Origin of the sequence: Flavobacterium sp. UBA2787 (assembly GCA_002352205.1) — a bacterium.
Lineage (GTDB): Bacteria > Bacteroidota > Bacteroidia > Flavobacteriales > Flavobacteriaceae > Flavobacterium.
Genome location: DEHZ01000011.1, coordinates 1 through 57,671, shown reverse-complemented (window position 1 = coordinate 57,671; position 57,671 = coordinate 1). Strand labels below are relative to the sequence as shown.

Sequence of the window (57,671 nt, the reverse complement as noted above, 5' to 3'; positions counted from 1 at the left end):
CTTTGACAGATATTACTTGCTATGTTTCCAGAGCCGTTTCGATTGAAGAAATTAATGTTGCTTTTCTAAAAGCATCTCAAACAAATCTAAAAGGAATTCTAGCTTACACGGAAGATCCAATCGTTTCAGTTGATATAATTGGCAACCAAAATTCATGTCTTTTTGATGCTCAATTGACCTCCGTTATTGACAAAATGGTAAAAGTAGTGGGTTGGTATGATAACGAAATTGGTTATTCATCAAGAATTATTGACTTAATTGGGTATATTTCAAATAAATAGTTAATTTTATACCATTAAATATAACCATTTTTTTGGTATGAAGTATTTTACTTTAGTATTCCTTATTCTAACTATAACTGTTAATTCCCAAACAAAATCTTCTTCGGATGATGAAGAAGAATTGGATAGCACCAACTATTTTATTGAGCTGGCTAATTTTCATAAAAAGAATAACAACTACAGAAGTTCACAAGATTACATTCAAAAAGCAATTGAATTTGCTGAAGAAAAAAAAGATTATCAGGCTCAAGCTGATGCCTACTCTTTTTTAGGAAACGTATATTTTGAATTAAAAAAATATGCCGATGCCATTCAAACCTACAACAAAAGTATTTCACTTTATAATAATCAGAAACCATCTTCAAACCAAGCGTATACGTTTTATAACTTAGGTTTATGTTACATTGAACGAAAAGAATATTCTAAAGCTGAATATTATTTTAAAGAAGCCGAAAAAATCTATGAAACGATAGATATTCCGGAAGCTAAAGAAATGATTAACCTCCAAAAAGGTATTGTTTACCGTGCCAAAGGCGAAAATCAATTGGCTTTATCCATTTTAAACACGGTAATAGTTAATCCGGATGAAGAAGATCATTTTAAAACCAAAGCTGAAGCTTTGTATCAAATTGGTTTGATTGAAGCAGAAGACAATCGTTATAACCTTGCTTTAAATTACCTAAATAAAGCGTTGGATTTAAGTTCAAAAAACAAAAATTTAGAACTAAAAGCCAATGTTGCCCGAACATTGAGTGAAGTGTATGAAAAAATGATTGATGTTGACAATTCATTCAAATACATGAAACAACACCTACGAATCAGGGATAGTATTCAGGAATTAAACAGTAAACGAATTGGAACGGAAGATTTTTTAAGTTTTAAAGAAGCCGAGCGTTTAAAGTCGATTGACCAAATGGATCGCGAAAACAAAGAACAACAACGAGCCAACAAATTTTCTAAATTAATTAGTATTTTAAGTATTGCTCTGATTTCGATTTTGTCGTTATTGAGTTTGTCGTTGTATAAAAATAATATTATCCGAAGTCAATCGAACAAACTATTGCAAGACAAAAACAGTGAACTTCAATTAGCCAAAGACAAAGCTGAAAAAGCTTCCAAAGCCAGAGCAGAATTTTTATCGACGGTGAGTCATGAATTGCGAACGCCTTTGAATGCCATTAACGGAATCACGCATTTGCTCATTGAAGAAAATCCGAAAAAATCGCAGTTGCAATACCTTACTTCGCTTAAATTTTCAGGAGATTATTTGCTCACGTTTATCAATGATATTTTAGAAATTAACCGTGTTGAAAGTGAAAATATTGAAATTGAAAGTATAAACGTAAACGTTAAACAACTGTTGAGCGATTTGTATAATTCTTTCAAAGATTTAGCCAGCAAAAACAACAATGATTTTGAATTGGAGTTAGATGAAAGCATTCCTGATAATTTAATTGGCGACCCAACAAAACTTTCTCAAATTTTTATTAATTTGATTAATAATGCGTTGAAGTTTACCAAAAACGGAAAAGTAAATGTGTCGGCCAAAATGCTGAAAAACGAAAATGATATTTCATCTATTCGTTTTGAAATTTCGGATACGGGAATCGGAATTCCGTTAGAGAAACAACAAACTATTTTTGAAAGTTTTTCGCAAGGTTCTGTAGAAATTAACCGAAAATATGGCGGCACCGGATTGGGATTAGCCATTGTTAAACGATTGGTAAATTTATTGGGTGGCGAAATCAAGCTCACAAGTGCAGAAGGAATTGGTTCTACTTTTTCGTTTGATGTTGATTTTGAATTAGGTCAGCAAACGTTTGTGGAAGTTAAGAAACAATATGATGAAAGTGTCTTTGCTTTCAAAAAAGTGTTGGTTGTTGAGGATAATAAAATCAACCAAATGATTACCAAAAAAATGTTGGAAAACAAAGAAATTGCCTGTGAACTCATAGACAATGGTGAAGATGCCATTGAAATGATTCGCAACAATGGCTACGACTTGGTTTTAATGGATGTTCATCTTCCCGGCATAAACGGAACGATTGCCACCGAACGAATCAGAGAGTTCAACAAGAAGCTTCCTATTATTGCGTTAACGGCTATTTCGTTGAATGAAAACCGTGAAATGTTGCTTTCTTTTGGGATGAATGATGTGGTGACTAAGCCTTTTAATCCTGATAATTTTTATAAAGTGATTGCTCAGCAGTTGGGTTAGTTAATTAATTAAACACAGCTATATCAACACAAACAAATATGAAACCGAAAGATCAATTAGAATTAATACTTTCAAACCAATATAAATCAGAAGATGGAGATTCGTATAAGGTTGAATTGTTGGATGGAATATCTGATAGTGAAATAGAAAACCTCATAAGACAACTCCCAAATAACTACTTACCGAAAGAAATTGAAGAACTATTAAGATTTAGTAAAGGATTTGAGTTCTATGGACTTGAAGAAGTCCGTTTTGACACTTTCAATCATTTCGGATTTGAAGAATTGTTTCCAAACTCAATCCAACTAGCAGGAGATGGATTTGGGAATTTTTGGATTTTAGACATTGACTCAAAGGGAAATTGGAATTCAGTTTACTATGTGTGTCATGACCCAGCTGTAATTGTAAAACACTCTGAAAATTTAGCTGAGTTCATAAAACACGTTGACGAGTTCGGACAAAAAGGGAATCAATCCAACTTGGACATTATTCACGAGAAAACCGTAATGGAGATTTGGAATGAAAAAGTCGGAATAATGGAAAAAAACGAAAAGGACTATAACTTTGAAAATGGGCAAATTCAGCTACCAGAAATATTTTTAGTGGCAGACTTGACCAATAAACCAATACGAACAGGATTTCCCTGGGGTAAATCAGGCCCAAAAACAAAAATTGTAAGACCAACTGACGAGCCAATTTGGATTGTCGAAAAACGAGTTAAACAAAGTTTTCTATCAAGACTATTCGGTAGAAAGAAATAACAGAACCAATTTCTAAAAGGTTTATAACTTATAGCAAGGAAATTGGTAAATTCAAATTTTGTCTTTTTAAGTTAAATTTATTTCAAGCCGAAAAAAAAGTGCTTCTAATCCGCTACTGCACATACACGTAAAACGCTAATCTTTCTTTCCAGCACAATCCCCAGCCCGGGTAGCAGTGGAAACCCCGCAGGACAGAAAGCTAATTTTTCATTGCTTTTTGGGGCGACCTAAGAAGCCACGAAAAAGCAGTAGAAAAATAGCTTGAAGGCCGAGGAGTTGCAACGGATGACCGGATAAGCTGCCTAATAATTCAGAATAAATTCTTTGATTAATTTTCGAACTTTTGGCTCGGCTTTTCGGGCGGCTTCAAGGACTTCTTGGTGGTTGACTTCGTGGATGTTTTCTTCATCGCCCATGTCGGTAATGACCGAAATTCCGAGGCAATCAACTTCCATGTGGCGGGCAACGATGACTTCGGGAACGGTGGACATTCCGACGCAATCGGCACCTAGAATTTTGACCATTTTGTATTCGGCAAGGGTTTCAAAAGTTGGTCCTTGCAAGCCTAAATAGATGCCGTCTTTGAGTTCAATAGTATTTTGTTGAGCAATTTCTTTGGCTTTTTGAATCATGGTTCGAGAGTACGGTTCGCTCATGTTGACAAATCGTGGTCCGAAACGTTCATCGTTTGTTCCTCGCAACGGATGATCGGGAAATAGGTTGATGTGATCTTTGATAACGACCACATCGCCCACTTTGTAATTTGGATTTACACCGCCGGACGCATTGGAAACAATGAGTTTTTGAACGCCTAAATATTTCATGACACGCACAGGGAAAGTCACTGTTTTCATGTCGTAACCTTCATAAAAATGGAATCGACCTTGCATAGCAACCACGCTTTTATTTCCAATTTTACCAAAAACCAAGGCACCTTTGTGACCTTGCACGGTGGAAACGGGAAAATTAGGAATTTCGGAATAAGGAATGGTAAATTCGATGTCGATATCTTGTGTAAATGTTCCTAATCCGGAGCCGAGAATGATGCCGAATTCAGGAGTATAATTGGTTTTTTCTTTAAGAAACTGAACGGTTTCTTGTACTTTGTTCCACATAATTGTTTATTTGTTTATTGAAATTTTCGCCGTTGGAAAGAAAAATACTTTGAATGGGCAAATAGAATAATTGTGCCGGATTTACTTTTCCTTTTAGCCGAACGAAATCTTTTTCGGTGGTAATAATGGGTTTATTTTTTGATTTTTTTTGAATGGTTTGGATGTCACTTTCTGTAAAATCGTGGTGGTCGGGAAATTCCAATTCCTCATCATTGCCATCTTGCAAATGGTTGAAAAATGGTTTGGGTTTGGCGATTCCGGCAACTAATAATTTATCGGTGTTTTTTAGTGAATGAACTGTATGATTTTCGGTTTCGGAATACAAAATTTCATCGTACTGAATAGCCGAAAAATATAGTTCTTGATTTGTCGAAAGCTTTAATTTTTGACGAATTTTATTTTGATCTGCTTCGGAAAGCGTTGGCGGACATTTGGTGACAACTATGATATTTGCACGCTTTGCTCCACTTCTACTTTCACGTAAGTTTCCGGTAGGCAAAATGAAATCATCGGCATACAAATCGTTGTAGGCTGTGAGTAAAATATAGAAACCGGCTTTCACTTTGCGGTGTTGAAATGCATCGTCAAGCAAAATAATGTCCGGTTTGTTTTGTAAAGCTAACAATTGCTCAATTCCGTTTTTACGATTAGCATCAACAGCCACTTGAATGGTTGGGAATTTTTGATGGAGTTGAAACGGTTCGTCTCCCAACGTTTCTGCGGTTGAGGAATATTCTGCTAATAAAAATCCGGATGATTTGCGTTTGTAACCTCTACTTAAAACTGCTATTTTATGGTTTGGCAAAAGCAATCGAATTAAATATTCTATTTGTGGCGTTTTGCCTGTTCCGCCTACACTGAGGTTTCCTACTGCGATGATTGGAATGGAAAATGAATGCGATTTTAGAATTCCTTTGTCATAAAACCAATTGCGAATGGCGGTAATCAAACCATAGAGAATGGCAAAAGGGAAGAGTATTTTTCGCAAGAGAATCATGTTACGAATGTAGGTATTTTTGGGAAATATTTGGTTTTTTGATTTGGTTTTATTTTGAAATTATAAAGTTTTTAATTGGAACACGGATTTGATAGATGAAATAGATTTTCGCTGATTTGATAGCTTTGCTATAATGGATTGGAAGGGATTAAAATTGTACACTTTAGTAATTTTTCAACGTCTCTTCTCCCCTCTTCTTCCTGTCTCGTCCGAAGGCGGATTAAGAAGAGTTGAGGGTGAGGATTATTAGGCACGAAGAAAAAAAGCTCTTAGTTTAAATATGAAGATGAAAAGCTAATAATGAAGTTAAAATACATTTTCATGTAAACAATACAAAACTTCTTTCCAAAATCTAAAAACCTTTCTTAAATTTGATAAACAAAAATTTTGCAAAATGGCAGAACTAAAAACAAAACAAACACAAGAAAGTGTAACCGATTTTATCAATTCGTTTGCTGATACTGAACAAAAAAAGCAAGATAGTTTTGAACTTTTAAAATTGATGGAGGATTTTACTGGTTTTGAACCTAAAATGTGGGGAGGTTCTATCATTGGGTTTGGTAGCTATCACTACAAATCTGAAAGAAGCACGCAAGAAGGCGATTGGTTTTTGGTTGGATTCTCACCACGCAAAGCAGCCATTTCTCTTTATGTTTACAGCGGGTGTGATGAGCAAGAACATTTATTAAAAGAATTAGGTAAATTTAAAATGGGTAAAGCATGTATTTATGTCAAAAAATTATCCGATATCAATCAAGATGTTTTAAAAAAAATGATAAAAGAAACGATTGATTTTTTACAGACAAAATATAAAAAAGCTTGATTTTTTTTTCAATTAAAATGATGATTTTGAAATTGCAAAAACTACAAAATCATTACTTTTGAATCATATTTAAAACAAAATGTTTACAATCGAACAAATTAAAATCGCTCACAGCAAAGTAAAATCCGGAGCCGATTTTCCATCTTACATTCAAGAGCTTAAACAATTAGGTGTTATTTCTTATGATGCTTATGTTTCAGATGGCCACACCGATTATTTTGGTGAAAATAACTTTAAAACGACTTCACCGGCAAAGTATGAAACTTTAACAATTGCCGAAGAAACTGATAAAGATCAATTTAAAGCCGATTTAAAAGCTCATCAACAAGGAAAAACAAACTACCCCACTTTTTGCAGCGATTGTGCCAAATCAGGTATAGAAAAATGGGTGGTTATCCTTGAAAAAATGACGTGTACGTATTATGATAAAGCAGGAAATGAAATTTTAGAAGAATTAATTCCCGGTTAATTTTTTAAAACATCATTCTTAAATACAAAACCATTATTTGCTTAAATTTGTTACTTAATTATTTTCAATGAAACTTCAAACCATTCTCCCAATATTAGAAGAACTTGCTCCATTGGCGTATGCCGAAGACTTTGATAATGTTGGTTTACTTTTAGGAAATTCCGACCAAGAAATCAGTGGTATCTTAGTTTGCCACGATGCCTTGGAAAAAGTGGTTGATGAAGCCATCGAAAAAAATTGCAATTTAATTGTCTGCTTCCATCCTATTTTATTTTCGGGTTTGAAGAAAATTACAGGAAAAACGTATGTGGAAAGAGTGGTATTGAAAGCCATCAAAAATGATATTGCCATTTATGCAGTACATACTGCCTTGGATAATCATCAAAATGGAGTGAATAAAATTATATGCAATCAATTGGGACTTATCAATACTAAAATTTTGGTTCCAAAGGAAAAATTCATTCGCAAATTAATTACTTATACCATTCCTGAAAATCATCAAGAATTACGAAATGCTTTATTTGAAGCCGGTGCCGGAAACATCGGTAATTATGAAGATTGTAGTTTTAATTCAAAAGGAATTGGAACGTATATGGGGAACGAAAACAGTAATCCCGAAATCGGAGAACGTTTCGAATTTGTAGAAAACGAAGAAATTAAAATCGAAGTCACTTTTGAAAAGCATTTGGAATCAAAAATTTTGAAAGCTTTATTCAAAAATCACGTCTATGAAGAAGTGGCTTATGAAATCTCTGAATTACAAAACCAACATCAAAATATCGGTTTAGGAATGATTGGGGAACTGGAAAATGAGATGAATGAAAACGATTTTTTGCAAATTGTGAAAGAAAAAATGCAGTGCGAAAGCATCAGACACAGTGCTTTTTTGAATAAAAAGATAAAAAAAGTTGCCGTTTTAGGTGGTTCAGGTAGTTTTGCCATTGGACATGCTAAACGATTGGGAGCCAATGCTTTTTTGACGGCCGACTTGAAATATCATCAATTTTATGAGGCTGAAAATCAGTTGCTTTTGGCCGATATTGGTCATTATGAAAGCGAACGTTACACAAAAAATTATATTGTTGATTTTCTTATCAAAAAATTTCCTAATTTTGCAATCATTTTATCAGAACAAAATACAAATCCAGTTAAGTACTTTTAGATTATGACAAACGTAAAAGAAATGAGTGTAGAAGAGAAGTTAAGAGCACTCTATGACTTGCAGTTAATCGACTCAAGAATTGATGAAATCAGAAACGTAAGAGGTGAATTGCCACTTGAAGTACAAGATTTAGAAGATGAAGTAGCAGGTTTAAAAGCACGCAACGAAAAATTAAAAGCAGATTTAGAGCAAATTGATGATCAAATCAAAGCGAAAAAAAATGCTATTGAAGCTCATAAAGAGGGAATTAAAAAATATACCGAACAACAAAAAAATGTTCGTAATAACAGAGAATTCAACTCGTTAACCAAAGAAATCGAATTTCAAGAATTAGAAATTCAATTGAGTGAGAAGCACATCAAAGAAATGAAAGCTTCTATTGAATACAAAAAACAACAAGTTGCTGATTCTCAAGAAAAATTAAATGCAAAACAATCGCATTTAGAGCATAAAAAAGCTGAATTAGGCGATATCATGTCGGAAACGCAAAAAGAAGAAGAGTTTTTAACTAAACTTTCTGCCGAGTATGCTGCTAAAATCGAAGATCGTTTATTAGCTGCCTATCACAGAATTCGCTCAAGCGTAAGAAATGGTTTAGCGGTAGTTTCTATCGAAAGAGGAGCATCTGCAGGGTCATTCTTTACAATTCCGCCACAAACGCAGGTTGAAATTGCTGCACGCAAAAAAATCTTAACCGATGAGCACAGTGGAAGAATTTTAGTAGACAATGTTTTATCTACCGAAGAAAGAGAAAAAATGGAAAGCATATTTGCTAACATCTAAATAACAAACCCCGGATTCGGGGTTTTTTTATGAATAAATTTTTCAAGACATTTTCGATTAAAGTAATTGGTTTCTATATCAATTTGCTCAGTTATATCTTTCCAAAGGAAGCAACAAAATTGGCCTACAAATTTTTCAGCGAACCTCGTGATGGAAGATTACAACCGGAATCAATTCCACAAATTTTAAAGCAAGCCGAAATTGAAATTGTTTCGTTAGAAAACCACAACTTTCCTATTTATAAATGGGAAGGAAACGAAACCAAAATACTTTTAGTTCATGGTTGGGAAAGCAATGCTTCTCGTTGGGAACCCATGTTTCCCTACTTACAAAAATCGGGTGCTACAATTTTGGCAATTGATGGTCCGGCTCACGGTTTGTCTTCCGGTATTGAATGTAATGTTCCGCAATATGCTGATTTTATTAATACCGTCTTCCAAAAATATGAACCTCAAATTTTGATTGGTCATTCGCTTGGCGGATTAACTTGTTTGTATTTTCAGCATCAATTTAAGGCAGCTTCACTTCAGAAAATGGTTTTACTTGGAGCTCCGTCTGATTTGGAAGTTATTATTCAAAACTATGCCAATTTACTTAGCTTGAACAAAAAAGTTATTCAGTTAATGTATGATTATTTTCTGAATCGGTTTAAAATAAATCCAATTGAATTTACCGGAACTAATTTGGCTTCTACACTTTCAGTTTTAGGAATTCTTTCGCATGACTCGGATGACAAAGCGGTTCATTTTAGCGAAAGTAAAAAAATTGCTTTGGAATGGAAAAAAGCAACTTTTATTGAAACAAAAGGATTAGGTCATAGTATGCATGACAAAACTTTGTATCAACAAATTGAGAAATTTTTGTTTACTTCTTAATTATTTTTTTGGTAGCCGATTGATTTCCATCGGAGACTTTTACAAAATATACTCCACCGGATAAAGTTGAAACATCGAGTTGTTTATCTTGTGGCATCTTCGCTTGAAAAACGGATTGACCTAACGTATTAAAAATCTCAACGGAAGCCATTTCAGACAAATCCTGATGAGTCAAAAACTTCAATTGATTTTGAACCGGATTTGGGAAAACCGTAAATTCAGTTGTATTAACAACATCTAAACCTAAAAGATAATCATCATACACACGTAGTACAGCATCCTTCATATTTGGAAAAGGGCCAACATTACCGGCAGAAGGATTGCCTTGCGGTATCCCGGTTTCTTGTAAAATCGTTCGTAATTGGGGTCCTGTTAAATAATTACCGGTTAAACTGTGATGATACGATTGCAATACAATCGCACATGCTGCGACCATTGGCGTTGCCGAACTAGTTCCTGAAAAATTGACATAGCCTTGGTTTACATCATCATTAATCATAATCAAAGTACCATATCCGCACGCAAAAACATTTTGTGCCCAACCTTGCAAATCTACTCTCGAACCATGCGTGCTGTAGGAAATTTTGTTGTGAGTAAGATTTGACAATCCACCGCCTACAATGATTGCTCCGCTATTGCCTCGGTTCATATAACTTGTAAAAAGAGTACCATTCAAATTTTGATTTCCGTTTCCGGCTGCTGCTACAATTACGATTCCTGCATCGGAAGCTGCTTTGGTTAAATCCCAAATAACACTATTATATTCGGCCGGAACAAAATCCGATGATCCTGATGCAGGTCCGTCTTCTTGCATTTCATAAATAATTACATCGCCAACAGTTGAATTTTGAATGGATTGGTTAACAGCATTAATTCTGCTATACCCTATTTCTTGCCATTCGGGATAAAGTATCATTTCTGTTGCTTCATGTGCTAAACCTGTCATTCCATAGCCATCGTTTCCGGCAATAATAATACCGAAAACTGATGTGCCGTGTTGAGAGTATTGCAAAGCATCTTCAGCAATAGTCATTCCTGCTGCAATAGATACGTTTACTTCATTTAAATCTTCATGATTGCTATTAAAACCATATTCCACATCTCGCACACGAATTCCCAAACCTTTTAAACCTAAATCCCAAGCGTATTGCATGTTTAACCCCGGATTCGGACCAATATAGGTTTGATTAACCATAAAATCTGGTGTTGTGGGAGGAATATCAAAAGGAGGTTTTATGGGTTCTAAAGAAATTAGACTAGCATAATTAACTGAATTCAATTTTTCAAATTCTTCTGCCAAAAAAAGTAATTTTTCATTCGAAGGATTATCAATAATCACTTTAAAAATATTTTTTAATTGATGAACTGAAGAAGAATTTCCAGCATATTGTTTGGTATTTTTTTCTAAATCGTTCCATTTTTCATCTGAAAATGAAATCGTTTTTTCAAAATTTAATTGAAATTCATCTGAAAGTAGTACTATTTCTGAAAATTGATTGAGAATCGATTCTTTGTCTTTTAAAACAACTTCAGAATTAAATGAAACATGTAATTCATGTTTACTGCTGTTGCCATTCAAATGAAATTGATTTTTTCTGGTTTGAGCATTCAAAAACAGAGAAAATAGAAATGTAAAAATAAAAAGTAATTTTTTTATCATAAAGCTAAGTTCTTGATTATAGGCAATTTTTGTGCAATTTACTAAATTTCTTTCAGATTTAAATAAACTTCTATTTTTCTGAAATCCATAAAATAAAATTACTTTTGCAGTATGGAAGATTTAGGAAAACGCATCAATAAATTTTTATCAGAATCCGGTTATTGTTCCCGACGTGAAGCCGACAGACTAATCACTGAAGGTAGAGTAACCATCAACGGAGCTGTTCCTGAAATGGGCACAAAAGTTTTTGAAACCGATGAAATTCGTGTCGATGGTAAACTCATTCGTGAAAACAGAGATAAACCCATTTATTTAGCGTTCAACAAACCCGCCGGAATTGAATGTACCACCAACCAAAGTGTTCGCAATAATATTGTAGATTACATTAATTATCCCGAACGAATTTTTCCGATTGGACGATTAGATAAAGCCAGCGAAGGATTGATTTTTATGACAAATGATGGCGATATCGTGAATAAAATTCTACGAGCCAGAAACAACCACGAAAAAGAATATATTGTTACGGTTGACCGACCAATAACAGATCGCTTTATTGAGAAAATGGGTAACGGTGTTCCGATTTTGGATACAATTACAAGAAAATGCAAGGTGGAACAAATCAGCAAATACATCTTTAAGATTGTATTAACGCAAGGTTTAAATCGTCAAATTCGTAGAATGTGTGAGTATCTTGGCTATGAAGTTACGGCTCTAAAACGTATTCGAATTATTAATATTTCGTTGGATATTCAAGTGGGAAGATACCGTGATTTAACCGAAGCTGAAATCAAAGAATTAAATCAATTGATTGAACCATCAAGCAAAACGGAAGAAGCGAGTTTACCGAAAGTGATTTATAATGTCCCACGCAGAAAAAAATAAATTTCAAAAATTTTGATAAATAGAAAATTAAATTAAATTTGTGAATAACAATATAAACAAAACAAATGAAAAAACTATTATTTACTAATCTATTTTTAGTCACTTTATTTACAGTATTCTCTTGTAGCAGTGATAGCGATTCAAATGATTCTTCAACATTTAAAGTTGATGGAGTAAATTACAGTCTTGTAGCATCTCAAGGAATGGTGAATATTGTAACACCTAATGCCTATGAGCTAGAAGGTGAAACTTATAACCGTAACACATTCATAATTAGTGGTATTAAGGATATGACTGATGTCGCAACTGTAACTTTTGATTTATTTGTTAAAAATGGTGAATCTGTTGATGGTACATATCAAATTTCAACTGATCAAGATGAAGATACTTTTACTAGTATTGAAAATATTCTTAGCTCCGATGTAAGAGTATGTATTGGTTGGACTTCTTTGGTTGCTACTACCAATATAGCTACTCAAAATTTTGTTAATGGTAATGCACCGGTTGGTACTATTCAAATAATTTCAAATGGTGGAAATAATTATACTATTAAATACAATGGTAATTTTAAAAAATTAGATCAATCAAACATATCGGTAAATATTGATCTTACCGGAAATGTTTCAAATGGTTCTTAAAAACTATTCTTATTTTTATTAACTAAAAACCCAAGCTCATCACTTGGGTTTTGTTATTTATCTCATCTTCAATCGTTTCTGCTCTCTTGCCAATAACGTGTTTTTCAACAACATCGCAATGGTCATGGGTCCCACTCCACCCGGAACCGGAGTGATAAAGGATGCTTTTTTACTTACATTTTCAAAATCTACATCGCCGGTAATGCGGTAACCTTTTTCGGTTGAATCGTCTGCAACACGTGTTATACCGACATCAATTACTACCGCATCATCTTTTACCATTTCGGCTTTCAAATAATTTGGCACGCCTAAAGCTGTGATGATAATATCAGCCTGGGTTGTAATTTGGGAAATATTTTTTGTATAACTGTGCGTCAATGTAACAGTTGAATTACCCGGAAATCCTTTTCTTCCCATCAAAATACTCATTGGTCTTCCAACAATGTGGCTTCGCCCAATTACAACAGTATGTTTTCCTTGTGTTTCAACGCCGTAACGTTCTAATAGTTCTAAAATACCAAACGGTGTTGCCGGAATAAAAGTAGTCATATCCAATGCCATTTTTCCGAAGTTTTCGGGATGAAATCCGTCCACGTCTTTGTTAGGATCAATCGCCATCAATACTTCTTGTGTATCAATTTGTTTCGGTAACGGTAACTGCACTATAAATCCGTCAATATCATCATCTTCATTTAATTCTTTGATTTTTTTCAATAATTCCGTTTCCGAAGTAGTGTTTGGCATTTTAATCAATGTGCTTTCAAATCCTACTCGTTCACAGGCTTTTACTTTGCTTCCAACGTAAGTTAAACTCGCTCCATCAGTCCCCACAATAACAGCGGCTAAGTGCGGTACTTTTTCGCCATTGTCTTTCATCTTCTGCACCTCGGCAGCAATTTCATTTTTGATGTCTTCTGAAACTTTTTTACCGTCTAATAATTTCATGTATGTGTGTTTTAGTTGTGTCGTAAAAAAATAAGACGCGATAAATCGCGTCAGTTATTGTTGAAAATTATTTCATTCCCTTCATTCCACCCATCATTCTTGCGAGGTTTTTTCCGCCGCCGCCTTGCATCATCTTCATCATTTTGCTCATTTGGTCAAACTGTTTCATCAATTGATTCACTTGTTCCACTTTGGTTCCTGAGCCTTTGGCAATTCTAATTTTTCTTTTACCATCTATCACGGCCGGTTTTGTTCTTTCTAACGGAGTCATCGAATGAATAATTGCTTCAATGTGTTTAAACGCATCGTCTTCAATTTCTACATCTTTCAATGCTTTTCCTGCTCCGGGAATCATACCCACCAAATCTTTCATGTTACCCATTTTTTTGATTTGCTGAATTTGAACCAAGAAATCATCAAAACCGAATTCATTTTTAGCAATTTTCTTTTGAAGTTTGCGAGCTTCTTCTTCGTCATATTGTTCTTGTGCTCTCTCTACCAACGACACAACGTCACCCATTCCCAAGATTCTGTCGGCCATACGGGAAGGATAGAACACATCAATAGCTTCCATCTTTTCACCGGTACCAATGAATTTGATTGGTTTATTAACCACCGATTTAATCGTAATCGCTGCTCCACCACGGGTATCACCATCTAATTTGGTTAAAATCACACCGTCAAAGTTCAATCTGTCGTTAAATGCTTTGGCAGTATTCACGGCATCTTGACCTGTCATTGCATCTACCACAAACAACGTTTCTTGTGGTTGAATGGCTTTGTGCACATTTGCAATTTCGTTCATCATTTGCTCATCAATGGCCAAACGTCCGGCCGTATCGACAATTACAACGTTGAATCCATTTGATTTGGCATATTTAATTGCATTTTGAGCAATGTCAACCGCATTTTTATTTTCAGGTTCAGAATATACTTCTACTCCAATTTGATCTCCTACCACGTGCAACTGATTGATAGCCGCAGGACGATAAATATCACAAGCCACCAAAAGTGGTTTCTTTCCTTTTTTAGTTTTTAAGAAATTAGCCAATTTTCCAGAGAAAGTAGTTTTACCCGAACCTTGCAAACCGGACATTAAAATCACGGACGGATGACCGGAAAGGTTAATCCCCACTTCTTCTCCACCCATTAATTCGGTTAACTCGTCTTTCACCAATTTCACCATTAATTGGCCAGGCTGTAACGAAGTTAATACGTTTTGACCCAATGCTTTTTCCTTAACGGAATTGGTAAAATCTTTGGCGATTTTAAAATTCACGTCGGCATCCAATAACGCACGACGGACTTCTTTTAGGGTATCGGCAACGTTTACTTCGGTAATTTTACCGTGACCTTTTAATATATGAAGGGCTTTGTCGAGTTTATCGCTTAAATTACTGAACATAATTAGGATTTTCTTTTAATGAAGTGCAAAGATAACATAAAGCAAATAAGCATCAAAAAATGATTTTAAGTAATTTTTTAAAATTTTAGGTAGGGTAAATTGAATTGAAATTGTTTCAGTAGTATACAACAAAATTTTACACACTATGAAAAACAAAAAAATTCTTTTAGGCCTTCTAGCGGTTATTTTTTCAACTGCTTCTTGTAGTAATGACGAGAGTTCTTCCAACAATGCCAATGACAATTTAACTATTGTTGCCAAAGCTTCTTATTCGGGCAATACCGGCAGAATGGAAAATGCCGTGAGTATTTCTGAATTTAAAATTAATTTAAAAGAAATTGAATTTGAATTGGATGATGATTTTTATGATGATGACGATGATGATTATGGTGATGGATTTTACGGCGATGACGATGAATTTGAATTAAGAGGTCCGTTTGAATTGGATTTATTGAGTGGTCAAACCACTATTACCAGTATCAATATTCCAAACGGAGTGTATGAAGAAGTTGAGTTTGAAATGGCGAGAAGCACTAATTCTGAAAGTGAGTTGTTCAACAAGTCTGTTTTAATTAAAGGAACTATAGGTACTACCCCATTTGTGTTTTGGCATAACATTGACGAAGATTTTGAAATTGACTACGAAGATGCCGGACAAAACTTAGTTATATCAGACAATTCAGCCACTATTGTTATCGATTTTAATTTAGATGCAGTTTTAGCCAATGTTGATTTATCGAATGCTCAAGACGGAAACGGCGACGGATTAATTGAAATTAGTCCAAACGATACCGATGGCAATCAAAGTTTGGCCAATACTATCAAAGATAAAATTGAAGAATACACCGATTTGTTAGATGATTAAAGTTAGTTAGTTTCCAAATACCACAATTTAACCTACTAGATGAAAAAGCTGCACTAAACCTGCAGCTTTTTTTTATTTATTTAACCCGTTTATGGACAAATTCAATAACCTGTTTTTTACCACATAGAAACATAGTTTTCGTTGAGTTTGAAGGCGTTTCACTTATTTACAGAAAATCATAGCTACCAATACGTAATAAATGTTGGTAATCTATCTCATTTTTCTTGGTTTCTATTTGGTATAATTACAAATTAATGGCTTTACCTTAATTTTTAATCAACTTTTGCTTGTAAATTTTTCCGGTTTGATCAACAATCCTGATAAAATAAATCCCGCTGGAAATATTGTTCAACTGTATGCTTACATTAAATCCTAAAAACTTATTCTCATATATCAATTTACCTGATAGATCATAAATAGCTACTTGCTTTTCTCCCTCATTGATAAATGATTGAATTGTGAATGTGGTTGAAAATGGATTCGGAAAAATTGCAAATGGAGCAACGTCAGTTGTGTTTATTCCAAGTGGAGCCTGGCCTAATTTTGCAGTAGTTCCACCTGCAACATAGATAGAATTATCGGTATCAATAACAAACGAGCTGGCCGAACTACTTCCTGAAACCAATCCAACCCAACCATTTGTTCCGTCGGAATTGATTTTACAAACCGCCATATTAAACAAATTCCCTGCTGACAGATACGCATTATTAGCAGCATCCAATTTTAATTGACCGTGCAGAAGTAAAATTTCAGGTCCGTCTGCATTTAAATTTTGCCAAAGTACAGTTCCATCAGCATTATACTTCATAAAAGCGGCTCCACCCGTTCCAGAATTAGGAAAACCGCTGATGATTGGATTATTATCGGAACCCACTTCCACGCGGCTTCCTGCCATCATATTTATTTCTGACCAAGTAGTCACTCCATTTTCATCTAATTTTTCAAGAACACTGCCAGCGTTTGAAACTGTATTTTCGCCATTAATGATGTACGAATTACCAAAAGCATCTCCGGCAATATCACCAACAGTTGGACTTGTGATTCCTACTTTATGCCAAAGTAGATTTCCATCTGTACTAATTTTTAAATAACCATTTATGATTCCGGTTATACTTCTGCCGGAAAGGACTATTGCATTGTCCGGTGTAAATTTAATATTGATGGGAGCACCTACTCCATTGACATCGTAATAGGTCCAAATGGATTCACCATTGGAATCAAACTTTTTAACTCTTGTTACCAACCCATTTTCTCCCATTCCCAATCCTAACACGTAGCTATTGTCAGCAGAATCAACGAGTATTTTTGTAGTATACGAACCTTCAAAGTAATCCTCAAAAACCACTCGCCAAAGTAACTCTCCTTGCGGATTATATTTCATTAAAATACTGGCTGCATTCACCGGATTAGAAAAACCGGAACGAATGGTTCCTGCAACCAAACAATTATCTTGACTATCGGTTTCAATCCAAGTAGCTACTTCATGTCTTGTGTCCTCCACATTATCATACGTAGCACTCCACAAAATAGAGCCTGATGCATTTCGCTTGGTTAACGTAATATCACCTCCAGGATTATAGTCCCAATTGGCAGAATATACCTCATGCAATTGGTTTACAGCAACCGAAACTCCTCCAGGGTAATTAGACCACTCTACATTGACTTGAGCCTGCGTGCACAGCGAAAAGAAAAACATGTAATAAATAAAATTTTTCATAGTTTATTGCTTTTTTTAGTGGGAAAAGTGTTTATTCCAAACAAAGGATAAATTGGGCAAAAACTAATAATGCTTGTTGCAATTAAAATAACTGCAACTACTAAAACTGCAAGTCCTACAAAGCCACTCACTGTATTTGTAAGATAGAGCGTTCCAAGAACAATAGCTACTATGATTCGGATTAATTTGTCTGTGTTGCCAACATTTGTTTTCATATGATTCTGATTTTTATGTATTTACCTATGTAAAAGTAAATCAATCAAAAACAAAAAAATGTGACAAAAGTCACATCTAGAAAAGTTGAATGCCTTTGGAAGTTTGCATTATTTTTGATTCTGCTTCCAATTTTTTCAGAACACGCGTAATAACTTCGCGGGAAGTACCCATTTCGTTGGCAATATCTTTGTGTGAGGTAGTAATGATTGTTGTATTGTGTATATCCATTTTTTCCTTTAAATACAAATACAACCTTGCATCTAAATGATCAAATAAAACATGATTTAGCGTATCGATTAAATCAAAATAACGCTCATTAAATAGATTAAAAAACATTGCATTAAATTGTGGATACTTCTTTATCCATTCTTGCACTTTTACTGAAGGCAACAGCAGAATTTCACTATCTTCTTCTGTTTTGGCAAAAAAAGTACTTGGCTCATTTTTTTTACTGACAATAAACGATAACACACAACTTTCGGTAGGCTGAATATAATACAACAGAAATTCCTTCTCATTATATTTTGTAAATACTTTTACCATTCCACGGAGTACAATAGGAATCGAGTTGATATATTGACCGTCGCGAATCAGTTCTGTGTCTTTTGGAACATTTTTTATGATTCCCTCTTTTTCAAAAGTATTTACTAATTCGTCATCAAAATAAGCCAAGATACTTTTCATAAATACCTATTTAATTCTTCTGAAATGTCAGCAAATCTGTGCTCCCGTCTCCTCCACTCACGTGCTTAAGTTCTACTCTGTTGGAAGAGGCATTTAAAATTTGCCAATCTTCGCTTATCTCTTCAAATGGTCCATTGGTTGCACTAAAATTTATGATAAATTTTGGCGTGCTGTCATCTGTTCCGGTTGTCCAGGTTCCGCTCATTGTAGTGCTTCCGTTTTCGGCTGTCACAGCACCATTCGTTCCAAATACAAAATCGTAGTCAGAAAATTGAGAAGTCTGATTGGAACCATCTTCTGAAAATAACGTCACTCGCCATGAACCATTTACTAACGTATTTTGTGTTTGAGTGATGATTGCACTCGATGAATTATTGTCGTCATCATCATTACTATCATCGTCATCGTTGCTACAAGTGGAAGCAACATTCAGCATAAAAACGCCGAATAATAAAGGAATTAAAAAAAACTTTTTCATGTTTAAAATTGTTTAGGTTAAGAAATTAAAAAAATAATATATAAATCAAAAGCACATTAAAAACCCAGATCACCGCCTGTGTGAGAAAATAAACGATGTTATTTTTTCCAAAAAGAAAGTTTCGAAAAAGAGTCTTCATGTCCATTGCTTTTAAATTTTAGTGAAACTCAAATATTCATTATCGCCCTCCTCTTTTAACTGAATTAAAGTAGAAGAAAACTCCAACAATTCCCAGTCATCATCTAAATCATCTAACGGATCATCTTCAAAATCAATCTCTAAAATATCTACACCATCTTCCTCGAAAAAACTCCATGTTCCGGTAAATGTTGAACTATTTCTGATAATCGTAATTGTGTTATTGGTGTTGAATGTAAAAACAAAACCATTATACACACTCGTTTCATCGTCGTCGCCTTCATGATAATACGATATTCGCCAAGATCCGCTGGTTAACACATCAATAAAATCATCGGTTGAACCGGAATTGGAACCGCATTGGCTGATGGCACTTTCAATCACCTCCCTTAGTTCAGTATTTGAATTAATCACAACGGTTTGACTATTGGGATTAATCACCGAAATCGGATAATTGATTGAATAAAACACACCACTGTTCAAATTGATCAGGTAATTAATTAATTGTGAATCGCTGTTGATCGTTAGAATATCAGCTATCTGGTTTGCACTGTCATATTCATTTATCATAATCGGATAAATAATCGTCACACAACTTATATCACTTAGGTCTTCATTTTGCGTAATAATAGCATTTAGTTGCGTCAAATTATTCACTGTAATCTCCTCAAAATTCCGCAACGAAACTGTAATCGGATACACATACGTTACCACATCATCATCTGAATTCGAAGCATTTTTTAAATCGGCAACAGTCGCATAATCCGCTTCGGTAGCCACAGTTAAATCAAGATCATTCAAATTGATTGAAACCGGTAATTTTACTCGAAACACACTCGTTCCATCCATTATATTATCCACCGACGTATTATTTTGTGCTGCTCTCGCTAAAAATTTTGAGGTCGGCGATGCTACATTCAAATTTTGCGTAGTGTCTTGCACAATCGTATTTTCTTCTTCCTGACAAGAAGTAAAAAATAGTACACTCAAAACCGATACATAATAAAGTAAAAATCTTTTCATTAGTGATGCATTTAGTTAGTAAACAAATTAAAATTAAAATACCCTACCGTGGTTTTCTTTTTTTTTATAATTTCACAAAAGTTTTATAAAAGTAAATGAAAAGTAAATCACTTTCAGGAATTTGTGAAGAACTCATTTTTTCGAATTTTTTCAAAAGCCACGTCAAAGCCCTACGCAATTTCATGTATTACAAATTCGGAAATGCAGAGCAAGCCGAAGATGTAACGCAAGAAGCGTTTATAAAGTTATGGGAAAATTGCGAAAAAGTTCCATTGGATAAAGCAAAGTCGTATTTATATACTATTGCGAATAACACCACTTTAAATCAAATTGCTCATCAAAAAGTGGTGTTGGAATACGCTAAAGCCGCACCCAAACAAGACAAAACGTTTGAAAGCCCTGATTATCATTTGGAAGAAAATGAATTCAAAGTCAAACTGCAAAAGGCAATCGATAAATTAACCGAAGGCCAACGCACCTGCTTTTTAATGCACCGCATTGACGGGAAGAAATACAGCGAAATTGCCGACGCCTTAGGTATAAGCGTGAAAGCCGTTGAAAAACGAATGCATCTGGCATTGTTAGAATTGCGAAAAGAAATTGAGTATTTTAAGTAGGGTTTTTGAAATCCAAACTGTTTTAGATAAAAATCCGATTATGGAAGAAAATTACACCTTAGCAAAATGGCTGAATAATGAATTGGAAGGCGAAGAGCTCAAAGCTTTTGAAGCCTCTGATGATTTTGCCGTTTACCAAAAAATAAAACACTATTCTGCCGAGTTAAAAACACCTGATTTTGATGACGATAAAATGCTGCAAAACATTTTAAAAGCTAAAAAATCAAATAAAATTTCGATACAAAAAGTGTTTCTTCGCATCGCTGCGGTGCTCATTATCGGTTTCGGAATCACGTTGGCGGTGAAAAACTTTGCCAATTTCACGGAGTTTTCGGCGAACGGTGCTACCACTGAATTTTTACTTCCTGACAACTCCACTGTGTTGCTGAATTCCGGTTCATCCGTTGAATACAAAAAATGGAATTGGAACAACGAGCGAAAACTAAAACTGGACGGCGAAGCTTTCTTTAAAGTAGCCAAAGGCAAAAAATTTGAAGTGGCCACCGACTTGGGAAAAGTTTCTGTGTTAGGAACCCAATTCAACGTAAAAAACAGAAACAAACGATTAGATGTCAGTTGCTACGAAGGAAAAGTGCAGGTAAACTATCAAAACCAACAAATCATTTTGACCAAAGGAATGATGGTTTCGTTTGAAAACGGAACGCAAATTAATGCCGGTCAAACCGATCAACTTGCTCCGGAATGGTTGCAAAAAGAGGTGAACTTTTCCAAAGAAAATTTACAAGCTATTTTGGATGAAATAAGCCGACAATACAATATTGAAATTGAATACAAAGGAAAACTAACCAATCAAACTTTCTCGGGAACCATCCCGATGAATGATCTTGACGTTGCCTTAGAAATAATAGCCACAACCTACCATTTAAATGTTTCAAAATTAAGCGATTCCAACATTGTTTTACAATAGGTAGATGCATTTTAATAATTGGAGATTATCCATTTTAATTACACTTTTTTCAGTTTTGACGCTTTTGGGTCAAGACCAAGGCGAAGCATTGCCTTTAAAACAAATTTTAATTGAAATAGAAAAACAACACAACGTAACCTTCAATTATATTGAAGAAGAAATTGTTATTTATAAAATCATTTCTCCAAACCCAAAAAACACGATAGAGCAAAAAATCGATTACATTCAAACCCAAACAAAACTTCGGTTTAAATTTGTGAATGATGAACTAATCACCATTTCCAACAATCAAAAACTCGACAAACCGCTGTGTGGCTATTTGGTCGATAGCACCTCTAACATCCCGATTTTTAATGCCACCATTCGCATTTCGGGCACCAATGTTTTTGTGCTTTCCGATGAAAAAGGTTTCTTCCAACTTCCCGTGGTTTCGTCTAATCCCATCGAAATTAGTCATGTGAGTTATGCATCCAAAACTATATTTGTCAACGAAATTTATGTGGATAATTGTCCCACTTTTCTATTAAATTTAATCGTTCAAGAACTGGAAGAAGTGGTTGCTCAACTCTACTTGACAGCGGGAATTCGAAAAAAAACCGAAGGCACCTTTGAGATCAAACCCAAAAAATTCGGTATTCTTCCCGGTTTGGTGGAACCCGATGTGTTGCAAACCATGCAGCAAATTCCGGGCATCATCAGTACCGATGAAACCATTGCCAACGTAAATGTTCGCGGTGGCACCCACGATCAAAACTTATTTCTATGGAATGGCATTCGGTTGTTTCAAACCGGTCATTTTTACGGATTAATATCGGCCCTGAATCCTAATTTGGCTCACACGATTCAACTGTCCAAAAACGGCAGTTCGGCTTTTTATGGCGAAAGTGTTTCGAGTGTGATTGATATTTCGTCACGAAGCAACTCCGTTGAAAACACCAGCAGTACTGTCGGTGTCAATATGATTAATGCTGAACTCTATACCAAAGTAAAAACCAGCGAAAAATCGTCTATTGAAGTGGCAGCACGGCGTTCTTTTACCGATATGCTCGCTTCGCCGACCTACAAAAATTACTTCAATCGAATATTTCAAAACACGGAAGTCATTGATGTGACTAACAACCAAGACCTCAATTACAACCACGAAGAAGACTTTTATTTTTATGACGTCACGCTGCAATACCATCAAAAAATAGGTCAAAAAAGCGAATTGTTTTTTGATGCGTTGGCTATTTCTAATGAATTGACGTTCAACGAAAGCACGCTTGCCAACAACCAAACCGTTTCCAAAAACAGCCAATTGAATCAGCAAACCTTGGGTGGTAATTTAACTTTGAAAACCAATTGGAACGCCAAAAACAATTCCGAACTCAGTGTGTACAGTTCCTATTACCAATTGGATGCCAACAACCAATCGGTAGAAAACAACCAAATTTTGCTACAGGAAAACACGGTGTTAGACAATGGCATTCGGTTAAAAAACGCCCATCAACTGTCGGAAACCGTTACGCTAACCAACGGTTATCAATTCAATGAAATCGGTATACGTAGTTTTGACGACATCAACATTCCGCAATTCACCCGAACCGTGAAAGAAGTCTTGCGAAGTCATGCGTTGATTGCAGAAATCGACTACCGGACCAACAACAACCGCTTCTTCGCACGACTGGGAGCACGCGGCAATTATTTTGAAAAATGGTCGCTTTTTATCGTGGAGCCGCGTTTGCACGTGAATTATGCGTTAACCGATCACCTCAACGTAGAACTTTCCGGTGAGCAAAAAAACCAAACGGCTTCGCAAATCATCGACTTGCAACAAGACTTTTTAGGCGTAGAAAAACGCCGTTGGGTGTTGGCAAACAATGAAACCATTCCGATTCAAAAAAGCAATCAGGCGTCGTTGGGTGTTGTGTTTCGCCAAAACAATTGGCTCATTCATCCCGAAGCATTTTATAAAAAAGTAGAAGGCATCACCAGTTCCGCTCAGGGTTTTCAAAATCAATTGGAGTTTGTGAAAGTCATTGGGCAGTATGAAGTGTATGGTGCAGAAGTGCTCATTCAAAAACAAATTAACCAGTTCACAGGCTGGTTTAATTACAGTTTTAACAACAACGATTATACGTTTGAAGGTTACCTTCCGCCACAATTTGCCAACAATTTTGAAGTGAACCACAGCATGGCATTCGGGGCAACTTATCAGTGGAAAAACCTTAAAATGGCGTTGGGTGGCAAATGGTTTACCGGACGACCAAATACAATTCCGTTAAGCAACGAACCCATCTTTCCTACACCCGATAACCCGGAAATTGTGTACAGCCAACCGAATCAGGAAAACTTAGACGACTATTTTCAGGTGAATTTTTCAGCGTCTTACTCGGTGCAGTTGGGTAAAAAAGCGAATCTTTTTCTAGGCGTTTCGGTGTTGAATGTTTTTAACCAACGTAATACTATCAATCGTTTTTACAGACTTAATGCGGATAGTAATGCGATTGAGGAGGTGAATACGTATTCGTTAGAATTGACACCGAATGCGTTTTTGAAGGTGAATTTTTGATTGTTGATGGGGGTTTGGGTCGCTTCGCTCACTTTTTTTAACCGCAAAGGACGCAAAGGAGATCGCAAAGGGCACTAAGACGCTTCGCTTTTTTTTGGAACGCGGACCTGCCTGCCGGCAGGCAGGTTGAACGGATTTGCTCTGCAAAACGCGGGTTTTTACGGATTTTGATAGCTTCGCTATAAAAGGTTTGCACGGATTTAATTGTGCTACCATTTTCTTTTAAACAACTATTTCTGTTTGAAGTTCAAACTGTTTATCTTGTTTTTGATCAACATTTAGTTCAACTTTATTTTTAAAAAATACTTAATAAAATCAGACTATTTTTAAAAAAAATTTACTTTTTTAAAACAAAACACTAAAAATCAATAATTTAACTTATATTTGCCACTTATTAACTATTTCATATTATGAACGAAGGAACAATTAAATTTTACAATGAAGCAAAAGGCTTCGGATTTATCACTCCAAAAGGTGGTGGTGCAGACGTATTTGTTCATGCAACCGGCCTTAATGGTGTAGTGCGTGAAAACGATCAGGTTACTTATTCTGTAGAAAACGGACAAAAAGGACCAACAGCAGTAGACGTAAACGTTATCTAAGATATATTTTACTTTAAGCATGAAGCCAATCTTTTTAGATTGGTTTTTTTTTGCCTGATTTTGAGGTAGTAGTCTCAACTATTCCTAAGTAAATTACTCCAAATGCCTTTTTGAAGGTGAATTTTTAAAAAAATTTAGCTTTTTGTAAGAATGAATTACTTTTTGTATATCTTAGTAATTCCAAAAACGAATTTGCCGGTTGGCAAGAACACCCCCATTTATTTTTTTTTAGTGCTTTACGGGAATCCGTAAAAAGGTTTGGTGGGGATGGGTTTGCTTTGTAAATAAAAGAGTTTTAAAAAATAAAAAAAAAGCACAAGTCAGAATTAGTACCGTTCCGAAAGTTTTTTTCTGTTGAGAAATAAAAAAAGTTATCAAAGTTGCTTATATTTATTAGTTGTGTGTAATTTTAACTCCATCATGAAAAATGACCTAAAGTATCTTAATTCAAGTAGTAAAAAATACTATTGCGATTCATTGTTCGGTGAAATGGATACCAATTCAATCGATGAAGAAATAAAACCAACACTTGAAAAAATCTGTAAAAGCGATTCATTTCGAACCATCTTCTCAAAAAAAGGAAATCACGATATAAAGCAAAGATGTTTTCAAAGCTATATTAGATTAGCTTACACATTAAATGGTGAAGAATTGTTAAAACAAGAAATCATTCCATTCTTTTCAAATAAGTATAATATTAATGGTTCATCTTTTACCTGTAAGTGGAATATACCAAGAATACAAATAGAAAGAGCAGTAACAAAAGATAATAAAGGTGCTAAATGGTTAACAGATAAGAATTACTTTAATATTTCAAATATTGAATTCAGACTAGAAGGCGGTGATGACATCTTACATAATAATTTCTGGAATGATCTTGGTGAAAAATTAAATAAATAAACTACCCCCTAATATCCGAAGTCTCCTCATCATCACGCTGCTCTTTGAATATCTCTGACTTCGCAGAATTAAAAAAGTCATAATCGTTGTTTTTAAAACCAAGCCTGAATAGTAATAAACACTAAATATTTTGTAAAAACCCAGCACAAGTAGCAATAGCAATACAGTTACGGAATGTCTCAGAAAAACAGTAACCATGAATCAAAAACTAACAAAAAATTCTCCTGAAAAAGAAAACACAAAAAGTGTTTGGAACAATAGTTTGGTGATATTCTTTTTTGCTCCCATAATGTTTTTTTTTTGACAAAATTTACAGGATATCAAATATTTTACGGAGAAGCAGGTAAAAAGAATAAAAGCTCTAAGCAAGTTTTACTTATTGCAGCCGGAAGTTTATTTTACGTGATTGTGTTGGTAATTGTGTTGAGTAAATAACATATTCTACGAATATATGTTACTTTTCCCTAGCTCGCCGAAGTCTCATCATTAGCACCTTGCTCTTCGATCCCGATTACAATCGGGACACGACTTCAAATCAATTTACCATTCCATTTTCAACAAGTAATTTTTCAAAATCAAAACTAACTACTTTCAAATGAAAGGGAAAAAGGATATATTTGGTTTTAGTAATAACAAGGTAACTATTCGTTTATACAGTTAAAACAAGTTGTATGAAAGTTCGTGGAAAGGAATTATAAACCGGCAAGTTTACCTTAAATAATTGAAAAAAAACCAAATGAAAATTCAAACATTACCATTTTTGCTTTTACTATCAACTTTAGCATTTAGTCAAACTAAAGAAAAAATATCATTGGAATGGAAAATACCCAAAAATGATACGTTGAAATATAAAACTACAATGAATGTTATTCGATTAGAAAGCGAAGTTTCTAATACAAATGACTCTACTTCTATTTTCAGTGGAGAAGCTTTCGAAAAAATCAAAGAATCACTTTCTGAATTTAATTCGGATATAAAATATCAAACTAATCTTTTCGTAAACAAAAATGACGAAAAACAAATCGATGTTGAAATGCTGATGTTTAATGATGAAGAAGATAATGCTGCTGAAAAATTGAAAGAAATGATAACTCAATTGAAAGTTGAGAATCAAAAAGAAGGAAAAAAGAAAAAAAGTAAAGATAAAATTGATGAAACTGAAGAAGATAGTTTAAGCTTTAAAAACCTTTATAAAGATTTAGTTAAATTAAATGGTAATGTGGTTTTAAGAGGAAGAATTACTACCGGAGGAGAAATCATAAGCACCTATTATAAAAATGCTCAAAAAAATCTACTATCAGTTTTATTTGAACTTCCAAACAGGAAAGTTGAAATTGGAGAAAAATGGAAACTGAACATCAGTTTAATCGAAATGGATCAAAACTTTGTGTGTGACAGCTTAAGTAAAGAAAACGCAGTTCATATTGAAGAAATCATTGAAAAAGAGGGTGAAAAAATTGCTGTCATTAAATATAATATAAGTGAATATGTAATTGGTGATTTTAATAATCCAATGGGCGGACTATTTGGAATAGACAGTAACAAAAAAACATTCATGAAAATTTCACATATTGCAACCGGTTATTTTTCAATTCTTCAAGGAAAATGGATTAATTATGAAGGCACAATGGAAATTGAGAGTAATTTTTCAATGTTTGGCGGAAAATCAAAAACAGAATTTAAACTAATAGAATAGGAAAACCCAGCTACACAAAGTCTCCCGCTCCGCAAAGAGTTATTAGAACGGTCCCAAATCGCTATATCAAAAGGTTAAAATCCATATTACTACTACACAATTCCAATAAATCATGAGAAATAAAAAGTCATTTATCGCTTTAGTAATTTTTGGGAATTTATTTGCCGTTTTATATTTCATTTACTTGAATTACTATCAGGAAAAATGGTTTGACACTTCACAACATCCCAAAATAGAAATTGAAAATATAACCAAAATAGAAATTGATGATGGAGCTTGGAAATGGATAGATAAAGAATGGGAGCGTTCAAATGACACAAAACTTATCATTACAGATAAAATTAAAATTAAAAAATTTTGTCAAGCCATGTCGACTTCTACTTCAAAATATATAGACAACATCAGACCAAATAATTGGTTGGAAATTCATTTTTACTATAACAATAAAAAAGAAGAAAGAGTTGTTGTACTAAATGAAAATGAAGATGAAGGCGTTTTTTTTGAATATGATAATACTACTTTTGAAGGAAAATTGCTTTCAGAAATTATATATTCTCTTTCAAATGAATAAATAATAAGTAGCTCTAGCTAGCGTTCTCAATTTACAACCAACCCTAAAACAATAAAAAATGAAAAACCTAATTTACATCCCTCTGCTCCTCCTCTTTTCCTGTTCCACGCCCAATCAGGCGGTGAAAACGAACCTAAAAAACAGTCAAACGTTTGAACTCACCGAAATTTCAACAGATCCAACCTATGGTTTATCGGAAAAAAATCCGGTGCAAGTTGGCGGCGTAGATAAAAGCGAAGGCCCAACCAATGAACGACGATTTCTAAACGCTTTAGCCGGTCCAAACGGTGAAGAAGTCACCTATTTTAGAGCCGGAAGTTGCTGCCCTATCAAAAGCAAAAGTGACCCTTTTGGTTTAGGCAGTGTCATGCTCGATAACTACCGCGTCACTTGGAAAGGTGCCAAAGATACACTTTCGATTTACATCAATATGTATGATTATGGGCCGTTAAAAGCTCCGGTTGGGTTTACGATAAAAAAGTAGGAATCGATATATTTTGTTGCGTATACAATTTACTGACAATTCCAAGAAAATACATAAAATGAAAATGACATTAGGAATCATCTTATCAACCCAGCTCCGCAAAGAGTTCGTAGAACGCTCCGCAAACGTCTCCCGACTTTGCGGTTTTTATATAATGCCAAAACAGTTCAATGAAACAATTTAGAGCTACCAAGTCATCGCACAAGGGAGCATGATTTTAAAAGACTAAGTTCACAAAACAACAACAAAAAACTATGACAATAGAGCAGGCATTTGCAGAATGGATTGATCAAATCAACGAAAATGAAACGGTAAACAATTCCATAATTGGTTTTAATTTTGGCCTTTTTGAAACGACAAAAGGTTTTGAAATGTATCTGATAGGTTCAAAAAAATTTGAAATAGATGATGAAGATTGGGCTTCATATGTGGACTTTGAACCCAAACAAAAATATTTTCAATTTGGAAAGGAATTTTCGGCAGACAAAGATTGGCAAGCTATTCAACAACTATCCGAGAAACTAGTTCGTAGTTATGTTGGTTCAGAAAAATTTAAGACTTCATTATTTGCCAATGCAAAAGGAATAACTACAGGATTTGACGATGGAAATTTAACTGTAATTAATGTAAAAGATTGACTTTGTTAGAATCTCAGCTCACCGAAGTCTCATCATCAGCACGATGCTCTGCAAATACCAGTGCCTCCGTTAGCCATCAGTATATACCGTATTACTTTTAAAAAATGAAAGTTACTTATTTTATAAATTTAGGAATCGAAATCCATTCTGAAAAAATTTTTTGGAACGAATCTCGTCAAAATGTAAGAGTTAAACTTAAACAAAGTCATAAGGAGGATGACAAAGAGTTTGATCAATCTGATTTTTTTGATGGAGATACATCTTTCAATATAATTCAAAAAAGAGATATTTATCAAGACTTTCAAAATGAGGAAAATTTGTTTTTTTTTAATTATGACGAAGAAAACCAACTTAGCGAAATAGAATTTCACATGGGAATTGAATTAACTATTGGAAATACGAAAATCGCAATAGGAGAAAACATAAATAGAGTAATTGAAAAATTACAGTATCCATACTCTGAAAATGATGAGGGAAACTATTTTTTCAATGAACTAAAGTTAACTATGGCGAATGATGCATATATGGGTGGTGATGGAAACGGTTTATCGTACATCTACTTAACCAAGGATGAATTAGAAAGCGAATAAAAAAAACAACAATTAATTATGACCGATAAAGAAATATTAAATTTAATTGTAGAACGAAATTATGTAGAAGTTGAAACTCTAATTCGAAATGGTTTTGATGTAAACAAACCAATCGATAATGGAACGTTAGGATTTGACACAACAGGAATTGAATGGAGTTCTTATGGAAATGACATAAGAATGATGGAACTATTTTGGAAAAATGGTGCTACAACCGAAAATGAACTTATTAATGAAATAATTTCAGAATTTGAAAAAGGAAAAACTTATTTAGATTTTGAGAATGAAAGCGAAAGCCTAAACAATTATATTGATTTGACACAAAACTTTTCTGTTACTAAATTAGAATTTCTTACTGGTAGCATTGTAAAAAACGAAGAAGAAAATCATTACACGCTATTTTTACCCATTTCAAAATTTGTTCTTGACAATGAAATTGTTGACACTTCAATTAGATTAGATTTTATAGTATTACAAAATAACTTAGAAACCTACGTTGGAAAATCAATCCATTTTCCAATAAATCCAGTTGAAGGTTATATAGATGGTTCAGTTTATATCAGAAATTCTTATAATCCGGTTGATGTAACTGAAATCAAAATTATAACTATTGAGAATGAAAAATTAACTGCTGAACTTACTATGTCTTTTGATTTTGAATATGAGCAGATTGGTTTTAAAAATGAGAAAATAATAAAAAAAATAGAAGTAGAAATATTATAAAAAAAACGAACGGCTAATCGAGTAGACTGCCCTGCCAGAAACTGATAAGGAGAACCTCCCGGCTGGCAAAAGTTCGAGATCCCCAAAGTTTACTTAATGGCACGATGCTCTTTAATCGCGATCGTTATAGGGACACCACTTCAAATCAATTTACCATTCCATTTTCAACAAGTGATTTTTCAAAATCAAAACTAACTAGTTTCAAATTAGAGGGAAAAAGGATATATTTGGGTTTGGTTAACGCGAGGTGAACTTTCCAAAATCTAGTATAAATACAAATATTTTCAGCGTTTAAGAACAAGTTGTAGCCAATTTAAAAATCACGATTATGAAGAAAATTGCGAAGATTGTTTTAGTTAGTTTCAGTTTACTTATTTTTATAATTGCAGTCCTAATTTTTAGACCTGTACCAATCGTATCTGAAAATAAAGCTATTTCTGAAAGCGGAATTGTAAAGGAGATTTATAGCAATAAAGGAAATGATGTTATTTTCGTAATGGAAAATAATGAACGTAGATTTTACATTAATAGAGGATTGGAAAATGGATTAGAATTAAACAATCTGAAAGAAAAATTAATCGGAAATGCAATTGTTGTGAAATATCCTAACTATTGGACACCACTCGACTGGAATAATAGCGTTAGACATATTTCTAAAGTTGAATTTAATGATGAGATACTATTTAACGAACTAAAAAAATAACCACACGTAGCATCTGATTGAAACTTTATGAAACGTTAGCAAAAATGAAACACAAAATTCTAAACTATAAAACTCTACTTATATTAGTACTTTGCTCCTATTGTACTGCTCAAACGTCTGATTTTATTGTTACAAAATCTTTTGACACCATTTCTGTTGAAAAAGTTAGTATAACTGACCATTACGTAAAAACGGTGATAAACGGCAAAAAAAATAAATATAACATAGATGAAATAATCAGTTATTACATTTCAAAAGAAAATAAACATTACGAAAGAGTAAAAAATCCTCAGGCAGATAAAATTAAAGCGAAGCAAATCGATCGATATGATTATCGAGCATTAGAAACGGCACACATAGATGATTATGAAAAAAGAATTGAGTATAAATTTTTTAATCGATTAACTGTAGGTAGAGTAAAGTTATTTAAAAAAGTGGTGCCTTTACCGACAAGTGGAAATATGCATCAAGGTAATTTTCATAGTTCTTATGAAGATGTAACGTATTATATTTCAGTGTATGATTCAAAATTAGAATTAATCAACTACAATCAAGGATTAGAATTAAACAACTATAATAACGATTTAAAAATGACAAAGAATGTATATGAATTATTACAAATTTATCTACATGGTAATGACGAAATTGAAAATAAATTAGAAAAATTATTTTTATCAAAACCTAAATCAAATGAAGAACAGATCATTGATTTGATCAATGAATATAATAGTTGGGTAGAAGTTAAAAAACAGTAATTTGCTAACCATTTCATTCTACCGCTAGTTGATACTATTGTTTAAACAACTAACTAAAACTACACTTTACAAATGAAAATAATGAGATTACTTTATGTGTTTTTAGCAGGTTTTATGCTTTTTTCTTCTTGCTCAAATAATAATGACGATAGTAATAACGATATCATCATCGGCAAATGGAGAACGATTGAACGTTATGAATCTGATGAGCCTCAAGAAATTCTACCTTGTTCATTAGAATATTATAAAGAATTTAAATCCAATAATACTGTAGCCGGATTTATTGTACCGCCAAACACTTTTCCTGACCCATGCAACCAAGTGTATTTAGATACAGGAGTTATTTGGACTAATTTAGGCGAAAACAATTATAAATTTACCTTGCCTAATGGAATAGAATATATCAGTAAAATGTATAAAGTGGGTGAAAATTTAGTAGAAGAATATCCGGATGGAATTACCAAATTGGTTTATGAACCTTACTAAAAAATACATTAACTCCGCTCACCAATATTACTCTTATACGAAACCATTGCCATTTAATTATCACATACACACAATTTAAATACTATGAAAAAAATTAATTTCCTCCTCTTTCTACTAGTATCATTAAGTCTCGCCGGTTGTTCGAATGATGACAATAATGATTTTTTGAAACATAGGTTACTGATTGGAGAATGGAATAAGGTTTATGAAAATTATTCTGCTGGTCCTATTTTTTACAATAATGGACGTGTTAAATACCGTTATATTTTTCCTGGACCCAATATCTCTGACGTTTATGGAGATTGGACACTTTCTGGCGATAATCTTAAAATTTTTTGGGATTTTTCCGATCCGGGACTAGAAGTATATAATACAATAATTCTCGAACTAACAGAAACACAATTAGTTTGGAAAGTTATTCGAGTCGATGGCGTAGAAATAGAAGAAACGTTCACTAAGCAATAGTCAAATTAAAAACAAGCAGCTCCGCTATCCCAATAGCGAGAGGAGTTGAAAAATTAATCTATTCATAAAAAAAGTTATTTATATTTGGCTGTTGGTTATAATCTCACAGATCCATAAAGAGTTCTTAGAACGCTCCTCAAAAGTCTCCTGACTTTGAGGTTTTTAATCTAAAAAATGAAATTTACTTTCAGCAAATAAACAGCTCCCAACTGCCAACTATTAACTACCAACTTACTCCTTCCTAATCCTAAATTTAAGCCAAAAAAGCCTTCTTTCCGGTCTTTTTTACGTTATATCTTTACTTTTGTATAAATACCTTTAATCAATACGAAAGGCAACTTTACTTCGCTTTGCGTAGGCTAATTACTGTTTTAGTCTAAAAGCGTCCTTTCCTTAAAAAGTAAAATCAATATGAAAAATACAATTGCAGCAGCCCTTCTTTTTAGCCTTTTGCTATCCTGTAACAACGCAAAAGAAACAAAAGTTCAAGAAACCGAGACAGAAAAAAATACGATGGAAGAAGAAAACAACGCTTTATTAAAATCAAAATTAGAAGAAAAGAAAAGAAATTTTTCACTGAATGCAGACGATGCTAAAAAGAAAGCTTATGAAGAAGGTATCACGTTTGTAAAAGAAAGCGGAATACTGGAAAATGCAAAACAAAACGGCGATGTTGCCCCTGATTTTACGTTAAATAATGCTTTGGGAGAACCGGTTCAATTATCGGACTATTTAAAAAAAGGCAAAGTGGTGCTCACATGGTACCGCGGTGGATGGTGTCCGTACTGCAATTTAACGCTTAACGCCTTGCAGGAAGAGTTGGCGAATTTTAAAAAACAAGGAGCCAATTTAATTGCCTTAACACCCGAATTACCGGATGAATCGATTAGTACTTCCGAGAAAAACAACCTGCAATTTGAAGTGTTGAGCGACGTAGGAAATAAAGTTGCCAACCAATACGGCATCGTGTTTCAGCTTACTGATGTGGTGGCAGAAATGTATAATGAATCGTTTGCCTTAAACAAACACAACGGCGATGCGTCCAATCAACTACCCTTAGCGGCAACGTATATTATTGACGAAAATGGCAAAATCATCTATTCCTTTTTAGATGCCGACTACCGCAAAAGAGCAGAACCATCTGAGTTGACTGAATTTTTGAAAAAGAGCAAATAGTAATCAGTACAGCCTTGTTAAAATGCGGAGCTGACTAATAAGGTCAATAAATAGCTCGCGATGGATTTCGTTGGTTTTATGTGACTTAATAAGTAAGGAATATTTTGCTGTGATTAATTTTAACGCATTTTTATAAATTATTATGCGTAGATTTGCACCCGTTTAAAAAAGTCAATAGGTATTTTTAAAAAAGAAATAATTCCTTCATAACCGGCTTTTTTCTTTCGTATTTGTTAGTACAATCGGAAAGAATAATCAACGAAATTGAGTAAGCTCAAAAGAAACACCAAATTAAAATGGCGTTAAAAACAATAAAATTATAACTATTAAATACTATTTACCATGAAAAAATTATCTTTTCTATTATTTGCTTTCATCTCCATTAGCTTTTTGAGTTGTTCTTCTGATGATGATTCAACAACTCCTGAAGAAGAAAACCCGGATACCTCACTTTATCTTCGTTTTACCTTAAATGGTATCGAATATGATTTTGAACCGGAAACGCTTACTTCTCAAAGAACATTAATTTTGGGTAATGAAACTGTAAACGAGGTTTATTCAAGAATTTCCTTGTGGATACCGAACGAACCTTCTCTTGGAACACATGAGATTTCTGATGATTTCCCATCTGACGCTAATTTAACGACACTTTATTCTGCTGATGTATGGATTGGAGAAGAAGTGATTGATGCATCTTCAGGAACTTTGGTTATCACAGAGTTGAGCGATGATTACGTAAAAGGGACTTTCAGTTTTACCGGCACCAATGAAGAAGGTACTACGGCTACTGTTACCAACGGAAGCTTTAGAAGCAACAGATAAAAATTGTTTGCAAAAGACGATTCGTCTTTCGTAGTTCTATAATGCATTCTTTTAAAATACCGCAAATGTCTAACGGCTTTGCGGTTTTTATTTTTAGCTAAACTTCTACTACTTTCTAAAACTGAAAATAAATAAACGGTTGCGGTCCTGCCGAAGCCGTGGCATACACAATCCAATACACAAAAGCCAACACAACGGCTTTTCCGATTAATGGCGTAGCATCAAAACCTTTTTGAAGTAATTTAATAAAATTGGTAGGAAGAAAATGCCAAACAAAACCAATAACAATTAATAAAAATACATTCTGATATCCTTGAGCAATAATCATCCACTGGTTCGGATTAAAGGTAATCTCCCCAATATTTTGCATGATTTGAAACGCCGTTTGAAAATCTTTTGCTCTAAAAAACAACCAACAAAACGCCACAAAATGAAACGTCAAGAATATTTGAATCGTCCGCACGAAATGATTTTTAGGCAACTTGATAAAACTGCCAAAAAATCGTTCTACGGCTAAGGCCAATCCGTGTAAAACGCCCCAAAACACAAACTTCCACGAAGCTCCGTGCCACAAACCACCCAACAACATGGTAAGGAATAAATTGATATAGGTTCTAAATTTTCCTTTGCGGTTTCCACCCAACGAAATGTATAAATAATCACGCAACCAAGTGGAAAGCGAAATATGCCAACGTCGCCAAAACTCCGTCACCGAAGCTGATTTGTAAGGTGTTCTAAAATTAGGCGGAAGCCAAAATCCCATCAATAAAGCTAATCCAATTGCCATATCGGAATACCCCGAAAAGTCGCAATAAATTTGAATCGCATACCCATACGAAGCCATTAAGTTTTCAAAAGCGGTATAACTGTTTGGAGCATCAAAAACGCGATCGACAAAGTTGATGGAAATGTAATCAGATATTACCGCTTTCTTCAACAAACCACCAATAATCAAGAACAAAGCCGCATTAAATTCTTCTTTCGTAAGATTTAATCGTTTATATATCTGCGGAATAAAATCGCTCGCCCGCACAATCGGTCCCGCCACCAATTGCGGAAAAAAGGAAACGAAAAACAAAAAGTCCATAAAACTTTTGGTGGGTTCGAGTTCCTTTCGGTACACATCAATCGTATAACTTAACGTTTGAAAAGTGTAAAACGAAATTCCGACCGGAAGAATAATATCCTGAAATTCAAAATTTCTATCGAAAAGTAAATTGGTATTATCAATAAAGAAATTGGTGTATTTAAAATATCCCAACAATCCTAAATTCACCACCAAACTAACGACTAGATAGAATTTTCGATAGAAATTGTTCTTTTCATCATAAATCAATTTCGCAATCGCATAATCCAACACCGACGAAAAAATAATCAGTAAAAAGAAAATTCCACTTGATTTATAATAGAAAAAAAGCGAAAATGCCACCACATACGCAATTCTTAGTCGATGCGTTTTTTGAGTAAGAATATAAAAGAAATAAAAGATAAGGAACAATCCCAAAAACAATGCACTGTTGAACAACAATGGCTTTTGCGGGTCAAATACAAACCAACTCTGCACCTGTTCCCAAGTGATAGTTCCAATGTTCTGATCAATCCATTGATTGAAATTAAAAAGCGGTATCACTTGCCTGTTTCGGTGTTATAATTTTGCAAAGCTTGTAAAAAAGCTTCGGTTAACAATTGTCCTTGTTTTTCATAGCCAGCTTTGGTATAATGCACTTTATCGCCACCTATCAAACCATCTTTTGCATTTTGATTGATGCCAAAAAGTCCACCAAAATTGGTAAACATATCCCACACGGCATAATTTCTCAGCTCAGCCTGAGACATAATTTCTTTAGTATAATCAGCTACAAATGTATTGGGAAATTTTCGTTTAAATTGCGATGGCGGCGGTGTGGTAATTAAGAAAGTAACCCAAGGATTTTTGGCTACAATCGATTCCATCATCAAATTTAATTGAAAAAAATAATCGGCTGTCACCAATTTATCGAAGCTTTCATTAGTACCTAATGAGATAATTACCAAATCAGGATTTAATGTTTTTATCTGCTCAAAAAACAGTGGAAACTTGTTGTAATCCGAACATTTTGCACCGTTGACACCGATGGTATGATAAATAATTCCGGGGTTATTATTTTCCAAAACCAATCCGTTTAACGCAAAATCGGTTTGTTCAAGGGCAGGAATCAAATAAATTTTATGTAAAAGCGAATCCGATTCAAAGGAATGAAAACCATCTTCCCTTTTTGTTTCCAACGGAATAAATTCGGAACGTTCCACCACTCTTTTCTCCATTTGATTGGACGGAATTTTCAAGGTTTTTCCCGCTCTGATGTTATTGTTTTTTAATCCGTTTGCCGATTTGATGGATTTAATCGTAACATTATATTTATCTGCGATAACCGATAAACTCTCGCCATTTTTAATTTTATGAACGATATTTTTAGGAATATCCGATTCTAATTTGATGATTTTGGAAGCCAACGCCACTTCAAACATTTTTTGATTGTTTGGCGTTAGGATTTTTAGTTTGGAGAAACCACTTTCTTTACTTTTCACATTCATTTCAATGGCGAAATCTTTGTTTTTGGTAAACAAGGCAAAACCGCTTAGTCCGACAGGATTGCCATTATCCGCATAAATATTTCGCTGACTTTCCCACGATTCATTCGACGAAAACCGAATATCACTTGGTCCGTTTGTTTTGGCTAAACTATACGGAAAAACAAATCCGCGACCGCCGTCACCAAAATTTTGTTGTAAGTTTTGACGAAATTTTCCCGAGAAAAAATCAGCTTGAATGTGCGAATCACCAATGTGAACGATATTTATTTTTCCACTTTTATCGGCTTGGATTTTTTTAATCTTTTCGAAGATGGGATGTAATGCTTTTTGGTTTGTAATTTCGTTTACAGCAATAACAACCTGAGTTGTATCAACTTCAACATACAACGAATCCGTTTGAGCAGAAACGCTCAAATTCATTAGAAAAACAAAAAGAAAGCAAAGAGATTTATTGAGCATTAGCCGTTGTCGTTTTAGATGAAACGGAATCTACAGCCGCTTTATTGGGTGTTATTTTTCTGTTTTTTCGCATTTCTTTGTATTGAGCATAACCTGTTTGAATTTGCTGATACAACAATCCGGCCACTTTTTGTGCTCCTTTGTAATTAAAATGCGTATAATCTTTGGCTGCTAAGGCCGGAACTTCCTCTTCCACCCATTTGGTCATTGAGCCGTCTCCACCCATGGCTTCAAACAAATTGAAGTAGCCTGCTTTTGATTGCACGGCATATTTTCGTTGAGCCAATGTTAATGGAACTACAGCCGAATCGGTTTTCATTTCCAAATCATATTTGGTGGCTTTGTCTGCGGTTGAAATTACCAAAACGGTTACACCCGGAAAACATTGTTTTAAATGATTGACCACACGAGTCATGCTTTTTTCGTACCAATCATAATTATAAGAACCGTAATTCAGCACATTGGTTCCGTAATGCAAAATGATTAAATCGTAATCAAATCGTTCCTGAAACTGGTTCATCAATTTTACATTAAACGTTGAAATAGGTAAACCTGAATTTCCTCGATTGGAAAAATTATCCACATGAACACCTTTTCCATCATCAAAATTAAATCCGTAAATCGGAATTGAATCAGCTACATTAAACGAAGCTTTAAAACTTTTTACAGCCGAATTTGAAATCGCTAGTGTATTGAGCAATTTGTCCGGACTTAATTTTTTTGTAATGGTATCTTTTCCAATTTTTACAATGAGTTCCCCTTCTTGGTTGTCTGAATTCCCATAAAACAACGTTGGATTATTCAGTAGAGAAGTATGCACGCCGTGACCTGCTTTGTATTGCACCCAAGGATTTGAAATTGTATCATTCGCAAAAAACACATGTCCGTTTACCCCAAAAGGTTTTAGCGGACGTTTGACATTGAGGTACGATTGCGTTTTCCAATTGCCGGAATATTGATGCGAAATAGAACTTCTTGAACCGGCAGATTCGGAAGTGATGGAAACAAACCCCACTCCCTTTCCACCGTATTGCGATTGAAGTGAATTTCTAAAATCCTGCACAATTAAATCGCCATCGGTCATAGAATCACCAAAATAAGCAATTCGTATATCACCTTTTTGTTCCGTTTCTAACAAATATAATTTTTCGAAGAACGGAATTAAAAACTGAAACCCTTTGTATTGTTCGTATTCTTCGGGTGGAAAAGTGATGCCATCAATTTGTTCAAAAACAATTTTTTTTCTGCGGAAAGTATCAACACCTTTTTCAGCTTTACTGTCGCTTTTTTCATCTAATGCTACGGCTTCTAATAAAATGCTATCTACTACTACATTTTTGGCAGATGGTTTTGCTTCAGAAAAAATGCGTTTAGGCAGTACTTCTTTGAAAAAAAGAAAGCACACGGCAGAGATAAAAATCACTGCTACAGTTTGAAAAAAGTAAGAAATTTTGTTGCCCACAACTACCTAAAAATAGAGTGCAAATGTATTAAATTCTTAACAAAAAAGAATAAAAAAGACAGCCTAATTTGACTGTCTTTTTATATAAAAATTTATGCTTTTTTACATGCGTTCGGGCACTTCAATTCCTAATAATGAAAAGGCTGATTTGATGGTTTCACCTACTTTTTTTGACAATTGTACTCTGAATTTTTTCAGGTTTTCGTTGGTTTCCGGTAAAATTGGCACAGCTTGATAAAACGAATTGTATTCTTTTACCAATTCATACGTATAATTCGCAACTAAAGCCGGACTATAAAATTGAGCTGCATTTTGAATGAGTTCCGGATATAATTCCAACACTTTTATCAGTTCTTTTTCTTTTGGATGTAAAGAAATTTCGTTTACTTCTGCGGAAAAATCGAAATTTGCTTTTCGCAAAATCGATTGAATTCGGGCATACGTATATTGAATAAACGGTCCGGTGTTTCCAGCGAAATCAACTGATTCTTCAGGATTGAAAAGCATTGATTTTTTGGGATCTACTTTCAACATAAAATATTTTAAAGCTCCCAATCCGATGATTTTATACAGACGTTGTTTTTCTTCTTCCGAATAACCGTCTAATTTTCCTAATTCTTGTGAAATTTTAGCGGCGGTTTCGGTCATTTCAACCATCAAATCGTCGGCATCTACGACAGTTCCTTCGCGGGATTTCATTTTTCCGGAAGGCAATTCTACCATTCCATACGACAAATGATATAAATTTTCTGCCCAATCGAAACCAAGTTTTTTCAGGATAAGAAATAATACTTTAAAGTGGTAATCTTGCTCATTTCCAACGGTATAAACCATTCCGCCCACATCCGGAAAATCTTTTACCCGTTGAATGGCAGTTCCGATGTCTTGCGTCATATAAACGGCTGTTCCGTCTGAACGAAGGACGATTTTTCGGTCTAAACCATCTTCGGTTAAGTCGATCCACACTGAACCGTCAGGGTCTTTTTCAAAAATTCCTTTTTCCAAACCGAATTGAACGACTTCTTTTCCTAACAAATAGGTATTTGATTCGTAGTAATAACTGTCAAAATCGACTCCTAAGTTTTTATACGTTTCATTAAAACCATCATACACCCAATTGTTCATGGTTTTCCAAAGTTCGATGACTTCGGGTTTTCCGGCTTCCCAATCGAGGAGCATTTGTTGGGCTTCGAGCATGATTGGTATGTGTTTTTCTTCCTCTTTTTTATAAGATTGAATTGCTTTTTTCAAAACAATATCATTTTCATACTCTAATCCATTAACGTATTTATAAACTGCAGAAATAAATGATTTTCTTAAATCTTTAATTCCTTCTTCTTTTGTAGTTGACAAGACAAAATCAGATGTGAAAAATATATTTTTGAGTAAAAAATCATTGCTAATTTCAACAGCCACATTTTCTTTAATAAAATTTCTCAAAGAGTTATCTAATATTTCCAAGAGAGTTGAATCAAGTCTACCCCAAACCCCAGTAGTCTCAAGTTCTTTAATATTTTTTTCTACTTGTTCTATGTGCTTATCTCTTAACTTTGAATATTGATCTTTATATTCTTTATCAAATCTTACATAATATTTTCCAACTAAATGATCTCCTTTTAAACCAGAAGTTTCAGGTGTTTGTCCGTTTCCGAACTTTTGCCAAGCCAACATCGATTTACAAATATGAATTCCGCGATCATTGATGATTTGGGTTTTATAGACTTTTTTACCGGAAGCTTTGATGATTTCGGCTACTGAAAAGCCTAATAAATTATTTCGAACGTGTCCTAAATGCAACGGCTTGTTGGTGTTTGGCGAAGAATATTCTACCAGCACAGCCTTTTCAGAATTATTTTGAAGAACAAATCCGAAAGAAGCATCATTTTTTATTGACGAAAAGAAATTGATGAAATAGTCATCTGAAATCACAATGTTTAAAAAACCGGAAACAACGTTAAATTTTTCTACAACGGCAACATTTTCAACTAAATAGGTTCCAATTTTATTTCCAATTTCTATTGGATTTCCTTTTATCATTTTTACTAAAGGAAAAATAACAACAGTGATATCGCCTTCAAAATCCCTGCGGGTTGCCTGAAATTCTATCTTTTCGACAGTTACTTCAAACAAATTTAAAACAGCCTGTTTAATTGGCTCATTAAGGATTTTTGCAACATTCATGATTATCTATTTTTAAGGGTGCAAAGATATAGAAAAGTAAAAAATTGGCAACTTAAAAGCGATTCAAACTTTAGAAAATGACGATTTATGTAACAATTTGATACTAAATGAAATCGCACAATAAAATTCTCATTGTACTATCGTAAGAATTATCACTATTATTTTACTAAATTGTGCATTTCATCGACTTTATTTGCATTTAATCGATAAGTATCTTTTTATTTGCAGTGTCAAATTTCAATTAATTCTAGTTCACCCAAATTTAATAACATGAAAACGAAATTACTTTATTTACTGTTACTAATTCCATTAGTAGGTATTTCTCAAGCAATTACAGTAAACACTACAACTCACACCGTACCGGAATTGGTGACCGATGTTCTTTTAAGTTCTCCTTGTTTATCTGTTACAAACGTGAATTGGAGAACCGGTACAAACTATGGCTCTACCAACGGAATTGGTTACTTTGAAAACAATAATCCAAATTTCCCTATGCAAAGCGGGGTTATTTTGAGTACAGGAAATGTTTTAAATGCACCGGGTCCGAATAACGCAATGTTAAATGATGGTGATAACTCATGGCCGGGTGATACTGATTTGGAATCAATTTTGGCTGATGCAGGAATTTCAATGACATCCATTAATGCTACTGTATTAGAGTTTAACTTTACTGCTCTATCTCCTCATTTTGACTTTGACTTTTTATTTGCTTCGGAAGAATACGGAAACTTTCAGTGTCAGTTTTCTGATGCATTTGCATTCTTATTGACAAATCTAAATACTGGTGTTACCACTAATTTGGCTATTGTTCCGGGAACAAACTCACCTATCTCGGTTGTAACGATTAGAGACTTTTTATATAACTCTTCTTGTCCTTCTGCAAATTCTGAATATTTTGGTTCATTTAATGGTGGTGCAAACGCAAATTTATCACCTACAAATTTTAATGGTCAAACTGTAGTTATGAATGCTTCGGCAGTTTTAACACCGAACACACCTTATAAAATTAAATTAGTTATTGCTGACCGTGTTGATCCGGAATCAGATTCAGCTATATTCTTATCTGCCAATAGTTTTAATATTGGCCAGAATGTTTTAGGTAATGACTTAACAGTAGCTTCAAATACAGCACTTTGTAATGGAGAATCACATATAATAAATAGTGGTTTAAACCCAAGTGACTTCTCTTTTGTTTGGAAAAGAAATAATATTATTTTACCAGCTGAAACCGGTGCAAGTTTAACTGTAACTCAATCCGGCACATATGAACTTACCTATACAAATATTGCATTTCCGTGTCAAACAGTAACAGATTCTGTTCTTATTGAGTTTAATGGAGTTTTTAGCACTCCAAATCCTATCGATATATCAAAATGTGACACAGGTGCTTCATCTTATCAATTTAATTTAGCTATTAATACTCCTATTGTTACTTCGGGATTAAATGCTAATACTGTAGTTTCATATCATTCTACAGAGGCACAAGCTAATTCTAATACAAGTCCTTTGGCTAATGTAATAAACAGTACTGGTAATCAAACCATTTATGTAAGAATTAAAAAACATGACAGTGATTGTTATGTGGTTAAATCGTTTCAACTTTTAATTACCGATTTTCCTGTAGCAAATCAAATTGACGATATTATATCATGTGAGAGTTTAACTTTAGAAGACAGAGCGTGGTTTGTCTTTAATCAAACGATAACCAATAGCGTATTAGGAAGTCAGAATCCAACTAATTTTATTGTTGGTTATTACAGAACTTTAGAGCATGCAACCAATGCAACTAACGTAATAACAAACAATCAGCTGTTTACTCCTTCTACAACCATTTATGTTCGTGTTCAAAATGCAACAGATCCTACCTGTTTTTCTATTGCTCCTATCAATCTTGTGGTACAACAATTGCCATTGGTAGATAGTTTTGAAGATGTTATTGTATGTGTTAGTTATACATTAGAGGAAATTACCAATGGAGAATATTATACCGGTCCGAATGGAACAGGGGAACAAAAGTTTGCCGGTGATGTAATCACAGAAACGCAACGAATTTATATTTACAATACTTTACCAACAGTACCCTCTTGTCCTAATCAAAGTAGTTTTTTAGTTACTATTATTGATCCGGATGATATTTCAATTAGCGGAGGAGAATATTGTAATAGTTATACTTTACCTGCTTTAACATTTGGACAATATTTTACTGAAGAAAATGGTGGTGGTACAGAACTTTTTCCTGGAATGGCTATAACAACTTCGCAAACTGTACATTTGTATTATTTATCTCCAGAGCCACCTTTTTGTGCGATCGATTTAGGGTTTGACATTGAGGTTATTCCTGCTCCTGTAGTTGACTCATTACCAACCGTTTTTGACTGTACATCTTATACGCTTCCTGCATTAGCAAATGGAGAATATTTTGATGCTGCAAATGGAATGGGTAACGTTATTGATCCCGGAACAGCTATTACTGAAACACAAACAATTTATATTTATTCAGAAAACGGGATATGTACTAATCAATCAAGTTTTACTGTTTATATTGGGTTAGAAGCTCCATCTTCAACAACAGAGTGTGTTAGTTTTACACTTCCATCCTTATCAATTGGCGGGTATTTTACTCAACCAAATGGAGGCGGACAACAAATTCCTGCGGGAACTGTAATTAACACTACACAAACAATTTATGTTTATGCTCCAAGTCAATCTTCACCTAATTGTACAGATAATTTAAACTTTACAGTTACAATATCTTTGCCGATAATTGAAACTCCGAATGTTACTTCTGCTTGTGAAGTTTATACTTTACCTTCAATTCCTTTAGGAAACTATTTTACAGGTCCGAATGGTACCGGAAATCAGTTATCATCAGGAACAGAATTAACAGAATCACAAACAGTTTACATTTATCTTAACAATGGTCAAGGATGTCAAAATTCTGTTAGTTTTGAAGTAACCGTATTATCGCCTCCACAAATTGATTCACGATCAGATATTGATGGGTGTAATAACTATGTGCTTACTAACTTAGCATTGGGTAACTACTATACTGGTCCGAATGGAACAGGAGAAATGCTTCAAGGTGGTGATATAATTACAACTTCTCAACTGATTTATATTTATGCTGAAGAAAATGGTTGTTCTGCTGAAACAAGTTTCCAGATTAATGTATTCGAAATTCAAGCAGATTCATTATCAGATGTACAAGTTTGTGATAGTTTTATCCTTCCAACATTAACTGCTGGTAATTTGTATTACACAGCTATTGATGGCCCAAATGGATTTGGAACTGTATTGGCTCCGGGATCAGAAATCACCTCTACGCAAACAATTTTCATATACAAAGAAAATCAAATTCGTCCTGCATTTTCATGTATTGATCAAACTTCATTTACTGTTACAGTTTATGAAACACCGGATGTATTACCAATTCCTAATGTAAACGTTTGTAATTCATACATTTTACCTACACTAACTGTTGGAAATTATTTCACGGAACCAAATGGTGGGGGAACACAAATTGCAGAAGGAACAGAATTAACTGAAACACAAACTTTGTATGTTTATGCTGAAACGGCTACAAATCCAAATTGTTTTGACCAAGAAAGTTTTACTGTAACAATTTTTAATGTAGATGAATTAGATGATGTTACAATTTGTTCAAGCTATGTTTTACCAACATTAACAAACGGAAGATTTTACAACGGTCCTAACGGAACAGGTGGTCAAATTGCTTTTGGAAGTTCAATAGCTTCTACTCAAACCGTTTATATATATGCACAATCAGGGTTTTCTCCTAATTGTTCAGACGAAAGTTCTTTTGAAGTAACCATTATTCCAACTCCTGTTGCAAACTCAGTTCCGGCTGCAAATAGAACAGTTTGTGATGAAGATGGAACAAATGATGGCGTTACTAGTTTTACACTTAGTGATTTAAACAGTTTCGTTTTGGGAACTCAAACAGGAACAGAATTTACAGTTGCTTATTATCCAACATTGGCTGATGCAACGGCTGGAACAAATCCAATTACTGATACCACTTTGCAAACTGTTTATGTACGAGTGAATAACACCCTTGCTCCAGACTGTTTTGATATAAATCCTATAACAATTATTGTTCACAAAATTCCGGAACCAACTCCGGTAGGTGGAATTGTTTGTGTAGAAAGTGAAACAGGAAATCTATTAAATCCTTTCACAATTATAAGTGGGTTATCCTCTTCAACGCACACCTTTGAATGGTATTTAGACACAACTTTAATTGCTAATGCAACAGGAAGTACATTACAAGTTTCAGAACCAGGAATCTACAGTGTAATTGCTACAAGCAATGCAACTGGATGTTCTTCAGAACCAACGGAAGTAGAAGTTGTAGCTTCGGAACCAGCTGCTATCGGCTTTACTGTTAGTATGGCATTTAGCTCTACCAATTCAATCACAATTAATGCAACTGGTGTTGGCGGAAACTATGAATACTCATTAGATGGTGGTGCATTTCAAGATAGTCCAACTTTTGATAATGTTTCTTCAGGAACACACATAGTAACTGTAAGAGACAAAAATGGTTGCGGTAGCGTGACAGACGAAGTATTAGTGATAAATTATCCTAAATTCTTCACACCTAACGGAGATGGATATAACGAAACTTGGAATATTGTTGATTTAGAAGAACAATTAAATGCAGTAATCTTTATTTATGATCGTTATGGAAAATTACTTTCGCAAATCTATCCTTCTAAAAATGGATGGGACGGATTTTATAACGGAGCTGCAATGCCTTCAACTGATTACTGGTTTACAGTGACTTATGAAGAAAATAATCAAACCAAAGAATTTAAATCTCACTTTTCATTAAAGAGATAGTTTTATATTGTTTTGTTGTTTAGAAAATCAGACCTTCCTTGTGAAGGTCTTTTTTTTGTTAAATACTGTAACAAAAAATACTATTTACAGTCTACTATCTTAAAATGATAAACGTTTGTTAAAATTTTATAATACATAGTACTTTGTATTGCATAATAATAAAAAGCGAATATCTTTGCATCATCAATCAAAAAATCAATCAAAATGAAAATCAAAGCTACTCTACTGTTGCTTTTGTGTACTATCACTTTTTCTTTTGCACAAACGGCAACCGTTAACGGAAAAGTTATAGACAAATCCAACAACACCTCTATCCCCTACGCTACCATTGTAATAAAAATGGGAGACAAAGTTATCACAGGAGGAATTACAGATGAAAAAGGTGAATTTACCATTGATAAAATTGCCTATGGAAATTATGATTTTGAAGCACAATTTATTGGGTACAAATCACATTCTTCTAAAATAAATGTAACATCGAAAAATTTGAATGTTGGAACAATTTATTTATCTGAAGATGCCATGTCGCTCGCCGAAGTTGAAGTGGTTGGTGAACGCACAACTATTGAACAAAAAATAGACCGAAAAGTTGTAAACGTTGGACCCGATTTAATTAATGCAGGTCCAACAGCATCTGATATTTTAAATAATATTCCGTCTGTGAGTGTTGATCAACAAAACAATACAGTAACGCTACGTGGAAACCCGAATGTGCAGATTTTTATCGACGGAAAGCCTTCGCAAATGTCAGCTTCGCAAGCGTTGCAGCAGATTCCTTCCACTTCGATTAAGCAAATAGAATTAATTACGAATCCATCAGCAAAATACAATCCGGAAGGAATGAGTGGAATCATTAATATTATTTTGAAGAAAAATTCAAATTTAGGTTTTAATGGAAGCATAAACGCAGGAACAAATTTTGGTGTTACGCCAAAAGCAAATGCATCTTTAGATTTGAATTATAGAGTAAATAAATTTAATTTTTATACGACCTATTCTCTTAATCATGGAAAATGGAATAACAAAGGCTTTATAAACACAATCGATGCGTTGGATGCTGATGAATCCAATAGTTCAGTGTTTACCATCAACAATTTCAATAAAAATCATTTTGTGAAAGCCGGAGTAGATTTTTATGTAAATGAAAAAAATACAATTTCCTTTTTTACTAATCAAAATATAAATAATTCGGAAGGAGAATTTTATAACAGAATTGACTATTTCTCCGGGGTTAATCCTACTATCATACAAAATAACATTGCTTTAAACGAAAGTACCAATCAAGTGTATAATTTAGGTTATAAATATGAATTTGAAAAACCACAAAAAACTTTTGATGTAGAAATTAATTATAACCGGAACGACAGACCGGAGGACAGTGTATTTTTGGATGGCGACAATAACTTATTACAAACCAATCAAATTGAAACTGTTGGTCAAAACGTGATTGTGAACGTTGATTTTGTGAATCCAATTAACGACAAAACTAAATTAGAATTAGGTTTAGAAAGCAGATTTGACGGGACAGACAACACTTTTGATCGCGATTTCACCTATTTCTCTGATTTTGATTACAAAAGAAATATTCAAAGTGCCTATGCCAATTACGGAAAACAATTGGACAAATGGAGCTATCAAGTGGGTATGCGTTTAGAAAGTTTTCAAGTGGAAGCCAATTTTAGAAGAGTAGATGAAAATCCGGGACAATTTAAAGATGATATTTTTACAGTCTATCCTTCTGCATTTTTATCGTATGTTCCTACTGAAAAAAATACGTTTAATTTGAGTTATTCAAGAAGAGTAGATCGCCCAAATTTAGGTCAAGTGAACCCGATTAGAAATTGGAGTAGTCCTACCATTGATCAGGAAGGAAATCCAAACTTAGAACCTCAATTTACCAATTCTGTGGAGTTGAATTATACGCGTACAACAAAAATTGGAGCTATTACTTCCGGTGTGTTTTTTAGATATATCAACGACCCTATTAATCAGGTATTTATTCAAAGTCCATATGATCCAAACAAAAAGTTAATGACTTTTGACAACTTTGAAAGTACAACTGAGTATGGTATTGAAGCTTCCGGTAATCTAAATTTGAAAAAATGGTGGAGTGTGAATTATGGTGGTGATGTTTATTTTAGAAATGCAACGGGTGTTGTGGAAGATGTAAATCAAAATTTAGTTGAAAAAACGGTTTTATCAACTCCGTTTAATGCCCGAATGAACCACACTTTTAAAGCTAACAAAAAGTTAACCTTTACCTGGTTTGCTATGTATAGAGGTGGCGTAGAAGACATTCAGTTTAGTAACAAAGTGATGTGGAAAACCGATTTAGGAGCGAGATATTCTATCTTAAAAGACCAAGGTTCAATTAGCCTTCGTGTGAATGACATTTTCAATACGATGAGAGCTCGTTTTTATGGCGAAAATCCGGACATCGCAACCGGTCAGTTTAGATGGGAAAGCAGAATGGTTAACGTAAACTTTAATTACCGTTTTGGTGCAGGCAAAAACAGAGCCTTGCAACGCAAACAACGTGACCAGAACGAAACCCAAGGTGGTGGATTATTTTAAAAATTGGTTCTTTATATATTGATTTAGTTAATCAGCAAACCCGTAGTAGTGATACTTCGGGTTTTGTGTTTTAGAAAAAAAGAATTAAACTATTTGATTGCAATTTCTAATGAAAGGATTGATTGCACACAACCCTACCCCAGATTGCAACGGAAAGCATTTTGGGCAAAAAAGCTTAGCATTCTTAAAGCAAAAAAGCGACCAGAGGAAGCTCTTTTTGGTTTTTTAGAATGCTGCTTTTTTGCCCAAAATCTTGTAGTGAACCGTGCCTACCGGCAGGCAGGAAGCTGGAAAAAGGTTCAAAAAATCACCAACGAATAATTACACTTCCCCAAGTGAAACCACTACCAAATGCGGCTAACACTACCAAATCTCCTGATTTTATTTTTCCTTGTTCCCACGCTTCGGTTAAGGCGATTGGAATGGAAGCAGCTGTGGTGTTTCCGTATTTCTGAATGTTGTTATACACTTGATCATCTGCTAATTTGAATTTTTGTTGAATAAATTGCGAAATACGCAAATTCGCCTGATGCGGAATCAACATGTTGATATCGGAAACGTTGAGATTATTGGCTTGTAACCCTTCGTTAATTACTTCGCTAAAACGAACAACAGCATTTTTAAATACAAATTGTCCGTTCATGTATGGGAAGAAACTTTCGTCGTTTGGATCGTTGTCTTTAATAATGTCGGTCACCCATCGTTTGCCCATTCCGGGAGCAATAACGGCTAATTCTTCTGCGTGTTGACCTTCGGAGTGAAGATGCGTGGAGAGAATTCCTTTGGTTGTATCTTCTTCTCTTGAAAGTACAGCTGCTCCGGCACCATCGCCAAAAATTACTGAAACTCCCCTACCTCTTGTTGTCATGTCTAAACCATATGAATGTAGCTCGGAACCAATTATTAGAATGTTTTTATACATGCCGGTTTTAATGTATTGATCGGCAATGGAAAGTGCATAAACAAATCCGGAACATTGATTTCTGATATCTAAGGCTCCAACTGTTCGAAGCCCTAATTCTTTTTGAACCAACACGCCGGGACCAGGAAAATAATAATCGGGACTCAAGGTGGCAAAAACAACAAAATCTATCTCATCATTTGATAATCCTGAACGTTCAATGGCAATTTTGGCGGCTTTTACACCCATTGTTGTGGTGGTGTTTCCGTCTCCTTTTTGCACATGTCGTCGTTCCTTTATTCCGGTTCTTTCCTGAATCCATTCGTCATTTGTTTCAATAATTTTAGACAAATCGTCATTTGTTACCACATTTTCAGGAACATAAAATCCTAATCCGGTTATTTTTGAATGATACATAGTATGCTATTTTAATAAAATTAGTCTAACAAATTTAGCAATCTTTTAAAAATAGCCGTCATTGTTAACGTTTTTTTTATAAGTTGACAAAAAGCGACCTTGCAAATTTGGCATTATTGTTGCGAAGGTATATTCAAAATTAGCTTTTTGTTAAGACACTTTTTTGATTAAAACAGTATATTTGGAGTATGAAATACATTTTTTCCATTCTAGTCACCTTATGTTTTTCCCTTGTGGGAATGGCACAATTTGACACGGGCGGAAAATCAATTTCACCCAGTGGGAATTTCGGTATTACTCCGAGTGCTTCGGGAACTTCGATTTTTTCTCCTAAAGATAAAGAAGAAAAAAAATCAGATTCTTATTATGCTCCGCTTAGAAAAGAGAAAGAAATTGACTTGACCAAAAATTATGGTTTTGTAAAACCCGAACATAAACTTCAACCCAACTTGAATGGTGAAAGTGAAATGATGGAAGAATACAAACGCGGTAAACATTTTGGAAGTTTTATCAGTAAATCAAAGTTTGTTAAGGTTTTATGTCGTGATCATCAAGCCATTGATGGCGACCGTGTTAGCATTATTTTGAATGATAAAGTGGTAGAAGCTAATATTTTTCTGGATGCTGAATTTTCCGTTTTTTATATTGAATTAGCCCCCGGATTTAATAATTTGGAATTTGTGGCCTTGAATCAAGGTGACTCCGGTCCGAACACGGCTCAATTTGCTGTGTTAGATGAATTTGATGCGACCATCATGTCTAATATATGGAATTTGGCCACCGGAGCAAAAGCTACGATGAGCATTTTTAGAGAATAATTCTCAACCTACCTTTTCATCTTTCTTTATTTTAACAGATTTTTTAGAAGTTTGATTTTTATAAGTCTTATTTTAGAGCCTCAATAAATCAATCAAGAACTTTATGAAAATCAAATTACTATTACTTTTATGTGTGGGCTATTTTGCTTCGGCCCAAGAAAATTTATCGTATCAAAAGCCGCCTAAAGAAATTTTGGAATTGGCCGATTACGAAAGAGCTCCATCGGTAAACATGGACAGCAAAAAAGAATATATGCTGTTATCCTACCGAAGTACTTACAAAACCTTAGACGATTTGAATCAGGAAGAAATGCGTTTGGGCGGACTTCGTATCAATCCGGTGACCAACATTTCCAGCACAGTTACGTACATCACTAATTTAAAAGTTAGAAAAGTTTCTGAAAAAAATGAAGTGCAAGTAAAAGGATTGCCTGAAAATCCAAGAATTAGCAATTTAGGCATGTCGCCTAACGAAAAGAAACTTTCTTTTTCACACACCACAAACACCGGTGTAGAACTTTGGGTTTTGGATATAGCAACAGCTCAAGCTACAAAATTAACTGATGCAACGGTGAATGCCAATATGGGCAATCCGTTTAGTTGGTTTGCCGATAATCAAACCATTTTGGTTAGAATGTTGGTAAAAAACCGTCCGGCATTAATCGATTTAAAGAAAGATTTACCAACAGGACCAATTGTATCAACGGGAGATGGAAGTGTTTCGCAAAACAGAACATACCAAGATTTGCTGAAAAATCCGTTGGATGAACAAAACTTTGAAACGTTAATCACTTCAGAATTATACAAAGTTACCTTAGACGGAAAAGCAGAATTGTTTAAAAAAGCAGATATGTATGCCGGCGAGAGCATTTCGCCGGATGGCAATTATGTCATGATTTCAACCATTCAAAAACCGTTTTCTTATATCGTTCCGCTAAGTAGATTTCCACAAAAATCAGTGGTTTATGACAAATCAGGAAAAGAAGTAAAAGTGGTAAACGAAGTTCCGTTGACGGAAATCATGCCTAAGGGTTTTTCTTCGGTTAGAAAAGGAAAAAGAAGTATGGGATGGAGAAGTGACAAGCCTTCTACCCTATCATTTGTTGAAGCTTTAGACGAAGGAGATCAAGCTAATAAAGTTGATTTTAGAGATGAAGTATTTTTGTGGGATGCACCATTTACTGCCAATCCAACTTCATTGGTAAAAACTCAACAGCGTTATGCTGGAATCACTTGGGGAAATGACAATACTGCTATCGTAATGGATCAATGGTATGACACTAGAAACATGAAAACCTATATCATCAATCCATCTAATCCTGCTCAGGCTCCAAAGTTGATTTCGGATAGAAATTACCAAGACATTTATTCTGATCCGGGAAATTTTGAAACAAAGAAAAATCAATATGGTAGATTTGTATTAACGTTGGATAATGACAAAGCATATTTGGTTGGCGATGGATTTACGAAAGAAGGACAATTTCCATTTATTGATGAATTTAATTTAAGCACGTTAAAAACCAAGCGTTTATATCAATCGACTTATAAAGATAAAAAAGAAGATATCATGTCGGTAGAAGATGTGAAAAAAGGTGAAGCTTTGGTAATGATTCAGTCTAAAAATGAATATCCGAATTATTACTACAGAAATTTTAAATCAAAAGGAAAATTAACGCAATTAACCAATTTTAAAAATCCGTTTGCGAGTATTGAAAATGTGCACAAAGAAGTGATTAAATACAAACGTAAAGACGGTGTAGAATTATCCGGAACATTATATCTTCCTGTTGGTTATGATAAAACGAAGAAAGAGAAAAAACCGCTTTTAATTTGGGCTTATCCTGCTGAATACAAAGACAAAAACTCGGCCGGTCAAAGTGATAAAAACCCAAATGAATTTACATTTCCATATTACGGTTCGTTTGTCTATTGGGTAACGCGTGGATATGTGGTTTTGGATGATGCTTCTTTCCCGATTATTGGTGAAGGAACTACCGAACCAAACGACACATTTATTGAACAATTGGTTGCTAATGCCGAAGCTGCGATAGATGCTGTAGATAAATTAGGATATATTGACCGCAAAAAAGTTGCTGTTGGCGGACATTCCTACGGTGCTTTTATGACAGCTAATTTGTTGACACATTCTAACTTATTTGCATGCGGAATTGCAAGAAGTGGAGCTTACAACAGAACCTTAACTCCATTTGGTTTCCAAAGTGAGCAACGCAATTATTGGGATGTTCCTGAAGTATATAACTCGATGTCGCCTTTTATGAATGCTCACAAAATGAAAACGCCGATGTTACTAACGCACGGTGAAGCCGATAATAATCCCGGAACATTTACCCTACAAACCGAACGTTATTTTCAAGCATTGAAAAACTTGGGTGCTCCGGTTAGAATGGTAATTTTACCAAAAGAAAGCCACGGTTATGTTGCCAAAGACAATATTTTGCATTTGCTGTGGGAACAAGATCAGTTTTTAGAAAAGTATTTGAAGTAGGTTGAGGATTGTTTCAGGTTTCAGGTTGAGATATACCGCTCAGAATAACTTGAAACTTTATAATACGGAAAAGCTTCTAATAAAAAGTAAATAACCCTGAAGTTGAAAAATTTCGGGGTTTATTTTTGGGATAAAAACAAAACTGTTTGGTTTTCGAGGTGATTTTCATTTTCGAAGAATAGAATTCCTTCGGGATAATGAGATTCGATTAGGTAATGATTTCCACGAAAATAAGCGTTTGACACCGTTACTTTTAAGTTTGATTTCTCTACTATTTTCAGTTGATGCGGATAAATCAGCATACGTTCATTTTGATTAAAATAGAAACCCGGAATTTCATTGACATCGCCAAAAAGTGAGGCTATATATTTAGAATTTGGGTTATTATACAATTCTTTTGGGGAATTTTCTGCAACAATTTTTCCGTCTTGCATAACCACTACCGCATCAGCAAAAGAAAGTACATCGGTACTGTCATGGGTGGCAACTAAAGTGGTTATATTTTTACTTTTTAGATATGTAAATAATTTTCTGCGTAAACTGTTTTTTCTAAAATTATCGATATGACTAAATGGTTCATCAAGCAACAAAACTTCTGGTTCCAAGGCCAAAACACGTGCTAAAGCGACACGCTGCATTTGTCCGCCGCTTAAATATTTTGCTTTAATGTTGGCAAATTCGGTCATTTCTACGATTTCGAGTAACTCGGCAATGCGTTCTTTTTTTTGTTCTGGATAAAAGTTAGAAAGGTATTTACCTACGTTTTCTGAAACTGTTATAAACGGCATCAAATCGAAATCCTGAGCGAGGTATTTCATGAAAGGCATTCCGGGAATAAGATGGAATTTTGGACCGAGTACTTCCTGATTATTCCAAAAAATTTGACCTTCATCTAAATCATACAACCCATAAACAAGTTTTAAAAGGGTGCTTTTCCCGCAACCGCTTTCACCTATGATAGCCAAGTTTTTCCCTTTTTGAAGAGAAAAATTCACTTGTTTGATGTCTTCGCTTTTATCGTATGAGAATGAAATTTGAGTAACTTGTAACATAAATTGAAATTGCTAACAAATTTAAACTAAGTTATCCTTTTAAGTGAATTTTTAGAAAAAAAAGAAGGTCAGTTTGCAATTATTTACTTTAAAGCAATTCATCTTTCTTAACATTTTAATAAATTAATAATATAATAAAACTTAGACTTCATTTTTATCATCTTTTTATTAAAAAATTTGATGAAAATAGATTTATTAAAACGATAATCAAAGTGCTTATTTATTACAAAAAGTATAATTTTTTACCTTACTAATTATAAATTAGATAATCTCTTACTATTTAAAAAAAGGAAAAAGACTACATTCACCAATACAACAACACAACATTCTGCAAATATTGTTATTTAAAACATGTAGAATCATACTAATTAAGCAATTGTCAAAACCCTTGAAATACAGCTATTACAGTTGATTTCATTTCTACGAAAACGTTTTAATTGGTTGTATAGTTTTTGTACAGTTACATAAAAATGATTATAAATAATATAAAATTAAATTTGAGAGTCAAATAAATCAATTTAATAATGAAAAAAATTTACTCTCTCATTTTTCTAATGATCATATCGTTAGTAAATGCACAAACGGCTGCTCCAACGCAACCCCCCAGATTACCCTCTGATGTGATTTCAGTTTTTTCAGGAGCTTATACAAATGTTGCTGGAACTAACTACAATCCAAACTGGGGGCAAGCTTCAAACTGGCCTAATAATTTTGCAATAACTGCTTATGGTGGTGATGATGCTTTAAGGTATCAAAATTCTGGAGCTTATCAAGGTACACGACTTGGGTCTAACATCAATGTGACTGATATTAACAAATTACACGTTAATATATATTCGCCAACGATTACTTCTTTACGATTATTTTTAATTAAAACAGACGGTGGTACAGTTGAAAGATTTGTAACAGTACCATTAACTCCAAACACATGGAATACTGTTAATATAGATGTTAATTCCACTACCTTTCCTGGTTTAGATTTGACACTTATTCGTGAAATAAAATATGATAATTTTGGTAATAATCAAATATTAATTATTGATAACTTTTATTTTTGGAGAGAAGCTGGGTCAGATCCATCACCTACAATTTCAAATTTTCCAGCGATTGCAAAAGTTACTGGAGATGCACCATTTAATTTAACACAACCCACTAGTGATAGCCCGGGTGCATTTACTTATTCTATTAGCCCTGCTGGTATTGCGACGATTAGTGGTAATACAGTTACTGTTACAGGTGTTGGTACAGCAACGATAACGGCCAATCAAGCAGCCGTTCCAGGACAATTTGCCGCAGGAAGTATTACAACAACATTAACTGTAACGCCACCGGCTGCTCCAACACCACCAGCTAGGAATTCATTTGATGTAATTTCACTCTTCAGCGATAGTTATGCCGTTTCTACACCTCCTACTTGGGGTGGTCAAGTAGGTTCAAACATACAAATTTCTGGAAATAACACAAGACTATTCACTAGTTTTACAAATGGTCAAATTGCATTTGCAGCCACCAATGTTTCACAAATGACACATGTTCGTGTAGATGTTTACTCTGTGAACTTATCTCCTATGTGGTTTTTCTTGGGTTCTGCTGGAGCCTCTAAACGATTAACTCTTACTACTCCTGTTAACGGATGGACAACTTTAGATATCCCTTTATCGGATTTTACCTCTAGTCCAACAGGTGGTGCTATAAATCTTAATGCTATTAATCTTTTCAGATTTGAAAACCCTGTAGGTGCAACTGCACCTCCAAGAACTATATATATTGATAATATTTATTTTTACAGACCTGAAACCGATGCCCCTCCAACCCTAGGAGCGTTTACAGTTCCTACTAAAGTATTGGGTGATGCTCCTTTCAGTTTAACTCCACCAACTTCAAACAGTTCAGGTGCGTGGTCATACTCTATTAGTCCAGCAGGAATTGCTACTATTGATGGTGATGTTGTAACGATAATTGGCGGTGGTACAGCTACAATTTCGGCAAATCAAGCCGCTGTTCCCGGCGAATTTGGACCAGGTCTTGCTTCGGCTGCTTTTGTAGTGACCTTCCCTGAACCTGGACCTTCACCAACACCTCCAGCTAGAGATGCTAATAGAGTTATTTCCCTTTATACTGGTGATGAGTCTATCTATGCTACAGTTCCTAATTATAATTTAGGACAAGCATTTTGGTCTACCGGTGGAGGAAGAATATTAACCGAAATTCCTAATGGAACAAATACCGCTTTTCGTGTAGATGGCCTAGGCTTTATGGGATTGATTGATATAGGAGATCCACCACCATTAAATAGAGAAAGACGGATTAATCTTGAAGGAACCGGAATGACACATTTAAATATTGACATTTATTTAGATGCACCCCGACCAAATTTATTTTTAGTTCTTTTAGCACCAGGTGATCGACTTTTTAATACAGGTCCGCTTGCCGCAGGTTGGAATACTGTTAGAGTTCCTTTGACAGCATATCCAGGAGCCTTGAATGATATTTATGGAATAAAAATTGAGCAGAATTATGCTGCACCATTTCGTTTGTTTATTGATAATATTTATTTCAGTAATGACTTTTTTACATTCTATGCAGATGCTGATGGTGACGGTTTTGGCGATTTAGCTACAACAATATTAGCAGAAACTGCCCCTGTTGGATATGTTTCCAATAGTACTGATTGTGATGACACAAACGAACTTATTTGGCAAACTGGTGATTTCTATATTGATATTGATGGAGATGGCTATAGTTTCGATGGTATTTTATATTCTGTTTGTTATGGTTCATCTACACCTGAATTTTATAACACAAGCTCACTAGGTACAGATTGTAATGATTTTGATTCAACAGTTTATCGAAATGCTGAATTTTATGCAGATGCAGATGGGGATGGTTATTCACCAACACCTAGCACAATAGTTACAACTGTATGTTATGGGGCTACACTTCCTGTATTGCCAGGTTTAAGTCTTGCTTCGAACCTCGAAGTTGATTGCAACGATAACAACAACACCGTTTATCCCGGAGC

48 protein-coding genes and 3 pseudogenes (1 of these 51 running past the window's edge) are annotated in these 57,671 nt (G+C 34.4%); 34 read left to right on the top strand and 17 right to left on the bottom strand.

Annotated features, from left to right (window positions below):
• The 3 genes in view from gap to B4N66_RS10285 are tightly spaced (at most 38 nt apart) and all read left to right on the top strand, a layout consistent with a single transcriptional unit that may run on beyond the window.
• Positions 1-281 carry the 3' portion of a type I glyceraldehyde-3-phosphate dehydrogenase gene (gene gap, locus B4N66_RS10295; protein WP_291094530.1) on the top strand. It extends 712 nt beyond the left edge of the window, so only the last 281 of its 993 coding nucleotides appear in the window; the start codon falls outside the window, past its left edge; its stop codon occupies positions 279-281.
• Between the two features lie 37 nt (positions 282-318).
• Complete coding sequence (locus tag B4N66_RS10290; protein ID WP_291094528.1) at positions 319-2,499, top strand: ATP-binding protein; 2,181 nt, start codon at positions 319-321, stop codon at positions 2,497-2,499.
• A gap of 38 nt (positions 2,500-2,537) precedes the next feature.
• On the top strand, positions 2,538-3,260 hold the full coding sequence (locus B4N66_RS10285; RefSeq protein WP_291094526.1) for an SMI1/KNR4 family protein: 723 nt from the start codon (positions 2,538-2,540) through the stop codon (positions 3,258-3,260).
• Between the two features lie 302 nt (positions 3,261-3,562).
• Here B4N66_RS10285 and B4N66_RS10280 read toward each other — a convergent pair whose 3' ends face one another.
• Together B4N66_RS10280 and lpxK are read right to left on the bottom strand one after the other, a co-directional pair.
• A complete protein-coding gene (locus tag B4N66_RS10280; RefSeq protein ID WP_291094524.1) occupies positions 3,563-4,375 on the bottom strand; it encodes a purine-nucleoside phosphorylase in 813 nt (270 codons plus the stop codon).
• The gene (gene lpxK, locus B4N66_RS10275) at positions 4,338-5,372 is read right to left on the bottom strand and encodes a tetraacyldisaccharide 4'-kinase (protein WP_291094522.1); all 1,035 of its coding nucleotides are present in this window, start codon (positions 5,370-5,372) and stop codon (positions 4,338-4,340) included. Before lpxK ends, B4N66_RS10280 begins: the two co-directional genes overlap by 38 nt.
• A 394-nt stretch (positions 5,373-5,766) precedes the next feature.
• Here lpxK and B4N66_RS10270 point away from each other — a divergent pair, with 394 nt between their 5' ends.
• From B4N66_RS10270 to B4N66_RS10250, 5 genes are all read left to right on the top strand, one after another.
• Positions 5,767-6,195, top strand: a complete 429-nt coding sequence (locus B4N66_RS10270) for a DUF1801 domain-containing protein (protein ID WP_291094519.1) — start codon at positions 5,767-5,769, stop codon at positions 6,193-6,195.
• A gap of 79 nt (positions 6,196-6,274) precedes the next feature.
• Positions 6,275-6,664, top strand: coding sequence for a DUF1398 domain-containing protein (locus B4N66_RS10265; protein WP_291094517.1), 390 nt, complete (start codon positions 6,275-6,277; stop codon positions 6,662-6,664).
• A 67-nt stretch (positions 6,665-6,731) separates the two neighbouring features.
• A complete protein-coding gene (locus B4N66_RS10260; protein WP_291094515.1) occupies positions 6,732-7,826 on the top strand; it encodes a Nif3-like dinuclear metal center hexameric protein in 1,095 nt (364 codons plus the stop codon).
• Between the two features lie 3 nt (positions 7,827-7,829).
• A complete protein-coding gene (locus B4N66_RS10255) occupies positions 7,830-8,609 on the top strand; it encodes a zinc ribbon domain-containing protein (RefSeq protein ID WP_291094512.1) in 780 nt (259 codons plus the stop codon).
• A 119-nt stretch (positions 8,610-8,728) separates the two neighbouring features.
• Entirely contained in the window at positions 8,729-9,484 is a 756-nt protein-coding gene (locus tag B4N66_RS10250; RefSeq protein ID WP_291094509.1) for an alpha/beta hydrolase, read from the top strand.
• Here B4N66_RS10250 and B4N66_RS10245 read toward each other — a convergent pair.
• Positions 9,474-11,144, bottom strand: a complete 1,671-nt coding sequence (locus B4N66_RS10245) for a S8 family peptidase (protein WP_291094506.1) — start codon at positions 11,142-11,144, stop codon at positions 9,474-9,476. The two genes, B4N66_RS10250 and B4N66_RS10245, sit on opposite strands and share 11 nt — an antisense overlap.
• Before the next feature lie 111 nt (positions 11,145-11,255).
• Here B4N66_RS10245 and rluF point away from each other — a divergent pair, with 111 nt between their 5' ends.
• Positions 11,256-12,026, top strand: a complete 771-nt coding sequence (gene rluF / locus B4N66_RS10240; protein ID WP_291094503.1) for a 23S rRNA pseudouridine(2604) synthase RluF — start codon at positions 11,256-11,258, stop codon at positions 12,024-12,026.
• A 65-nt stretch (positions 12,027-12,091) separates the two neighbouring features.
• Positions 12,092-12,664 (top strand): hypothetical protein, encoded by a 573-nt coding sequence (locus B4N66_RS10235; protein ID WP_291094501.1) that lies wholly within the window; start codon positions 12,092-12,094, stop codon positions 12,662-12,664.
• Positions 12,665-12,721: 57 nt separating this feature from the next.
• On the opposite strand, the gene B4N66_RS10230 is transcribed toward B4N66_RS10235, so the two are convergent.
• Together B4N66_RS10230 and ffh are read right to left on the bottom strand one after the other, a co-directional pair.
• On the bottom strand, positions 12,722-13,609 hold the full coding sequence (locus B4N66_RS10230) for a bifunctional 5,10-methylenetetrahydrofolate dehydrogenase/5,10-methenyltetrahydrofolate cyclohydrolase (RefSeq protein ID WP_291094499.1): 888 nt from the start codon (positions 13,607-13,609) through the stop codon (positions 12,722-12,724).
• A gap of 67 nt (positions 13,610-13,676) precedes the next feature.
• Positions 13,677-15,014, bottom strand: coding sequence for a signal recognition particle protein (gene ffh / locus B4N66_RS10225; protein WP_291094497.1), 1,338 nt, complete (start codon positions 15,012-15,014; stop codon positions 13,677-13,679).
• Between the two features lie 145 nt (positions 15,015-15,159).
• Between ffh and B4N66_RS10220 the strand changes: the two genes are divergently transcribed.
• Entirely contained in the window at positions 15,160-15,879 is a 720-nt protein-coding gene (locus B4N66_RS10220; protein WP_291094495.1) for a hypothetical protein, read from the top strand.
• Between the two features lie 265 nt (positions 15,880-16,144).
• Here the strand turns inward: B4N66_RS10220 and B4N66_RS10215 are convergent, their stop codons facing one another.
• From B4N66_RS10215 to B4N66_RS10195, 5 genes are all read right to left on the bottom strand, one after another.
• Positions 16,145-17,596, bottom strand: a complete 1,452-nt coding sequence (locus tag B4N66_RS10215; RefSeq protein WP_291094493.1) for a T9SS type A sorting domain-containing protein — start codon at positions 17,594-17,596, stop codon at positions 16,145-16,147.
• Positions 17,593-17,811, bottom strand: coding sequence for a YgaP family membrane protein (locus B4N66_RS10210; protein WP_291094491.1), 219 nt, complete (start codon positions 17,809-17,811; stop codon positions 17,593-17,595). The genes B4N66_RS10215 and B4N66_RS10210 overlap by 4 nt, the downstream gene beginning before the upstream one ends.
• 76 nt (positions 17,812-17,887) lie before the next feature.
• Positions 17,888-18,496, bottom strand: coding sequence for a Crp/Fnr family transcriptional regulator (locus B4N66_RS10205; protein ID WP_291094490.1), 609 nt, complete (start codon positions 18,494-18,496; stop codon positions 17,888-17,890).
• Between the two features lie 10 nt (positions 18,497-18,506).
• Positions 18,507-18,974, bottom strand: a complete 468-nt coding sequence (locus tag B4N66_RS10200; RefSeq protein WP_291094488.1) for a hypothetical protein — start codon at positions 18,972-18,974, stop codon at positions 18,507-18,509.
• A gap of 150 nt (positions 18,975-19,124) precedes the next feature.
• Positions 19,125-20,135, bottom strand: a complete 1,011-nt coding sequence (locus B4N66_RS10195; protein ID WP_291094486.1) for a hypothetical protein — start codon at positions 20,133-20,135, stop codon at positions 19,125-19,127.
• Positions 20,136-20,230: 95 nt separating this feature from the next.
• Here B4N66_RS10195 and B4N66_RS10190 point away from each other — a divergent pair, with 95 nt between their 5' ends.
• From B4N66_RS10190 to B4N66_RS10110, 17 genes are all read left to right on the top strand, one after another.
• Positions 20,231-20,752, top strand: coding sequence for an RNA polymerase sigma factor (locus B4N66_RS10190; RefSeq protein ID WP_291094485.1), 522 nt, complete (start codon positions 20,231-20,233; stop codon positions 20,750-20,752).
• A gap of 40 nt (positions 20,753-20,792) precedes the next feature.
• Positions 20,793-21,680 (top strand): FecR family protein, encoded by an 888-nt coding sequence (locus B4N66_RS10185; protein ID WP_291094482.1) that lies wholly within the window; start codon positions 20,793-20,795, stop codon positions 21,678-21,680.
• A 4-nt stretch (positions 21,681-21,684) separates the two neighbouring features.
• Positions 21,685-24,231: a TonB-dependent receptor gene (locus tag B4N66_RS10180; RefSeq protein ID WP_291094480.1), complete on the top strand. Its 2,547-nt coding sequence runs from the start codon at positions 21,685-21,687 to the stop codon at positions 24,229-24,231.
• Positions 24,232-24,641: 410 nt separating this feature from the next.
• Complete coding sequence (locus B4N66_RS10175) at positions 24,642-24,833, top strand: cold-shock protein (protein ID WP_248433030.1); 192 nt, start codon at positions 24,642-24,644, stop codon at positions 24,831-24,833.
• Between the two features lie 420 nt (positions 24,834-25,253).
• Entirely contained in the window at positions 25,254-25,733 is a 480-nt protein-coding gene (locus B4N66_RS10170) for a hypothetical protein (RefSeq protein WP_291094478.1), read from the top strand.
• A 736-nt stretch (positions 25,734-26,469) separates the two neighbouring features.
• A complete protein-coding gene (locus B4N66_RS10165) occupies positions 26,470-27,429 on the top strand; it encodes a hypothetical protein (protein WP_291094477.1) in 960 nt (319 codons plus the stop codon).
• Between the two features lie 112 nt (positions 27,430-27,541).
• Entirely contained in the window at positions 27,542-28,000 is a 459-nt protein-coding gene (locus B4N66_RS10160; protein WP_291094476.1) for a hypothetical protein, read from the top strand.
• Positions 28,001-28,058: 58 nt separating this feature from the next.
• Positions 28,059-28,484 (top strand): 2-dehydro-3-deoxyphosphooctonate aldolase, encoded by a 426-nt coding sequence (locus B4N66_RS10155; RefSeq protein WP_291094475.1) that lies wholly within the window; start codon positions 28,059-28,061, stop codon positions 28,482-28,484.
• A gap of 254 nt (positions 28,485-28,738) precedes the next feature.
• Positions 28,739-29,122, top strand: coding sequence for a hypothetical protein (locus B4N66_RS10150; protein WP_291094474.1), 384 nt, complete (start codon positions 28,739-28,741; stop codon positions 29,120-29,122).
• Positions 29,123-29,226: 104 nt separating this feature from the next.
• Positions 29,227-29,712, top strand: a complete 486-nt coding sequence (locus B4N66_RS10145; protein WP_291094473.1) for a hypothetical protein — start codon at positions 29,227-29,229, stop codon at positions 29,710-29,712.
• A gap of 18 nt (positions 29,713-29,730) precedes the next feature.
• Positions 29,731-30,435 carry a hypothetical protein gene (locus tag B4N66_RS10140; protein ID WP_291094472.1) on the top strand — a complete coding sequence of 235 codons (705 nt, stop codon included), beginning with the start codon at positions 29,731-29,733 and terminating at the stop codon, positions 30,433-30,435.
• 328 nt (positions 30,436-30,763) lie between these two features.
• On the top strand, positions 30,764-31,138 hold the full coding sequence (locus B4N66_RS10135; protein WP_291094471.1) for a hypothetical protein: 375 nt from the start codon (positions 30,764-30,766) through the stop codon (positions 31,136-31,138).
• Positions 31,139-31,182: 44 nt separating this feature from the next.
• Positions 31,183-31,893: a hypothetical protein gene (locus B4N66_RS10130; RefSeq protein WP_291094469.1), complete on the top strand. Its 711-nt coding sequence runs from the start codon at positions 31,183-31,185 to the stop codon at positions 31,891-31,893.
• 72 nt (positions 31,894-31,965) lie between these two features.
• Positions 31,966-32,379 carry a hypothetical protein gene (locus tag B4N66_RS10125; RefSeq protein ID WP_291094467.1) on the top strand — a complete coding sequence of 138 codons (414 nt, stop codon included), beginning with the start codon at positions 31,966-31,968 and terminating at the stop codon, positions 32,377-32,379.
• A gap of 84 nt (positions 32,380-32,463) precedes the next feature.
• Positions 32,464-32,844, top strand: coding sequence for a hypothetical protein (locus B4N66_RS10120; RefSeq protein ID WP_291094465.1), 381 nt, complete (start codon positions 32,464-32,466; stop codon positions 32,842-32,844).
• 411 nt (positions 32,845-33,255) lie between these two features.
• Positions 33,256-34,020 (top strand): peroxiredoxin-like family protein, encoded by a 765-nt coding sequence (locus B4N66_RS10115; protein ID WP_291094464.1) that lies wholly within the window; start codon positions 33,256-33,258, stop codon positions 34,018-34,020.
• A gap of 342 nt (positions 34,021-34,362) precedes the next feature.
• Positions 34,363-34,842, top strand: coding sequence for a DUF6252 family protein (locus tag B4N66_RS10110; protein ID WP_291094463.1), 480 nt, complete (start codon positions 34,363-34,365; stop codon positions 34,840-34,842).
• 115 nt (positions 34,843-34,957) lie between these two features.
• Here B4N66_RS10110 and B4N66_RS10105 read toward each other — a convergent pair whose 3' ends face one another.
• The 5 genes and pseudogenes from B4N66_RS10105 to argS (B4N66_RS16365) all read right to left on the bottom strand — a co-directional run.
• A complete protein-coding gene (locus B4N66_RS10105) occupies positions 34,958-36,472 on the bottom strand; it encodes an MBOAT family O-acyltransferase (RefSeq protein WP_291094462.1) in 1,515 nt (504 codons plus the stop codon).
• Entirely contained in the window at positions 36,469-37,875 is a 1,407-nt protein-coding gene (locus B4N66_RS10100; protein WP_291094460.1) for a LysM peptidoglycan-binding domain-containing protein, read from the bottom strand. The genes B4N66_RS10105 and B4N66_RS10100 overlap by 4 nt, the downstream gene beginning before the upstream one ends.
• On the bottom strand, positions 37,865-39,298 hold the full coding sequence (locus B4N66_RS10095) for a hypothetical protein (protein ID WP_291094458.1): 1,434 nt from the start codon (positions 39,296-39,298) through the stop codon (positions 37,865-37,867). The genes B4N66_RS10100 and B4N66_RS10095 overlap by 11 nt, the downstream gene beginning before the upstream one ends.
• Before the next feature lie 141 nt (positions 39,299-39,439).
• Positions 39,440-40,606: pseudogene (gene argS / locus B4N66_RS16370) on the bottom strand (arginine--tRNA ligase); the annotation flags it as partial.
• Positions 40,607-40,882: 276 nt separating this feature from the next.
• A pseudogene (gene argS / locus B4N66_RS16365) lies at positions 40,883-41,518 on the bottom strand (arginine--tRNA ligase); the annotation flags it as partial.
• Positions 41,519-41,788: 270 nt separating this feature from the next.
• On the opposite strand from argS (B4N66_RS16365), the gene B4N66_RS10085 reads away from it, so the two are divergent.
• The 3 genes from B4N66_RS10085 (at position 41,789) to B4N66_RS10075 (ending at position 49,276) form a co-directional block, all read left to right on the top strand.
• Positions 41,789-46,381, top strand: a complete 4,593-nt coding sequence (locus B4N66_RS10085) for a T9SS type B sorting domain-containing protein (RefSeq protein WP_291094455.1) — start codon at positions 41,789-41,791, stop codon at positions 46,379-46,381.
• Positions 46,382-46,585: 204 nt separating this feature from the next.
• Positions 46,586-48,955 carry an outer membrane beta-barrel family protein gene (locus B4N66_RS10080; RefSeq protein ID WP_291094454.1) on the top strand — a complete coding sequence of 790 codons (2,370 nt, stop codon included), beginning with the start codon at positions 46,586-46,588 and terminating at the stop codon, positions 48,953-48,955.
• Positions 48,956-49,048: 93 nt separating this feature from the next.
• Complete coding sequence (locus B4N66_RS10075) at positions 49,049-49,276, top strand: hypothetical protein (RefSeq protein WP_291094452.1); 228 nt, start codon at positions 49,049-49,051, stop codon at positions 49,274-49,276.
• Here the strand turns inward: B4N66_RS10075 and B4N66_RS10070 are convergent.
• Positions 49,263-50,273 carry a 3-oxoacyl-ACP synthase III family protein gene (locus B4N66_RS10070; protein WP_291094449.1) on the bottom strand — a complete coding sequence of 337 codons (1,011 nt, stop codon included), beginning with the start codon at positions 50,271-50,273 and terminating at the stop codon, positions 49,263-49,265. The two genes, B4N66_RS10075 and B4N66_RS10070, sit on opposite strands and share 14 nt — an antisense overlap.
• 188 nt (positions 50,274-50,461) lie before the next feature.
• Between B4N66_RS10070 and B4N66_RS10065 the strand changes: the two genes are divergently transcribed.
• Positions 50,462-51,091, top strand: a complete 630-nt coding sequence (locus B4N66_RS10065; RefSeq protein WP_291094447.1) for a hypothetical protein — start codon at positions 50,462-50,464, stop codon at positions 51,089-51,091.
• Between the two features lie 103 nt (positions 51,092-51,194).
• Positions 51,195-53,597 (top strand): S9 family peptidase, encoded by a 2,403-nt coding sequence (locus tag B4N66_RS10060; RefSeq protein WP_291094445.1) that lies wholly within the window; start codon positions 51,195-51,197, stop codon positions 53,595-53,597.
• A 119-nt stretch (positions 53,598-53,716) separates the two neighbouring features.
• Here the strand turns inward: B4N66_RS10060 and B4N66_RS10055 are convergent, their stop codons facing one another.
• Positions 53,717-54,649, bottom strand: a complete 933-nt coding sequence (locus B4N66_RS10055; RefSeq protein ID WP_291094443.1) for an ABC transporter ATP-binding protein — start codon at positions 54,647-54,649, stop codon at positions 53,717-53,719.
• A 524-nt stretch (positions 54,650-55,173) separates the two neighbouring features.
• Here B4N66_RS10055 and B4N66_RS10050 point away from each other — a divergent pair.
• A pseudogene (locus tag B4N66_RS10050) lies at positions 55,174-57,671 on the top strand (hypothetical protein); the annotation flags it as partial.

Excerpts from the sequence above, each read along its gene's own strand:
- B4N66_RS10190 (WP_291094485.1), top strand. The coding sequence starts at position 20,231 with ATGAAAAGTAAATCACTTTCAGGAATTTGTGAAGAACTCATTTTTTCG.
- B4N66_RS10065 (WP_291094447.1), top strand. The coding sequence starts at position 50,462 with ATGAAATACATTTTTTCCATTCTAGTCACCTTATGTTTTTCCCTTGTG.
- B4N66_RS10200 (WP_291094488.1), bottom strand. The coding sequence starts at position 18,974 with ATGAAAAAGTTTTTTTTAATTCCTTTATTATTCGGCGTTTTTATGCTG.
- B4N66_RS10260 (WP_291094515.1), top strand. The coding sequence starts at position 6,732 with ATGAAACTTCAAACCATTCTCCCAATATTAGAAGAACTTGCTCCATTG.
- B4N66_RS10135 (WP_291094471.1), top strand. The coding sequence starts at position 30,764 with ATGAAGAAAATTGCGAAGATTGTTTTAGTTAGTTTCAGTTTACTTATT.
- B4N66_RS10230 (WP_291094499.1), bottom strand. The coding sequence starts at position 13,609 with ATGAAATTATTAGACGGTAAAAAAGTTTCAGAAGACATCAAAAATGAA.
- B4N66_RS10220 (WP_291094495.1), top strand. The coding sequence starts at position 15,160 with ATGAAAAACAAAAAAATTCTTTTAGGCCTTCTAGCGGTTATTTTTTCA.
- B4N66_RS10080 (WP_291094454.1), top strand. The coding sequence starts at position 46,586 with ATGAAAATCAAAGCTACTCTACTGTTGCTTTTGTGTACTATCACTTTT.
- B4N66_RS10290 (WP_291094528.1), top strand. The coding sequence starts at position 319 with ATGAAGTATTTTACTTTAGTATTCCTTATTCTAACTATAACTGTTAAT.
- B4N66_RS10265 (WP_291094517.1), top strand. The coding sequence starts at position 6,275 with ATGTTTACAATCGAACAAATTAAAATCGCTCACAGCAAAGTAAAATCC.
- B4N66_RS10195 (WP_291094486.1), bottom strand. The coding sequence starts at position 20,135 with ATGAAAAGATTTTTACTTTATTATGTATCGGTTTTGAGTGTACTATTT.
- B4N66_RS10115 (WP_291094464.1), top strand. The coding sequence starts at position 33,256 with ATGAAAAATACAATTGCAGCAGCCCTTCTTTTTAGCCTTTTGCTATCC.
- B4N66_RS10150 (WP_291094474.1), top strand. The coding sequence starts at position 28,739 with ATGACAATAGAGCAGGCATTTGCAGAATGGATTGATCAAATCAACGAA.
- B4N66_RS10070 (WP_291094449.1), bottom strand. The coding sequence starts at position 50,273 with ATGTATCATTCAAAAATAACCGGATTAGGATTTTATGTTCCTGAAAAT.
- B4N66_RS10055 (WP_291094443.1), bottom strand. The coding sequence starts at position 54,649 with ATGTTACAAGTTACTCAAATTTCATTCTCATACGATAAAAGCGAAGAC.
- B4N66_RS10170 (WP_291094478.1), top strand. The coding sequence starts at position 25,254 with ATGAAAAATGACCTAAAGTATCTTAATTCAAGTAGTAAAAAATACTAT.
- B4N66_RS10100 (WP_291094460.1), bottom strand. The coding sequence starts at position 37,875 with ATGCTCAATAAATCTCTTTGCTTTCTTTTTGTTTTTCTAATGAATTTG.
- B4N66_RS10215 (WP_291094493.1), bottom strand. The coding sequence starts at position 17,596 with ATGAAAAATTTTATTTATTACATGTTTTTCTTTTCGCTGTGCACGCAG.
- B4N66_RS10180 (WP_291094480.1), top strand. The coding sequence starts at position 21,685 with ATGCATTTTAATAATTGGAGATTATCCATTTTAATTACACTTTTTTCA.
- B4N66_RS10185 (WP_291094482.1), top strand. The coding sequence starts at position 20,793 with ATGGAAGAAAATTACACCTTAGCAAAATGGCTGAATAATGAATTGGAA.
- B4N66_RS10125 (WP_291094467.1), top strand. The coding sequence starts at position 31,966 with ATGAAAATAATGAGATTACTTTATGTGTTTTTAGCAGGTTTTATGCTT.
- B4N66_RS10175 (WP_248433030.1), top strand. The coding sequence starts at position 24,642 with ATGAACGAAGGAACAATTAAATTTTACAATGAAGCAAAAGGCTTCGGA.
- B4N66_RS10145 (WP_291094473.1), top strand. The coding sequence starts at position 29,227 with ATGAAAGTTACTTATTTTATAAATTTAGGAATCGAAATCCATTCTGAA.
- B4N66_RS10130 (WP_291094469.1), top strand. The coding sequence starts at position 31,183 with ATGAAACACAAAATTCTAAACTATAAAACTCTACTTATATTAGTACTT.
- B4N66_RS10085 (WP_291094455.1), top strand. The coding sequence starts at position 41,789 with ATGAAAACGAAATTACTTTATTTACTGTTACTAATTCCATTAGTAGGT.
- B4N66_RS10280 (WP_291094524.1), bottom strand. The coding sequence starts at position 4,375 with ATGTGGAACAAAGTACAAGAAACCGTTCAGTTTCTTAAAGAAAAAACC.
- B4N66_RS10060 (WP_291094445.1), top strand. The coding sequence starts at position 51,195 with ATGAAAATCAAATTACTATTACTTTTATGTGTGGGCTATTTTGCTTCG.
- B4N66_RS10120 (WP_291094465.1), top strand. The coding sequence starts at position 32,464 with ATGAAAAAAATTAATTTCCTCCTCTTTCTACTAGTATCATTAAGTCTC.
- lpxK (WP_291094522.1), bottom strand. The coding sequence starts at position 5,372 with ATGATTCTCTTGCGAAAAATACTCTTCCCTTTTGCCATTCTCTATGGT.
- B4N66_RS10285 (WP_291094526.1), top strand. The coding sequence starts at position 2,538 with ATGAAACCGAAAGATCAATTAGAATTAATACTTTCAAACCAATATAAA.
- B4N66_RS10160 (WP_291094476.1), top strand. The coding sequence starts at position 27,542 with ATGAGAAATAAAAAGTCATTTATCGCTTTAGTAATTTTTGGGAATTTA.
- ffh (WP_291094497.1), bottom strand. The coding sequence starts at position 15,014 with ATGTTCAGTAATTTAAGCGATAAACTCGACAAAGCCCTTCATATATTA.
- B4N66_RS10210 (WP_291094491.1), bottom strand. The coding sequence starts at position 17,811 with ATGAAAACAAATGTTGGCAACACAGACAAATTAATCCGAATCATAGTA.
- B4N66_RS10165 (WP_291094477.1), top strand. The coding sequence starts at position 26,470 with ATGAAAATTCAAACATTACCATTTTTGCTTTTACTATCAACTTTAGCA.
- rluF (WP_291094503.1), top strand. The coding sequence starts at position 11,256 with ATGGAAGATTTAGGAAAACGCATCAATAAATTTTTATCAGAATCCGGT.
- B4N66_RS10110 (WP_291094463.1), top strand. The coding sequence starts at position 34,363 with ATGAAAAAATTATCTTTTCTATTATTTGCTTTCATCTCCATTAGCTTT.
- B4N66_RS10270 (WP_291094519.1), top strand. The coding sequence starts at position 5,767 with ATGGCAGAACTAAAAACAAAACAAACACAAGAAAGTGTAACCGATTTT.
- B4N66_RS10235 (WP_291094501.1), top strand. The coding sequence starts at position 12,092 with ATGAAAAAACTATTATTTACTAATCTATTTTTAGTCACTTTATTTACA.
- B4N66_RS10255 (WP_291094512.1), top strand. The coding sequence starts at position 7,830 with ATGACAAACGTAAAAGAAATGAGTGTAGAAGAGAAGTTAAGAGCACTC.
- B4N66_RS10245 (WP_291094506.1), bottom strand. The coding sequence starts at position 11,144 with ATGATAAAAAAATTACTTTTTATTTTTACATTTCTATTTTCTCTGTTT.
- B4N66_RS10140 (WP_291094472.1), top strand. The coding sequence starts at position 29,731 with ATGACCGATAAAGAAATATTAAATTTAATTGTAGAACGAAATTATGTA.
- B4N66_RS10155 (WP_291094475.1), top strand. The coding sequence starts at position 28,059 with ATGAAAAACCTAATTTACATCCCTCTGCTCCTCCTCTTTTCCTGTTCC.
- B4N66_RS10205 (WP_291094490.1), bottom strand. The coding sequence starts at position 18,496 with ATGAAAAGTATCTTGGCTTATTTTGATGACGAATTAGTAAATACTTTT.